Annotated in this window: 57 protein-coding genes, 1 other RNA gene and 1 pseudogene (2 of these 59 cut by a window edge); 31 read left to right on the top strand and 28 right to left on the bottom strand. The window is 59.3% G+C overall.

What is annotated here, in order from left to right; all coding sequences use genetic code 11:
• From carB to grpE, 6 genes are all read right to left on the bottom strand, one after another.
• Positions 1–2,608, bottom strand: the 5' portion of a protein-coding gene (gene carB / locus AC1Z1G_RS04125) for a carbamoyl-phosphate synthase large subunit (RefSeq protein WP_483625099.1). Its footprint begins 614 nt before the window's first position; the window shows 2,608 of its 3,222 coding nt (coding positions 1–2,608); its start codon is at positions 2,606–2,608; the stop codon falls past the left edge of the window.
• A gap of 135 nt (positions 2,609–2,743) precedes the next feature.
• Complete coding sequence (gene carA, locus AC1Z1G_RS04120; RefSeq protein ID WP_483625097.1) at positions 2,744–3,880, bottom strand: glutamine-hydrolyzing carbamoyl-phosphate synthase small subunit; 1,137 nt, start codon at positions 3,878–3,880, stop codon at positions 2,744–2,746.
• Between the two features lie 257 nt (positions 3,881–4,137).
• Positions 4,138–4,944 carry a 4-hydroxy-tetrahydrodipicolinate reductase gene (gene dapB / locus AC1Z1G_RS04115; protein ID WP_483625095.1) on the bottom strand — a complete coding sequence of 269 codons (807 nt, stop codon included), beginning with the start codon at positions 4,942–4,944 and terminating at the stop codon, positions 4,138–4,140.
• 10 nt (positions 4,945–4,954) lie between these two features.
• Positions 4,955–6,079: a molecular chaperone DnaJ gene (gene dnaJ / locus AC1Z1G_RS04110; RefSeq protein ID WP_483625093.1), complete on the bottom strand. Its 1,125-nt coding sequence runs from the start codon at positions 6,077–6,079 to the stop codon at positions 4,955–4,957.
• Positions 6,080–6,376: 297 nt separating this feature from the next.
• Positions 6,377–8,293, bottom strand: coding sequence for a molecular chaperone DnaK (gene dnaK / locus AC1Z1G_RS04105; RefSeq protein ID WP_347903992.1), 1,917 nt, complete (start codon positions 8,291–8,293; stop codon positions 6,377–6,379).
• Positions 8,294–8,395: 102 nt separating this feature from the next.
• Positions 8,396–8,962, bottom strand: coding sequence for a nucleotide exchange factor GrpE (gene grpE / locus AC1Z1G_RS04100; protein ID WP_095169477.1), 567 nt, complete (start codon positions 8,960–8,962; stop codon positions 8,396–8,398).
• Between the two features lie 250 nt (positions 8,963–9,212).
• Here grpE and recN point away from each other — a divergent pair, with 250 nt between their 5' ends.
• A complete protein-coding gene (gene recN, locus AC1Z1G_RS04095; RefSeq protein WP_483625091.1) occupies positions 9,213–10,886 on the top strand; it encodes a DNA repair protein RecN in 1,674 nt (557 codons plus the stop codon).
• Between the two features lie 75 nt (positions 10,887–10,961).
• Here the strand turns inward: recN and fur are convergent, their stop codons facing one another.
• Positions 10,962–11,366, bottom strand: coding sequence for a ferric iron uptake transcriptional regulator (fur, locus tag AC1Z1G_RS04090; protein WP_064382593.1), 405 nt, complete (start codon positions 11,364–11,366; stop codon positions 10,962–10,964).
• Positions 11,367–11,463: 97 nt separating this feature from the next.
• On the opposite strand from fur, the gene AC1Z1G_RS04085 reads away from it, so the two are divergent.
• Complete coding sequence (locus AC1Z1G_RS04085) at positions 11,464–11,991, top strand: outer membrane protein assembly factor BamE (RefSeq protein ID WP_347903988.1); 528 nt, start codon at positions 11,464–11,466, stop codon at positions 11,989–11,991.
• Positions 11,992–12,052: 61 nt separating this feature from the next.
• Here the strand turns inward: AC1Z1G_RS04085 and AC1Z1G_RS04080 are convergent, their stop codons facing one another.
• From AC1Z1G_RS04080 to AC1Z1G_RS04070, 3 genes are read right to left on the bottom strand one after another with little or no spacing between them, the layout of a single operon-like run.
• Positions 12,053–12,370, bottom strand: a complete 318-nt coding sequence (locus tag AC1Z1G_RS04080) for an RnfH family protein (protein WP_483625089.1) — start codon at positions 12,368–12,370, stop codon at positions 12,053–12,055.
• Positions 12,363–12,797 (bottom strand): type II toxin-antitoxin system RatA family toxin, encoded by a 435-nt coding sequence (locus AC1Z1G_RS04075; protein ID WP_483625087.1) that lies wholly within the window; start codon positions 12,795–12,797, stop codon positions 12,363–12,365. Before AC1Z1G_RS04075 ends, AC1Z1G_RS04080 begins: the two co-directional genes overlap by 8 nt.
• A 7-nt stretch (positions 12,798–12,804) precedes the next feature.
• Entirely contained in the window at positions 12,805–14,208 is a 1,404-nt protein-coding gene (locus AC1Z1G_RS04070) for a sodium-dependent transporter (RefSeq protein WP_483625085.1), read from the bottom strand.
• 118 nt (positions 14,209–14,326) lie between these two features.
• Here AC1Z1G_RS04070 and smpB point away from each other — a divergent pair, with 118 nt between their 5' ends.
• On the top strand, positions 14,327–14,809 hold the full coding sequence (smpB, locus tag AC1Z1G_RS04065) for an SsrA-binding protein SmpB (protein WP_028623113.1): 483 nt from the start codon (positions 14,327–14,329) through the stop codon (positions 14,807–14,809).
• Between the two features lie 147 nt (positions 14,810–14,956).
• Here smpB and AC1Z1G_RS04060 read toward each other — a convergent pair whose 3' ends face one another.
• Entirely contained in the window at positions 14,957–15,724 is a 768-nt protein-coding gene (locus tag AC1Z1G_RS04060) for an FCD domain-containing protein (protein ID WP_347903983.1), read from the bottom strand.
• 261 nt (positions 15,725–15,985) lie between these two features.
• On the opposite strand from AC1Z1G_RS04060, the gene AC1Z1G_RS04055 reads away from it, so the two are divergent.
• The 8 genes from AC1Z1G_RS04055 to AC1Z1G_RS04020 all read left to right on the top strand — a co-directional run bounded on the left by AC1Z1G_RS04055 (position 15,986) and on the right by AC1Z1G_RS04020 (position 25,115).
• The gene (locus AC1Z1G_RS04055) at positions 15,986–17,680 is read left to right on the top strand and encodes a lactate permease LctP family transporter (protein ID WP_483625083.1); all 1,695 of its coding nucleotides are present in this window, start codon (positions 15,986–15,988) and stop codon (positions 17,678–17,680) included.
• A 150-nt stretch (positions 17,681–17,830) separates the two neighbouring features.
• A complete protein-coding gene (locus AC1Z1G_RS04050; RefSeq protein ID WP_483625081.1) occupies positions 17,831–18,655 on the top strand; it encodes a (Fe-S)-binding protein in 825 nt (274 codons plus the stop codon).
• Positions 18,652–20,106 carry a LutB/LldF family L-lactate oxidation iron-sulfur protein gene (locus AC1Z1G_RS04045; RefSeq protein ID WP_483625079.1) on the top strand — a complete coding sequence of 485 codons (1,455 nt, stop codon included), beginning with the start codon at positions 18,652–18,654 and terminating at the stop codon, positions 20,104–20,106. Before AC1Z1G_RS04050 ends, AC1Z1G_RS04045 begins: the two co-directional genes overlap by 4 nt.
• Positions 20,106–20,777, top strand: coding sequence for a LutC/YkgG family protein (locus tag AC1Z1G_RS04040; protein WP_483625077.1), 672 nt, complete (start codon positions 20,106–20,108; stop codon positions 20,775–20,777). Before AC1Z1G_RS04045 ends, AC1Z1G_RS04040 begins: the two co-directional genes overlap by 1 nt.
• A complete protein-coding gene (locus tag AC1Z1G_RS04035; protein ID WP_483625075.1) occupies positions 20,774–23,584 on the top strand; it encodes an FAD-binding and (Fe-S)-binding domain-containing protein in 2,811 nt (936 codons plus the stop codon). The genes AC1Z1G_RS04040 and AC1Z1G_RS04035 overlap by 4 nt, the downstream gene beginning before the upstream one ends.
• Before the next feature lie 209 nt (positions 23,585–23,793).
• Entirely contained in the window at positions 23,794–24,072 is a 279-nt protein-coding gene (locus tag AC1Z1G_RS04030) for a hypothetical protein (protein WP_483625073.1), read from the top strand.
• Between the two features lie 96 nt (positions 24,073–24,168).
• Positions 24,169–24,566: a transfer-messenger RNA gene (gene ssrA / locus AC1Z1G_RS04025) on the top strand.
• Positions 24,567–24,848: 282 nt separating this feature from the next.
• Entirely contained in the window at positions 24,849–25,115 is a 267-nt protein-coding gene (locus AC1Z1G_RS04020) for a LysR substrate-binding domain-containing protein (RefSeq protein ID WP_483627747.1), read from the top strand.
• 94 nt (positions 25,116–25,209) lie between these two features.
• Here AC1Z1G_RS04020 and AC1Z1G_RS04015 read toward each other — a convergent pair whose 3' ends face one another.
• The 3 genes from AC1Z1G_RS04015 to AC1Z1G_RS04005 are packed head-to-tail and all read right to left on the bottom strand — an operon-like array spanning position 25,210 to position 26,999.
• On the bottom strand, positions 25,210–25,701 hold the full coding sequence (locus AC1Z1G_RS04015; protein ID WP_483625071.1) for an NUDIX hydrolase: 492 nt from the start codon (positions 25,699–25,701) through the stop codon (positions 25,210–25,212).
• An 11-nt stretch (positions 25,702–25,712) separates the two neighbouring features.
• Complete coding sequence (locus tag AC1Z1G_RS04010) at positions 25,713–26,426, bottom strand: hypothetical protein (protein WP_483625069.1); 714 nt, start codon at positions 26,424–26,426, stop codon at positions 25,713–25,715.
• Positions 26,427–26,999 carry a nucleotidyl transferase family protein gene (locus AC1Z1G_RS04005; RefSeq protein WP_483625067.1) on the bottom strand — a complete coding sequence of 191 codons (573 nt, stop codon included), beginning with the start codon at positions 26,997–26,999 and terminating at the stop codon, positions 26,427–26,429.
• Positions 27,000–27,247: 248 nt separating this feature from the next.
• Between AC1Z1G_RS04005 and AC1Z1G_RS04000 the strand changes: the two genes are divergently transcribed.
• The 3 genes from AC1Z1G_RS04000 to nadE are packed head-to-tail and all read left to right on the top strand — an operon-like array spanning position 27,248 to position 29,964.
• The gene (locus tag AC1Z1G_RS04000) at positions 27,248–27,895 is read left to right on the top strand and encodes a nicotinamidase (protein WP_483625065.1); all 648 of its coding nucleotides are present in this window, start codon (positions 27,248–27,250) and stop codon (positions 27,893–27,895) included.
• 1 nt (position 27,896) lies between these two features.
• The gene (pncB, locus tag AC1Z1G_RS03995) at positions 27,897–29,102 is read left to right on the top strand and encodes a nicotinate phosphoribosyltransferase (protein WP_483625063.1); all 1,206 of its coding nucleotides are present in this window, start codon (positions 27,897–27,899) and stop codon (positions 29,100–29,102) included.
• 10 nt (positions 29,103–29,112) lie between these two features.
• Positions 29,113–29,964 (top strand): ammonia-dependent NAD(+) synthetase, encoded by an 852-nt coding sequence (gene nadE / locus AC1Z1G_RS03990; RefSeq protein WP_483625061.1) that lies wholly within the window; start codon positions 29,113–29,115, stop codon positions 29,962–29,964.
• 122 nt (positions 29,965–30,086) lie between these two features.
• On the opposite strand, the gene AC1Z1G_RS03985 is transcribed toward nadE, so the two are convergent.
• Complete coding sequence (locus tag AC1Z1G_RS03985; RefSeq protein ID WP_483625059.1) at positions 30,087–30,554, bottom strand: hypothetical protein; 468 nt, start codon at positions 30,552–30,554, stop codon at positions 30,087–30,089.
• Positions 30,555–30,899: 345 nt separating this feature from the next.
• Positions 30,900–31,325, bottom strand: coding sequence for a YciI family protein (locus AC1Z1G_RS03980; RefSeq protein WP_483625057.1), 426 nt, complete (start codon positions 31,323–31,325; stop codon positions 30,900–30,902).
• A gap of 219 nt (positions 31,326–31,544) precedes the next feature.
• On the opposite strand from AC1Z1G_RS03980, the gene AC1Z1G_RS03975 reads away from it, so the two are divergent.
• Both AC1Z1G_RS03975 and AC1Z1G_RS03970 read left to right on the top strand, forming a co-directional pair.
• Positions 31,545–32,240, top strand: a complete 696-nt coding sequence (locus AC1Z1G_RS03975) for a hypothetical protein (protein WP_483625055.1) — start codon at positions 31,545–31,547, stop codon at positions 32,238–32,240.
• 152 nt (positions 32,241–32,392) lie between these two features.
• On the top strand, positions 32,393–32,860 hold the full coding sequence (locus tag AC1Z1G_RS03970; protein ID WP_483625053.1) for a cysteine hydrolase family protein: 468 nt from the start codon (positions 32,393–32,395) through the stop codon (positions 32,858–32,860).
• A gap of 87 nt (positions 32,861–32,947) precedes the next feature.
• On the opposite strand, the gene AC1Z1G_RS03965 is transcribed toward AC1Z1G_RS03970, so the two are convergent.
• A complete protein-coding gene (locus tag AC1Z1G_RS03965) occupies positions 32,948–33,331 on the bottom strand; it encodes a hypothetical protein (RefSeq protein ID WP_483625051.1) in 384 nt (127 codons plus the stop codon).
• Positions 33,332–33,715: 384 nt separating this feature from the next.
• Complete coding sequence (locus tag AC1Z1G_RS03960; protein WP_483625050.1) at positions 33,716–34,606, bottom strand: EamA family transporter; 891 nt, start codon at positions 34,604–34,606, stop codon at positions 33,716–33,718.
• Positions 34,607–34,711: 105 nt separating this feature from the next.
• Between AC1Z1G_RS03960 and AC1Z1G_RS03955 the strand changes: the two genes are divergently transcribed.
• From AC1Z1G_RS03955 to AC1Z1G_RS03940, 4 genes are all read left to right on the top strand, one after another.
• Positions 34,712–35,494 (top strand): AraC family transcriptional regulator, encoded by a 783-nt coding sequence (locus tag AC1Z1G_RS03955; protein ID WP_483625048.1) that lies wholly within the window; start codon positions 34,712–34,714, stop codon positions 35,492–35,494.
• 98 nt (positions 35,495–35,592) lie between these two features.
• Complete coding sequence (locus AC1Z1G_RS03950) at positions 35,593–36,189, top strand: imm11 family protein (protein ID WP_483625047.1); 597 nt, start codon at positions 35,593–35,595, stop codon at positions 36,187–36,189.
• Positions 36,190–36,302: 113 nt separating this feature from the next.
• Positions 36,303–37,757, top strand: coding sequence for an ArnT family glycosyltransferase (locus tag AC1Z1G_RS03945; RefSeq protein ID WP_483625045.1), 1,455 nt, complete (start codon positions 36,303–36,305; stop codon positions 37,755–37,757).
• 48 nt (positions 37,758–37,805) lie between these two features.
• Entirely contained in the window at positions 37,806–38,222 is a 417-nt protein-coding gene (locus AC1Z1G_RS03940; protein ID WP_483625043.1) for a hypothetical protein, read from the top strand.
• Between the two features lie 343 nt (positions 38,223–38,565).
• Here AC1Z1G_RS03940 and AC1Z1G_RS03935 read toward each other — a convergent pair whose 3' ends face one another.
• Both AC1Z1G_RS03935 and pmrG read right to left on the bottom strand, forming a co-directional pair.
• Positions 38,566–39,405, bottom strand: a complete 840-nt coding sequence (locus tag AC1Z1G_RS03935) for a phosphatase PAP2 family protein (protein WP_483625041.1) — start codon at positions 39,403–39,405, stop codon at positions 38,566–38,568.
• Positions 39,406–39,434: 29 nt separating this feature from the next.
• Positions 39,435–40,109 carry a lipopolysaccharide core heptose(II)-phosphate phosphatase PmrG gene (pmrG, locus tag AC1Z1G_RS03930; protein WP_483627745.1) on the bottom strand — a complete coding sequence of 225 codons (675 nt, stop codon included), beginning with the start codon at positions 40,107–40,109 and terminating at the stop codon, positions 39,435–39,437.
• Positions 40,110–40,141: 32 nt separating this feature from the next.
• On the opposite strand from pmrG, the gene AC1Z1G_RS03925 reads away from it, so the two are divergent.
• The 3 genes and pseudogenes from AC1Z1G_RS03925 (at position 40,142) to AC1Z1G_RS03915 (ending at position 42,454) form a co-directional block, all read left to right on the top strand.
• Positions 40,142–40,363: a hypothetical protein gene (locus tag AC1Z1G_RS03925; RefSeq protein ID WP_483625039.1), complete on the top strand. Its 222-nt coding sequence runs from the start codon at positions 40,142–40,144 to the stop codon at positions 40,361–40,363.
• 12 nt (positions 40,364–40,375) lie between these two features.
• Positions 40,376–41,548: pseudogene (locus AC1Z1G_RS03920) on the top strand (methyl-accepting chemotaxis protein); the annotation flags it as partial.
• Between the two features lie 42 nt (positions 41,549–41,590).
• Positions 41,591–42,454 carry a methyl-accepting chemotaxis protein gene (locus tag AC1Z1G_RS03915; protein ID WP_437128165.1) on the top strand — a complete coding sequence of 288 codons (864 nt, stop codon included), beginning with the start codon at positions 41,591–41,593 and terminating at the stop codon, positions 42,452–42,454.
• A 46-nt stretch (positions 42,455–42,500) separates the two neighbouring features.
• Here the strand turns inward: AC1Z1G_RS03915 and AC1Z1G_RS03910 are convergent, their stop codons facing one another.
• The 4 genes from AC1Z1G_RS03910 to AC1Z1G_RS03895 all read right to left on the bottom strand — a co-directional run bounded on the left by AC1Z1G_RS03910 (position 42,501) and on the right by AC1Z1G_RS03895 (position 46,732).
• A complete protein-coding gene (locus tag AC1Z1G_RS03910) occupies positions 42,501–42,869 on the bottom strand; it encodes a glyoxalase superfamily protein (protein WP_483625037.1) in 369 nt (122 codons plus the stop codon).
• A gap of 171 nt (positions 42,870–43,040) precedes the next feature.
• Positions 43,041–44,504: an N-acyl-D-amino-acid deacylase family protein gene (locus AC1Z1G_RS03905; protein WP_483625035.1), complete on the bottom strand. Its 1,464-nt coding sequence runs from the start codon at positions 44,502–44,504 to the stop codon at positions 43,041–43,043.
• A 1-nt stretch (position 44,505) separates the two neighbouring features.
• A complete protein-coding gene (locus AC1Z1G_RS03900) occupies positions 44,506–45,366 on the bottom strand; it encodes a MurR/RpiR family transcriptional regulator (RefSeq protein WP_483625034.1) in 861 nt (286 codons plus the stop codon).
• A gap of 16 nt (positions 45,367–45,382) precedes the next feature.
• Positions 45,383–46,732 (bottom strand): GntT/GntP/DsdX family permease, encoded by a 1,350-nt coding sequence (locus AC1Z1G_RS03895; RefSeq protein WP_483625032.1) that lies wholly within the window; start codon positions 46,730–46,732, stop codon positions 45,383–45,385.
• Between the two features lie 295 nt (positions 46,733–47,027).
• Between AC1Z1G_RS03895 and AC1Z1G_RS03890 the strand changes: the two genes are divergently transcribed.
• The 4 genes from AC1Z1G_RS03890 to AC1Z1G_RS03875 all read left to right on the top strand — a co-directional run bounded on the left by AC1Z1G_RS03890 (position 47,028) and on the right by AC1Z1G_RS03875 (position 48,721).
• Positions 47,028–47,606, top strand: coding sequence for a hypothetical protein (locus AC1Z1G_RS03890; protein ID WP_483625031.1), 579 nt, complete (start codon positions 47,028–47,030; stop codon positions 47,604–47,606).
• An 8-nt stretch (positions 47,607–47,614) separates the two neighbouring features.
• Entirely contained in the window at positions 47,615–47,821 is a 207-nt protein-coding gene (locus AC1Z1G_RS03885) for a helix-turn-helix domain-containing protein (RefSeq protein ID WP_123584879.1), read from the top strand.
• A gap of 11 nt (positions 47,822–47,832) precedes the next feature.
• The gene (locus AC1Z1G_RS03880; protein ID WP_483625029.1) at positions 47,833–48,204 is read left to right on the top strand and encodes a hypothetical protein; all 372 of its coding nucleotides are present in this window, start codon (positions 47,833–47,835) and stop codon (positions 48,202–48,204) included.
• A gap of 112 nt (positions 48,205–48,316) precedes the next feature.
• Positions 48,317–48,721 (top strand): lysozyme inhibitor LprI family protein, encoded by a 405-nt coding sequence (locus tag AC1Z1G_RS03875; protein WP_483625027.1) that lies wholly within the window; start codon positions 48,317–48,319, stop codon positions 48,719–48,721.
• Between the two features lie 50 nt (positions 48,722–48,771).
• Here AC1Z1G_RS03875 and ggt read toward each other — a convergent pair whose 3' ends face one another.
• From ggt to mdaB, 4 genes are all read right to left on the bottom strand, one after another.
• Positions 48,772–50,439: a gamma-glutamyltransferase gene (gene ggt / locus AC1Z1G_RS03870; protein ID WP_483625025.1), complete on the bottom strand. Its 1,668-nt coding sequence runs from the start codon at positions 50,437–50,439 to the stop codon at positions 48,772–48,774.
• A 119-nt stretch (positions 50,440–50,558) separates the two neighbouring features.
• Positions 50,559–51,452 (bottom strand): NAD-dependent epimerase/dehydratase family protein, encoded by an 894-nt coding sequence (locus AC1Z1G_RS03865; RefSeq protein ID WP_483625023.1) that lies wholly within the window; start codon positions 51,450–51,452, stop codon positions 50,559–50,561.
• A gap of 103 nt (positions 51,453–51,555) precedes the next feature.
• The gene (locus AC1Z1G_RS03860; RefSeq protein ID WP_483625021.1) at positions 51,556–52,467 is read right to left on the bottom strand and encodes a LysR substrate-binding domain-containing protein; all 912 of its coding nucleotides are present in this window, start codon (positions 52,465–52,467) and stop codon (positions 51,556–51,558) included.
• Between the two features lie 58 nt (positions 52,468–52,525).
• The gene (gene mdaB / locus AC1Z1G_RS03855; RefSeq protein ID WP_483625019.1) at positions 52,526–53,116 is read right to left on the bottom strand and encodes an NADPH:quinone oxidoreductase MdaB; all 591 of its coding nucleotides are present in this window, start codon (positions 53,114–53,116) and stop codon (positions 52,526–52,528) included.
• A gap of 202 nt (positions 53,117–53,318) precedes the next feature.
• Between mdaB and AC1Z1G_RS03850 the strand changes: the two genes are divergently transcribed.
• The 4 genes from AC1Z1G_RS03850 to AC1Z1G_RS03835 form a co-directional block, all read left to right on the top strand.
• Entirely contained in the window at positions 53,319–53,633 is a 315-nt protein-coding gene (locus tag AC1Z1G_RS03850) for a putative quinol monooxygenase (protein ID WP_483625017.1), read from the top strand.
• Positions 53,634–53,788: 155 nt separating this feature from the next.
• Positions 53,789–54,322, top strand: a complete 534-nt coding sequence (locus tag AC1Z1G_RS03845) for an RNA polymerase sigma factor (protein WP_483625015.1) — start codon at positions 53,789–53,791, stop codon at positions 54,320–54,322.
• A gap of 29 nt (positions 54,323–54,351) precedes the next feature.
• Positions 54,352–55,311: a FecR family protein gene (locus AC1Z1G_RS03840; protein ID WP_483625013.1), complete on the top strand. Its 960-nt coding sequence runs from the start codon at positions 54,352–54,354 to the stop codon at positions 55,309–55,311.
• A 148-nt stretch (positions 55,312–55,459) separates the two neighbouring features.
• A protein-coding gene (locus tag AC1Z1G_RS03835; protein ID WP_483625011.1) for a TonB-dependent siderophore receptor crosses the window boundary here: on the top strand, positions 55,460–55,465 show its 5' end (the start). The gene runs 2,469 nt beyond the window's last position; only the first 6 of its 2,475 coding nucleotides appear in the window; it begins with the start codon at positions 55,460–55,462; its stop codon lies off the right edge, out of view.

The raw sequence follows: 55,465 nt of genomic DNA, 5'->3' as shown, positions 1-55,465 counted from the left end.
CGGCCATGACGCGAGCCGCGATCATTGCCAGGGAAACACCGATGCACTTGGACACGAACGGCACGGTACGGGAAGCACGCGGGTTGACTTCGATGACGTAGATGTCTTCGCCTTGCAGCGCCAACTGAACGTTCATCAGGCCGACAACGCCCAGTTCCAGGGCCATTTTCTTGACCTGTTCGCGCATCTCGTCCTGGATATGCCCAGGCAGCGAATACGGCGGCAAGGAGCATGCGGAGTCACCGGAGTGAACGCCAGCCTGCTCAATGTGTTGCATGATCGCGCCGATCACCACGTCAGTGCCGTCGCAAACTGCGTCGACGTCCATTTCGATGGCACAGTTGAGGAAGTGGTCCAGCAGCACCGGGCTGTCGTTGGACACTTGAACCGCTTCACGCAGGTAGCGCTTGAGTTCTTCTTCTTCGTAGACGATTTCCATTGCACGGCCGCCCAGTACGTAGGACGGACGCACCACCAGCGGGTAACCGATCTTGCCGGCAGCGCGAATGGCTTCGTCTTCGCTGCGCACGGTAGCGTTTGGCGGCTGACGCAAGTTCAGGCGCTCAACCATTTGCTGGAAGCGTTCACGGTCTTCGGCACGGTCGATGGCGTCAGGGCTGGTGCCGATGATCGGCACGCCTGCCGCTTCAAGAGCACGGGCCAGTTTCAGCGGAGTCTGGCCGCCGTACTGGACGATCACGCCTTTTGGCTTCTCGACGCGGACGATTTCCAGCACGTCTTCCAGGGTCACTGGTTCGAAGTACAGGCGATCGGAGGTGTCGTAGTCGGTGGACACGGTTTCCGGGTTGCAGTTGACCATGATGGTCTCGTACCCGTCTTCGCGCAGCGCCAGTGCCGCGTGAACGCAGCAGTAGTCGAACTCGATGCCCTGGCCGATACGGTTTGGACCGCCACCCAGGATCATGATCTTGTCGCGACCCGACGGCGCAGCTTCGCACTCTTCTTCATACGTCGAGTACAGGTACGCGGTGTCAGTGGCGAACTCGGCCGCGCAGGTGTCAACACGCTTGTAGACCGGGAAAATTTCCAGCTTGTGGCGATGAGTACGCAAGCTCTTCTCGGTCACACCCAGCAGCTTGGCCAGACGCTGATCGGAGAAACCTTTGCGCTTGAGGCGGAACATCATGTCGCGATCGATGCTGGCCATGCCCAGCGTCTTGACCTTCTCTTCTTCCTTGATCAGATCTTCGATCTGCACCAGGAACCAGGGATCAATCATGTTCATGCCGAAAATATCTTCGACTGTCATGCCGGCGCGGAAAGCGTCAGCCACGTACCAGATACGCTCGGCGCCCGGCACGGTCAGTTCGCGCTTGAGCACGCTCATGCTTTCCGGGTTGCTCAGGTCGAGCTTCGGGTCCAGGCCGCAAACGCCGACTTCCAGACCGCGCAAGGCTTTCTGCAGGGACTCCTGGAACGTCCGGCCGATGGCCATGACTTCACCCACCGACTTCATCTGAGTGGTCAGGCGAGCGTCAGCCTTGGCGAACTTCTCGAAGGCAAAGCGTGGCAGTTTGGTCACAACGTAGTCGATGGACGGTTCGAAGGACGCCGGGGTCTTGCCGCCGGTGATGTCGTTCGACAGCTCATCCAGGGTGTAACCCACCGCCAGTTTGGCCGCGACTTTGGCAATCGGGAAACCGGTGGCTTTGGAAGCCAGTGCCGAGGAACGGGACACGCGCGGGTTCATCTCGATGACGACCATACGGCCAGTGTCCGGGCAGATGCCAAACTGAACGTTGGAACCGCCAGTTTCAACGCCGATCTCACGCAGTACCGCCAACGAGGCGTTACGCATGATCTGGTATTCCTTGTCGGTCAGGGTCTGTGCCGGAGCAACAGTGATCGAGTCACCGGTGTGCACGCCCATCGGGTCGAAGTTTTCGATCGAGCAAACGATGATGCAGTTGTCCTTCTTATCGCGGACAACCTCCATTTCGTACTCTTTCCAACCGATCAGCGATTCGTCGATCAGCAGCTCTTTGGTCGGCGACAGGTCCAGGCCACGGGCGCAGATTTCTTCGAACTCTTCACGGTTGTAAGCGATACCGCCACCGGTGCCGCCCATGGTGAAGGACGGACGAATGATGCACGGGAAGCCCAGCTTCTCGAGGACCGCGTTGGCCTCTTCCATGCTGTGGGCGATACCGGAACGCGGGCAGTCCAGGCCGATGGATTTCATCGCCTTGTCGAAACGCGAACGGTCTTCAGCCTTGTCGATGGTGTCGGCATTGGCGCCGATCATCTCTACGCCGAACTTCTCCAGAACGCCTTCGCGCTCCAGGTCCAGTGCGCAGTTCAGAGCGGTCTGGCCGCCCATGGTCGGCAGCAGCGCGTCCGGACGCTCTTTCTCGATGATCTTGGCAACGGTCTGCCACTTGATCGGCTCGATGTAAGTGGCGTCGGCCATGGCCGGGTCGGTCATGATGGTCGCTGGGTTGGAGTTCACCAGGATGACGCGGTAACCCTCTTCGCGCAGGGCTTTACAGGCCTGGGCGCCAGAGTAGTCGAACTCACAAGCCTGGCCGATCACGATCGGGCCAGCGCCAAGAATCAGGATGCTTTTTATGTCTGTACGTTTTGGCATGGGTACTCACTCAAATCCGCAGGTCCGACGGCAATCCCTAGGGAGAGGCCGCCTTGAACAATCGTTGAAGTACCTGAAGGGGCCGCCGACTTCCGGGGCCGCCCTCAGGCGACTTCTCTACATCAAGACGAGCAGTTAGCGTCGCTTGGCCATCTCGTTGATGAAGCGGTCGAACAGTGGCGCTACATCGTTCGGACCCGGGCTGGCTTCAGGGTGACCCTGGAAGCTGAACGCGCTCTTGTCGGTACGTTCGATGCCTTGCAGGGTGCCGTCGAACAGCGACTTGTGGATCGCGCGTACGTTGGCTGGCAGGGTCGCTTCGTCTACGGCAAAACCGTGGTTCTGGCTGGTGATCATGACAACACCGGTGTCCAGATCCTGGACCGGGTGGTTGGCACCGTGGTGACCGTGACCCATTTTCAGGGTCTTGGCGCCGGAGGCCAGGGCCAGCAGTTGGTGACCGAGACAGATGCCGAACACCGGAATCTCGGTTTCAAGGATGTCCTTGATCGCCTGGATCGCGTAGTCGCAAGGCTCCGGATCACCAGGGCCGTTGGACAGGAACACGCCGTCCGGCTTGAGTGCCAGGACTTCGCTGGCCGGGGTTTGCGCCGGCACTACGGTCACACGGCAGCCACGCTCGACCAGCATGCGCAGGATGTTCAGCTTGACGCCGTAGTCGAAGGCCACCACGTGATGCGGCAGTTCGCTGGCATCGAGGGTCGCGTGGCTGTCGGTTTTCAGGTCCCAGACCGTCGAGCGCCACTCGTACTTCTCTTTGGTGCTGACGACTTTCGCCAGATCCATGCCCTTCAGACCAGGGAAGCCACGCGCAGCTGCAATCGCCGCTTCGTCAGAGATGTTGTCGCCCGCCATGATGCAGCCGTTCTGCGCGCCTTTCTCACGCAGGATGCGCGTCAGGCGGCGAGTGTCGATACCGGCAATCGCCACAACGTTGTTGGCTTTCAGGTAATCGGACAAGGACATCGTGTTACGCCAGTTACTCGCAACCAGAGGCAGGTCACGAATCACCAGCCCCGCCGACCAGACGCGGTCGGACTCGGCGTCTTGCGGCGTGGTGCCGGTATTGCCGATGTGCGGGTAAGTCAGGGTAACGATCTGTTGGGCGTAGGAAGGATCGGTAAGGATTTCCTGATAGCCGGTCATGGCGGTGTTGAACACCACCTCACCAACGGTCTGACCGTCGGCTCCAATGGCTTCGCCGCGAAAAATGCTGCCATCAGCAAGGGCGAGTATGGCTGGCTTAGTCAAGAAGACCTCCCGTAAATAAAGCCTGAAGGGGCGATCGCAGGTTGCAAAAAAGCGGAGTGACGTATGGACACGTCACCCCGCTTCTTCATCGAATTATCTGCGCGCTTTTAGTGGACACACTAAAGCTGTAGCTTACAGAAAAAGGCTTTTTTGGTCCACCGCTAAAGAGCCTTAAAGGCAGGGGAATGCGACAGGACGTCGCTTAGCGGTTAAAAACAGGGTTCGAACCTGAGTTCAAACCCTGTTTTCGGCACATCTCAATGTAGGTCGAGCACGTCCTGCATGTCATACAAGCCAGGCTCACGCCCCTCGAGCCACAGCGCGGCACGCACTGCGCCCTTGGCGAAGGTCATCCGGCTGGACGCCTTGTGCGTGATCTCCAGTCGTTCCCCCTCGCAGGCGAACAGCACCGTATGATCGCCAACCACATCACCACCGCGAACAGTGGCGAAGCCGATGGTTTCGCGCTCACGCACACCGGTATGGCCTTCACGCCCATAGACCGCGACCTTTTGCAGGTCACGATCCAGCGCATTGGCAATCACTTCACCCATGCGCAGCGCCGTACCTGAAGGCGCGTCGATCTTGTTCCGATGATGAGCCTCGATGATTTCGACATCGGCATCATCGCCCAGCACGCGAGCCGCCATATCAAGCAGCTTCAGCGACAGGTTGACGCCGACACTGAAGTTGGCCGCGAACACAATCGCAATGTCCTTGCCCGCTTCGGCCAGCAACTGCTTTTGCGCAGCGTCCAGCCCTGTGGTGCCGATCACCATAGCCTTGCCCGCCTTGCGGCAGAACGCCAGGTTTTTCAGCATGACCTCAGGGAGCGTGAAGTCGATCAGCACATCGAACTCATCCGCCACTGCATCCAGGTTACCGGACAGCGGCACACCGATACGCCCCAGCGAGACCAGCTCACCCGCATCCACGCCAATCAGCGAGCTGCCAGGGCGCACGATGGCCGCCGTCAGACCCGTAAGCGGCGAGCGCTGCTGCACCGCCTCGATCAGAATCTTGCCCATGCGCCCGGCAGCGCCCATCACCGCGATACGTCGCATACCTGGCTCCTTACAGATCGCCAAAGAAACGCTTCACGCCTTCGAACCACCCCGTGGTTTTCGGCGAATGGCTGTTGTCGTCCGCCAGGGAGCTGCGGAACTCTTCCAGCAACTCACGCTGACGGCGACCCAGATTAACCGGCGTTTCGACGGCCACGCGGCACATCAAGTCGCCCGCACCACCGCCACGCACCGGCGCAACGCCTTTGCCACGAACCCGGAACTGCTTGCCGGTTTGCGTGCCCTCAGGAATCTTCAACTTGACCCGACCATCAAGGGTCGGAATCTCCAGCTCACCACCCAATGCGGCATCGACGAAGCTGATCGGCACTTCGCAGAACAGGTGCTTGCCGTCACGCTGGAAGATCGCGTGCTCGCGCACGTTGATCACCACGTACAGGTCGCCCATCGGGCCACCCTGAGTACCCGCCTCGCCTTCGCCAGACAAGCGGATGCGGTCGCCCGTATCAACACCGGCCGGCACTTTCACCGACAGGGTCTTGTACTCTTCAACACGACCTTCGCCGTTGCAGGAGTTGCACGGATCGGAAATGATCTTGCCCTGGCCATGGCAACGCGGGCAGGTTTGCTGCACCGAGAAGAAGCCCTGCTGCATGCGCACCTGACCGATGCCGCCGCATGTCGGGCATGTGACTGGCGCGGAGCCCTTCTTGGCACCCGAACCGTCGCACGGCTTGCAGTTGACCAGTGTCGGAACGCGGATATTCACGGTCGTGCCGCGCACCGCTTCTTCCAGATTCAGCTCCAGGGTGTAGCGCAAATCGCTGCCGCGCTGCGCGCCGCCACGGGAACCGCCGCGACCACCACCGAAGAAATCACTGAACACGTCACCAAAGATGTCGGAGAAGTTCTGACCGCCAAAACCGGCACCGCCGCCACCCATGCTTGGGTCGACACCTGCGTGACCGTACTGGTCGTACGCTGCGCGCTTGCTGGAGTCGGACAGTACTTCGTAGGCCTCGTTGGCCTCTTTGAATTTTTCTTCCGACGCTTTGTCGTCGGGGTTACGGTCCGGGTGGTGCTTCATCGCCAGGCGCCGGTAGGCCTTTTTCAGGTCCGCTTCGCTCGTGCCACGCTCAACACCCAATACTTCGTAATAGTCACGCTTTGCCATAAGTCTTTGCACTCTTAAGGACGTCCGGCAAACCCCTCCTGAGCCTCGCCAAACTCGTTGAGCCCCAATACAGGCCCGGACCCAACTCACGTCAATTCAACGATCCTGGTCTTTGATTCGATTTGGTACTTTCGGCTCGAAAAGCAGGAGCATCCTCGGCCATACCAGCAGCGTGCGAGCCTTGTCGCATGCTGTAAAAATTCGTCTACTCCAGACACGCCAACGCGGGAGCAAGCTCCCGCGCGGCGACATCCTACCAGTCACCGCCCAAAGGCAGTCAACCGGCCGACCAACAACTTACTTGTGGTCTTTAACTTCTTCGAACTCGGCATCCACAACGTCGTCAGCCTTTTCAGCCGATTCAGCGTGCGGTGCCGCGCCTTCCGCTGGCTGAGCCTGTTCGGCGTACATTTTCTGCGCCACTGGAGCGGAGACTTTCGACAGTTCCTCAACCTTGGCTTCGATGGCAGCCTTGTCGTCGCCTTTAACAGCGGCTTCCAGGGCAACCACGGCCGCTTCGATTGCAGTCTTCTCTTCAGCCGTCACTTTGTCGCCAGCGTCAGCGATCATTTTGCGCGTCGAGTGAACCAGGGCGTCGCCTTGGTTACGGGCGCTGGCCAGCTCTTCGAACTTGCGGTCTTCGTCGGCATTGGTTTCAGCATCGCGAATCATCTGCTGAATTTCTTCCTCGGACAGGCCGGAGTTGGCCTTGATCACGATCGACTGAGTCTTGCCAGTGGCCTTGTCTTTGGCGCCTACGTGCAGAATGCCGTTGGCGTCGATGTCGAAGGTCACTTCAATTTGTGGCACGCCACGTGGCGCTGGTGGAATCTCGGCCAGGTCGAACTTGCCCAGGGACTTGTTCTGAGCCGCTTGCTTACGCTCACCTTGCAGCACGTGAATGGTCACTGCGCCCTGGTTGTCGTCGGCAGTCGAGAACACTTGCGATTTCTTGGTAGGAATCGTGGTGTTTTTCTCGATCAGCGCGGTCATCACGCCGCCCATGGTTTCGATACCCAGGGTCAGCGGGCTGACATCGAGCAGCAGAACGTCTTTCACGTCACCGGCCAATACCGCGCCCTGGATAGCAGCACCCATGGCAACTGCTTCGTCCGGGTTCACGTCTTTACGTGCTTCTTTACCGAAGAACTCGGTCACCAGTTTCTGAACCAGTGGCATACGGGTCTGGCCGCCGACCAGGATCACGTCGTTGATCGCGCCAACTTCGATACCCGAGTCTTTCAGAGCGATGCGGCAAGGCTCGATGGTGCGTTGAACCAGGTCTTCAACCAGCGCTTCCAGCTTGGCGCGGGAGATTTTCACGTTCAAGTGCTTAGGACCGGTCGCGTCTGCAGTGATGTACGGCAGGTTAACGTCGGTCTGCAGGCTCGAAGACAGCTCGATCTTGGCTTTTTCAGCGGCTTCTTTCAGGCGCTGCATCGCCAGCGGGTCACCTTTGAGGTTCATGCCGCTTTCTTTCTTGAATTCGTCAACGAGGTAGTCGATCAGACGAATGTCAAAGTCTTCACCGCCCAGGAACGTGTCACCGTTGGTGGCCAACACTTCGAACTGGTGCTCACCGTCAACTTCGGCGATTTCGATAACCGATACGTCGAAAGTACCACCGCCCAGGTCATAAACGATCACGGTGTGATCGCCCTTGGCCTTGTCCATACCATAAGCCAGCGCGGCTGCGGTTGGTTCGTTGATGATACGTTTTACGTCCAGGCCAGCAATACGGCCGGCGTCTTTGGTCGCCTGACGCTGGCTGTCGTTGAAGTAAGCAGGAACGGTGATCACCGCTTCAGTCACTGCTTCGCCGAGGTAGTCTTCGGCGGTTTTCTTCATTTTTTTCAGGATTTCAGCCGAGATCTGTGGCGGCGACATTTTCTGGCCGTTCACTTCAACCCAGGCGTCGGCGTTGTCAGCCTTGACGATCTTGTAAGGGACCATCTGAATGTCTTTCTGAACCACTTCTTCTTCGAAGCGACGACCGATCAAACGCTTCACCGCGTACAGGGTGTTGTGCGGATTGGTCACTGCCTGACGCTTGGCCGACTGGCCAACCAGGATTTCGCCATCGTTGGCGTAGGCAACGATCGACGGCGTGGTGCGCGCGCCTTCGGCGTTTTCGATAACTTTTACGTTGCCGTTTTCAAGAATGGAGACGCAGGAGTTGGTAGTCCCCAGGTCGATACCGATAATTTTGCCCATGTTCACTCTCCCGAAACTTTGGATTTGGTTGCCGCAGCAGTGGTGGCTAACTGCGGTAGCACTTAAACGCTTGACTTATAAATGGGGGCCTTGCGGCGGATTTCAAGCCTGCTCGTCAATCGAAGGCGAAACCGGCGCTGGCGCCTTGCTGACCACGACCATTGCCGGGCGCAGCAGACGACCGTTGAGCACGTAGCCCTTCTGGAACACCTTCAGCACGCTGTTGGGTTCCATGTCGGCACTTTCCTGCATCGCCATAGCCTGGTGATGCTCGGCGTTGAACGGCTCGCCTTCCGGATCGATCGCTTCCAGCTGATAACGCTTCAGAGTGTCCTGGAACATTTTCAGGGTCAGCTCGATGCCTTCACGCATCGGGCGAATGCTTTCGTCGTCCGGGTTGGACAACTCCAGGCCACGCTCCAGGCTATCGATGATCGGCAGCAGGTCGCCGGCAAATTTTTCCAGCGCGAATTTGTGAGCTTTCTCTACATCCTGCTCGGCGCGACGGCGGACGTTCTGCAGATCGGCGGCAACACGCAAAGCCTGATCCTGAGCGCCAGCCAGTTGCTCTTCGAGCACTTGTACACGAGCCACCAGGTCTTCACCCGATGCTTGGGGAGCCTGATTGGCGTCTAGATTTTGCGTATCCAGCGTCTGTTCGTCAGCCATAGATTTCTCCTTTCAAAATCGTGCGCGAACTCGACTCGCGCTTCTGCCCCGGTATATGGGGCCGCAATTTTCAGGTTCAAGGGCTGAAGTCGCGGTACGCGTGATTAACCTTACAAAAGTGCGTGAGATAGCATTCTGCTTCGCAATAAAAAAAACCGACACTCAAGCAAATCGAGCTAAACGCAGGCATTGTCAGCCAGAAACAAAACACTGTATAAATAACCAGACCTAAAGCCTGGGAGCGGCCTCTATGCTGGTGCACCTGTCCGTACATAACTACGCCATCGTTGAACATCTCGATCTGGAACTTGATCGCGGGATGAGCGTGATCACAGGGGAAACCGGCGCCGGCAAGTCGATCATGCTCGACGCCTTGGGCCTGACCCTCGGCGACCGCGCCGACAGCGGCGTCGTGCGCCCGGGCGCAGACAAGGCCGATATCCTGGCCACCTTCGACCTTGCCGACATCCCCGAAGCCAGCGCATGGCTGGCCGAACGCGACCTGGAAAGCGAAGGGCCGTGCATCCTGCGCCGGGTCATCACCGCTGAAGGTCGTTCACGCGGCTACATCAACGGCAGCCCCTGCCCGCTTGGCGATCTGAAAGCCCTCGGCGAACTGCTGATCGATATCCACAGCCAGCACGAGCACCAATCCCTGCTCAAAACCGACACCCACCGCCGACTGCTCGACGAATTCGCGGGCGCCACGGACCTCGCCCGCCAGGTGCAACTGGCCGCCCAACGCTGGCGCCAGACCCGCCAGGAACTGGAACGCCTTTCCAACTCCGGCGACGAGCAACGCGCACGCCACCAGTTGCTCAGCTATCAACTCGAAGAACTGGAAAACCTGGGCCTCGGTGAAAACGAGCTGGAACACCTGGAGCAGGAACACAAAAACCTTACCAACGCTGAAACCTTGCTGGGCATTTGCCGCCAAGTGGTCGAACAATGCAGCGAAAGTGACTCGGGCAATGTCCTGAATGCCCTGACCGCGAGCCTCAATCGCCTGTCGAGCGTCAATAATTCGGTGGTCGCACTGGGCGAAGCGACCAACCTGCTGACCAGCGCACAGATCCAGGTTGAAGAAGCAGTCGGCGAACTCAACCGCTTCCTCGATAACTTCGACGCCGACCCGGCACGCCTCCAGCAACTGGAAGAACGCCTCGACGCGATCTACACCCTGGCACGCAAACACCGGATTCAACCCACTGACGTCGCGGAACTCCAACAGCGCCTGCTGGACGAGATAGAAACACTCAATGCCAACGATGAATCCATCGAGCGACTAAGCGAAGAACTGGGCGCATACGCCCGACACTATCAGGAAAAAGCCCGAGAACTCAGCGATCTGCGCCATCAGGCGTCCACCTGCCTGGCCAGCGCCGTCGAACAGGAGATCCAGCGCCTGGGCATGCCCGGCGGTCGCTTCACCATCGAATTGCGCCCCAACAGCAGCACCGAATTGCTACCCAACGGCCTGGAACAGGTGGAATTGCTGGTCAGTGCCAACCCCGGACAACCGCTCAAAGCGCTGGCCAAGGTCGCGTCCGGTGGCGAACTGTCACGGATCAGCCTCGCAATCCAGGTCATTACCGCGCAAACCTCACGAGTACCGACGCTGGTATTTGACGAAGTGGACGTGGGCATCGGCGGCCCGACGGCTGAAATTGTCGGCCAACTGCTGCGCCGCCTGGGCGAACGCGGCCAAGTGCTGACGGTCACCCACTTGCCGCAAGTGGCCTCCCAGGGTCATCAACATCTATTTGTGCACAAGGTTCGCGGTCACGACGCTACGCATACAGCCGTGTCGAAGCTGAGCAAAAACGAGCGGATAGAAGAAGTAGCGCGAATGCTGGGCGGGATCGACCTGACCAAGGAATCCTTGGCCCACGCAAAGAAAATGGTCGTGACGGCAAAAATCTGATCAACGACAGAAAGCACGAAGGCGACCCTTGGGTCGCCTTCGTTCGTTTCGCGGACCTGAATCCGCGCGACATGCTTACTTTTTCTTGCGTACGTACAGCACAAGATTGTGATCCACCATCTCGTAGCCGTGCTTCTCGACGATCGCCTTCTGAAGTTTTTCGATTTCTTCGTCGAAGAATTCGATCACTTCGCCAGACTCCACGTTGACCATATGGTCGTGGTGACCGCCATCAGCCAGTTCGAAGACCGCGTGGCCGCCGTCGAAGTTGTGGCGGACCACAAGGCCAGCCGCTTCGAATTGAGTCAGAACACGGTAAACCGTGGCCAGACCGACATCCTCGCCCGCTTCCATCAACGCCTTGTAAACATCCTCGGCGCTCATGTGACGTTGCTCGGTGGAATCGAGCATTTGCAGAATTTTGACCCGTGGCAGGGTCACTTTGAGGCCGGCTTTGCGTAGTTCGCTATTTTCAACCATGGTCAGCTTTCTCGCGATGCTGCTTCGCAGCTTCTCTTAATGCGGGTATGATCGGCGTTTACGTTGTCCCAGCCAAGATAGTGGAAGTCGCCCACCGATGCAAAACACCAAGCTCTTGCTAACCAGTTTCACCTTCGTGGGACTGCTCGCACTCGCCGGTTGTTCATTCCCCGGGGTTTACAAAATCGACATCCAGCAGGGCAATGTCGTCACGCAGGACATGATAGACCAGTTACGCCCGGGAATGACCCGTCGGCAAGTACGGTTTATTATGGGCAACCCTCTGCTGACCGACACGTTCCATGCCGATCGCTGGGATTATTTGTATAGCCTGCAGCCAGGCGGCGGTGAGCGCCAACAGGAACGCGTCAGCGTTATCTTCAACGCCAACGACCAACTCGTCAGCCTGTCGGGCGACTTCATGCCTGGCGTGAGCCGCGACGAAGCCATTCTCGGCAAGGACAGCGCCACGACCGTGACCGCTCCTGCTGAAAACGTCGAGAAGCCGAAACCAGAGAAACCGGTCAAGCCGGGCTCCCTGCTGGATCAGATCCAGAAAGATGTGGACGGCGTAAAAGCCGTTCCGGTGCCAACACCAGAACCGTTGGACACCTCGCCGCAATAAATGGCGACACAACAAAAAGCCCGGCATGTCCGGGCTTTTTGTTGTCTACGCATCCGGAAATCTACTGATCCCGCGCCTTGGCCTCGGCTGCAGCCTTGGCCGCCCGCAGACGACGCACTTCCTTGGGGTCAGCCAGCAGAGGCCGGTAAATCTCGATCCGATCACCCGCCAACACTTCACGCTGCTGCGGATCGGCGATGACCTTGCCGAAGATTCCAACCGGACAGGTCGTCAGATCGAGCTCCGGGAACCGCTCGCCAATCCCCGACCTCAACAAAACCGCTCGTATTGTTGAGCCGACTGGCACCGACACGATGAGTAGTTCCTGACGGTCGACGGCGGCATACACCACCTCGACCTCAATCAACGACTCAACCATACAATTGCTTGGCACGCTGACAGAAAGCATCGACCAGCGTGTTGGCTGCCTGGTTAAACAATGGCCCCAGGGTTGCCCGAACAATCGGCCCCGCGTAATCGAAAGACAGATCGAGACTGATCTTGCAGGCCTTCGCCCCCAGCGACTTGAACGTCCAGACACCGTGCAATTGATTGAACGGCCCTTCCTCAAGGTTCATCTCGATCGAATGCCCTGGCACCAGCGTATTACGCGTGACGAAATGCTGGCTTAAACCGGCCTTGGCGACACCGACACTGGCACGCATGTGCACATCGGAGCTTTCCAGTACTTCGGCCGACGAGCACCACGGCAGAAACTCCGGGTAGTGCGCCACGTCATTGACCAGGTCATAGAGCGCCTGCGCCGGGTACGGCAACAGGGCCGAACGTTGAATATGAGTCGTCATGTCAGCGTCACTTCCACAGCTGGGCGGCAAACACTACAAGAATGCCGATGGGCGCCACATAGCGCATCAAGAACAAGGTCAGGGCGAACAATACAGGGCTGCGAATCGACAGCTCATCGCGCACGGTTTCACGCCCCATGACCCAACCGGCAAACACCACAAAGCACAAGCCGCCCAGCGGCAGCATGATCCGCGAAGTAAAGAAGTCGATCACGCCGAAGAAATCCAGACCGTGCTCGGCACCCCATTGGTAGAGGTGAAAAACCCCGCCATCGTTCACGAAAAACTTGGCCTGCTTCCAGATATTGAAGGAGAACACCGTACCCAGGCCAACGAACCAGCAACTGAACGCCAGCCAGAACGTGACCCAGCCGCGACGGATCTTGGTCCGCTCAACCAGATAAGCCACCATCGGCTCAAGCAACGAAATCGCCGAACTCCAGGCAGCAATCGCCACCAGCACGAAGAAAACCACACCCATCAATTGACCGAACGCCACGTTCCCAAAGGCAAATGGCAGGCTGACGAACATCAGCCCCGGCCCTTCGCTCGGGTTCAGGCCTGCAGCGAACACAATCGGAAACAACGCCAGGCCGGCCAGCAACGACACGAACGTATCGAGCAGTGCAACACCGACAATCGTCCCGGAGATCGACGAGTTCTTCGGCATGTAAGCGCCGTAGATCATGATCGAACCGACGCCCACGCTCAGGGAAAAGAACGCATGCCCCATGGCCGGCAGCAAGCCATCGAGCACCTTCGACGAGTCGAAGTCGAACATGAAATGCACGCCATCCATGAAATGCCCGGTGGTCAGGCTGTAACCCAGCAGAATCACCAGCATCACAAACAGCATGGGCATCATGATTCTCAGGCTGCGCTCAAGCCCGGCAACCACGCCTTTGGCAATAACGACCGCCGAGAGCAGCATGAAGATGGTGTGCCACAACGTCAGCCGCCACGGGTCGGAGATAACCCCATTAAAGTACGCGCCGACCTGATCCGCCGTGACGCCCTGGAAGTCTCCACGGCCCATGTCGATGATGTAGTCGAGCGACCAGCCGCCCACCACACTATAGAAAGACAGGATCAGCAGCGCCGTGATCATCCCGGCAAACGCGCCCCAGGACCACTTCGCCGAATGCCCGGCCTCCAGCGCCAGCACCTTCAAGGCATTTGCAGGACTTTGCCGCGCACGACGTCCGATCAGGGTTTCGGCCAACATCACCGGCACGCCGATCAGCGCGATACAGGCCAGAAACACCAGCACGAACGCGCCGCCGCCATAGACGCCGACCATGTAGGGGAATTTCCAGATACTACCCAGGCCCACGGCCGAACCGGTCGCAGCGAGTATGAAGACCCAGCGGCTAGCCCAACTGCCGTGGACAGAAACCTTGTCTGTCGACATCGTTATCACGCCCAAGCGTTCAAAAAAGAGGGCGCATTGTCCGGGATTCACTCAATGCGCTCAAGCACGCAGGTTCACCGTAGCCGACTCGCGTGCAACTGCCTATAATGCCGCCCCTATGGCTAAACAGAAGAAACACCCTACAGGGACCATCGCGCAGAATAAAAAGGCGCGACACGATTACTTCATCGAACATCGATTCGAGGCTGGTCTGGTCCTGGCCGGCTGGGAAGTAAAAAGTCTGCGGGCAAGCAAGCTGCAACTGGTTGACAGTTACGTGCTGCTCAAGGATGGCGAAGCTTGGCTACTCGGCAGCCACATTACGCCCCTGATGACCGCCAGCACCCACGTCATCGCCGACCCGACCCGCACCCGAAAATTGCTGCTCAACCGGCGCGAGCTGGAAAAGCTGGCCGCAGCCGTGCAGCAAAAAGGTTATGCCTGCGTGTGCCTGTCCTGGTACTGGAGCAAGCACATGGTCAAGTGCGAGATCGCTCTGGGCAAGGGCAAGAAGGAATACGACAAGCGTGACACCGAGCGCGAACGCGACGCCGGCCGCGAGTTGCAGCGCGCTGTGCGGAACAAGGGCAAGGAAGATTAATCTTCCGACCTGAACGCGACTTTTGTGGCGAGGGAGCTTGCTCCCGCTCGGCTGCGAAGCAGTCGTAAACGATCTGCTTAACGGTACTGACCCAGGGGGCCGCTTCGCGCCCCAGCGGGAGCAAGCTCCCTCGCCACAGTAAACTGACTACATCCCCTTGCGCCGCTCCGCCCGAGCCATGCGCTGCACTTCCTGACGCACCTCCTCGAGCACTTCCTGCACATACAAAATATGTCGGCTGGAAACTTCCCGCGCCTGCTCCGCATGCCCCTCGATAATCGCCTGATACAAATCCCGGTGCTGACTGATCAGCATGTCGCGGGTTTCGGTGCGCTGTTTGTACATGCCGCCGATGTTGGTCACCACGTTGCGCTTGAGCAGATCAAACAGCCCGCGAATGGTGTGCAGCAACACCGCGTTGTGACTGGCTTCGGCAATGGCCAGGTGGAATTTCGCATCCGCCGCGCCCTCTTCCGCCCGGCTTACTTCGTCATGACGGGTATAGCAGTCCTGCAATTCTTCAAACGCCGAGGTCAAGCGCTCGCGATCAACATCGGTCGCCCGTAGCGCAGCGTAGTAGGCACAGGACGCTTCCAGGGTGTGACGAAACTCCAACAGATCGCGCTGGGCTTCGGGGTTGCTCTCCAGCAACTGCAACAACGGGTCGCTGAATGTTGACCCCAAAGATTCGACCACATAATTGCCGCCGCCCTGGCGACTGACCAGCAACCCTTTGGCCGCCAGCTTCTGAATTGCCTCGCGCAACGAAGGACGTGACACGCCGAACTGCTCGGCCAATGCCCGCTCGGCCGGCAGGCGCTCACCGGACTTCAGCGTGCCCTCGAGAATCATCCCCTCGAGCTGCTCGACAATATCGTCAGACAAACGGCGCTGACGAATCTGATCAAACCCCATAACTCATTTCTCCACGATCCCGACAGCTCGCCGGGCTCTCTATTCTGGCCTATTGCCGCCGTGCCAGCACCTACCAGACAGCGATTGATCAAACAGATCAGATGCCCTCTGCACCGCTCATTCGACAAAAGTTTCAGGGCGACAAATTGACACACCACGCTGAAGGCTTTTAACCTAGCCGACAGCGATTGTAAATTGGTATTACCAATTATCCAAGAACGCTGACAGTGCCTGACCAACAACAATTAGGGGCCACCCCACATGCAAACCTGGCAACAGCTTTACAGCCCACTCGGCAGCCTTGGCTTATCCGCGCTCGCGGCCGTTATCCCCATCGTATTCTTCTTCCTGGCCTTGGCCGTGTTCCGCCTCAAAGGGCACGTCGCCGGGAGCATTACCCTGGCGCTGTCGATTCTGGTAGCAATCTTTGCCTTCCAGATGCCAGTCGACATGGCGTTTGCCGCCGCCGGTTATGGCTTCGCCTACGGGCTGTGGCCGATCGCCTGGATCATCGTCGCCGCCGTATTCCTCTACAAACTGACGGTCAAGAGTGGCCAGTTCGAAGTGATCCGCAGCTCGGTGCTGTCGATCACCGACGACCAGCGCCTGCAAGTGCTGCTGATCGGCTTCTGCTTCGGCGCCTTCCTGGAAGGTGCTGCCGGTTTCGGCGCCCCCGTGGCGATCACCGCCGCGTTGCTGGTTGGCCTTGGTTTCAACCCGCTGTACGCCGCAGGCCTGTGCCTGATCGCCAACACCGCCCCGGTGGCGTTCGGCGCCCTGGGGATTCCGATCATCGTGGCCGGCCAGGTGACGGGCATCGACGCGTTCAAGATCGGCGCCATGACCGGTCGCCAACTGCCACTGCTGTCGTTGTTCGTGCCGTTCTGGCTGGTGTTCATGATGGACGGTCTGCGCGGTGTGCGCGAAACCTGGCCCGCCGCACTGGTCGCTGGCCTGAGCTTTGCCGTCACCCAATACTTCACGTCGAACTTCATTGGCCCGGAGCTGCCGGACATCACCTCCGCCCTGGCCAGCCTGGTGTCCCTGACACTGTTCCTGAAAGTCTGGCAGCCAAAACGGACTGCAGGCGCGCAGATTGCCGGCGTCACCTCGGACACCGTCGTCACCGCCAGCGTCGGTGGCTTTGGCCAGAAACGCACCACCGTCGCTTCGCCGTACAGCTTTGGCGAAATCCTCAAGGCCTGGTCCCCGTTCCTGATTCTCACCGTGTTGGTGACCATCTGGACCTTGAAACCCTTCAAGGCAATGTTCGCTGCCGGCGGCTCGATGTATAGCTGGGTGTTCAACTTCGCCATCCCGCACCTTGATCAAATGGTGATCAAGGTGGCGCCGATCGTGACCAACCCGACAGCCATTCCAGCGGTGTTCAAGCTCGACCCGATTTCTGCGACCGGCACGGCGATTTTCTTCTCTGCGCTGATCTCGATGCTGATCCTTAAGATCAACTTCAAAACTGGTCTGACCACTTTAAAAGAAACTTTCTATGAACTGCGCTGGCCTATTCTGTCGATCGGCATGGTGCTGGCCTTCGCCTTCGTTACCAACTATTCGGGCATGTCATCGACCATGGCGCTGGTACTGGCAGCCACCGGGGCAGCCTTCCCGTTCTTCTCGCCATTCCTCGGTTGGCTCGGCGTGTTTCTGACCGGTTCGGACACCTCGTCCAACGCACTGTTCAGTTCGCTGCAAGCAACCACCGCGCACCAGATCGGCGTCAGTGACGTATTGCTCGTCGCCGCCAACACCAGCGGCGGCGTGACCGGCAAGATGATTTCACCACAATCGATTGCCGTGGCCTGCGCTGCGACCGGCCTGGTGGGCAAGGAATCCGACCTGTTCCGCTTCACCCTCAAGCACAGCCTATTCTTTGCCACGATTGTCGGCCTGATTACGCTGGCCCAGGCCTACTGGTTCACCGGCATGCTGGTGCACTAATTCCACAAGCAACACAGAAAGAACCGACGCAGGGTTTTGCCCCCCGCGTCAGCGACTCACAACCCGGTCTGCAAGGCTGCTGAAAGCTTTCCGCTTTATAGTCAGCAGCCTCAGCGGACGGATAACCGGGACCACCCGGAGACACGCCTGATGAGCGAGCTTTTTTACAACGCCGTGCCGAACGCGACCCGTGTCGCCCCGCCACTGCCTGAACCGCGTCAGTACCCCAGCGAAAAACCGCAGCGGGTCTACCTGTTCGGCACATGTGTGGTTGACCTGTTCTACCCCGAAGCCGGGATGGACGCGATTCACCTGCTCGAACGCGAAGGCATTCGCGTGGAGTACCCACAAGGGCAAAGCTGCTGCGGACAACCGGCCTACACCTCGGGTTACACCGAACAGGCCCGGACTGTAGCGCGCTCGCAACTGGCGCTGTTTGCCGGAGATTATCCGGTGGTGGTGCCGTCGGGTTCCTGCGCGGGCATGTTGCGTGAACATTACGCCGATTTGTTCAAGGACGAGCCGGCCACCCTTAAACAAGTCCAGGCCCTCGCGGCGCGGACCTATGAACTGGCCGAATTTCTGCTGTTCGTCTGCAAGGTGCAGCTCAAGGACAGCGGCACTCCGGTGAAAGTGGCGCTGCACACATCGTGTTCGGCACGGCGCGAAATGAACACCCACCTGCACGGTCGCGAATTGTTGTCGCAGCTAAGCAACGTGGAACGGGTCGAGCACAGCCACGAAAGCGAATGCTGTGGCTTCGGTGGGACATTCAGCGTCCGAATGCCAGACATTTCCGGTGCAATGGTCGCTGACAAGACCAAAGCACTGAAGGAGTCCGGCGCACACACGGTGCTGAGCGCTGACTGCGGCTGCTTGATGAACATCAACGGCTCGCTGGAAAAACAGAAAGAAGCGTTGCGCGGCCAACATCTGGCCAGCTTCCTCTGGCAGCGTACCGGAGGTGCTTTATGAGCAACCCGACGCTGATTCCGACGGTTACCGTCGAAGAAGATTTTCGCGCCCGGGCTCACGAGGCTTTGGCTGACACGCAATTGCGAAACAACTTTCGCAGTGCGATGGATTCACTGATGGCAAAACGGGCAGCGTCTTTCAGCGATGCCCATGAGCGAGAACACCTACGCGCCCTGGGCAATGCAGTCCGTGCCCGCGCGTTATCCAGGTTGCCTGAGTTGCTCGAGCAACTGGAACAGAACCTGACCCGCAACGGTGTGACAGTGCACTGGGCGGAAACGGTGGACGAGGCCAATGGCATCGTCTTATCGATCATCCGTGCTCACGAGGCGCGGCAAGTGATCAAGGGCAAATCGATGGTCAGCGAAGAGATGGAGATGAACCATGTCCTCGCGGCTCAAGGTGTTGAATGCCTGGAGTCGGACATGGGCGAATTCATTGTCCAGCTCGATCACGAGAAGCCTTCACACATTATTATGCCGGCGATCCACAAGAATGCCGGTCAGGTCGCGTCCTTGTTCCACGACAAACTTGGCGTGGAGTACACCAAGGACGTTGACCAACTCATTCAGATCGGCCGCAAAGTCTTGCGGCAGAAATTCTTCGAGGCGGACATCGGCGTCTCCGGCGTCAACTTCGCCGTGGCCGAAACCGGCACCCTGCTGCTCGTGGAAAACGAAGGCAACGGCCGCATGTCGACCACCGTGCCGCCCGTGCACATCGCCGTCACCGGGATCGAGAAAGTCGTCGAAAACCTGCGCGATGTCGTACCGCTGCTGTCGTTGCTGACCCGCTCGGCCCTCGGCCAGCCGATCACCACTTACGTCAACATGATTTCCGGCCCGCGCAAAGAGCATGAGCTGGACGGCCCGCAAGAAGTGCACCTGGTGCTGCTGGACAACGGTCGCAGCCAGGCATTTGCCGACAGTGAACTGCGCCAGACCCTGAACTGCATTCGCTGCGGCGCCTGCATGAACCATTGCCCGGTTTACACCCGCATCGGCGGCCACGCCTATGGCGAGGTTTACCCTGGCCCCATCGGCAAAATCATTACCCCGCACATGGTCGGCCTGGCAAAAGTCCCGGACCACCCGAGCGCATCATCACTGTGCGGTGCCTGCGGTGAAGTCTGCCCGGTAAAAATTCCGATCCCGGCACTGCTGCGGCGCCTACGCGAAGAAAACGTCAAAGCCCCGGACAGCCCCCATCAAGTCATGCGTGGCCAGGGCAGCAAATATTCGCGCAAAGAACGTTTCATCTGGAACGCCTGGGCGAAACTCAACAGTTCCCCGACGCTGTATCGACTGTTCGGTTTTTTCGCCACCCGCCTGCGCGCCCTCACGCCGAGCAACGTTGGCCCATGGACGCAAAACCATAGCGCGCCGAAACCCGCCGCTCGTTCACTGCACAACATGGCCCGCGAGCACTTGGCCAAACAGGGAGATCGTTGATGAGCGCCAAGCAGAACATTCTCGCCAAACTTCGGAACAGCCTGACCGGTACCACGCCAGTGCCTGACAACTTCGATGAAGCGTTGGTGACCGAGCCCTACACCTACACGCCGGAACAACGCATCCCACAGCTGCGCAAGTTGATGGAAGCGGTGCACACCGAAATCCACCTGACCCGCGAACAAGACTGGCCTGCGCTGCTCGCGCAGTTGCTGCGTGACCGTCAGTTGCCAAGCCTGCTGATCGCACCCACTACGCCTCATGGTCAACGGATCACTCAGCATTGGGCGAACAATCCCGAGCTGCCGACACTCAAGGCCTACGACCGCCCGGTAGAAGAATGGAAAGCCGAGCTGTTCAACGACACCCAGGCCAGCCTGACCACCACCCTCGGCGCCATTGCCGCCACCGGTAGCCTGATTATCTGGCCAACCCGCGAAGAGCCACGACTGATGAGCCTGGTGCCGCCAGTGCATTTCGCCCTGCTCAAGGCCAGTGAAATCCGCGACAACTTCTATCAGGTGCAACGCGAATTCAACTGGGCCCAAGGCATGCCAACCAACGCGCTGCTGGTGTCCGGACCGTCGAAAACCGCCGACATCGAACAAGTCCTGGCGTACGGCGCCCACGGCCCGAAAGACCTGGTGGTATTGATCCTGGAGGACCAATGAGCCTACCGGCGACTTTCCTGCGTGATGCGCAGCAACTGATTCCTCAGGAGCGGCGTTTCGACGACCCGCTCTCCACCCTGGCCTTCGGCACCGATGCGAGTTTCTACCGGCTGATCCCGAAACTGGTGATCCGCGTCGAGTCCGAAGACGAAGTGGTCGCGCTGCTTGAACTGGCGCAGCGCGATCAAGTTCCGGTGACCTTCCGCGCCGCTGGCACCAGCCTTTCTGGCCAGGCTATCAGCGATTCGGTGCTGATCGTGCTCGGCGATAACTGGAACGCTCGCGAGATTCGCGGTCAAGGCACACAAATTCGCCTGCAACCGGGTGTGATCGGCGCGCAGGCGAACGCCTGGCTGGCACCGTTCGGGCGCAAGATCGGCCCGGACCCGGCGTCGATCAACGCCTGCAAAATCGGCGGCATCGTCGCCAACAACGCCAGCGGCATGTGCTGCGGCACGGCGCAAAACACTTACCACACCCTGGCCGGGATTCGTTTGGTACTGGCCGACGGCAGTCGTCTCGACACCGAAGACGCCGCCAGTGTCGCTGCATTTCGCAGCAGCCACGCCGAGCTGCTGGAGCGTCTAGCGACATTGGGTCGCCAGACTCGCGCCAATGCCGAGCTTGCCGCGAGAATCCGCCACAAATACCGCCTGAAAAATACCACCGGGCTGTCGCTCAATGCCCTGGTGGACTTCGACGAACCGGTGGATATCTTGAGCCACCTGCTGGTGGGCTCCGAGGGCACGCTAGGGTTCATCAGCGCGGTGACCTACGACACGGTGATCGACCATCCGAACAAAGCCTCGGCACTGATCGTTTTCCCCGACGTGGAAACCTGCTGCAACGCCGTGACCGTGCTGAAAAGCCAACCGGTTTCGGCCGTGGAACTGCTCGACCGCCGCAGCCTGCGCTCGGTGCAGGACAAACCCGGCATGCCGGCTTTCGTCCAGCAACTGTCGGCCAATGCCTGCGCCTTGCTGATCGAGTCCCGCGCGGCATCGTCCTCATTGCTGCACGAACAACTCGCGCAGATCATGTCGTCGCTGGCGTCATTCCCGGTGGAAAAACAGGTCGATTTCACTGAAGACCCGGCCGAGAACGCCAAGCTCTGGGCGATCCGCAAAGACACCTTCCCCGCCGTCGGCGCGGTGCGAAAAACCGGCACCACAGTGATCATCGAAGACGTGACCTTCCCGGTGGAACAACTGGCCGTCGGCGTGAACCGCTTGATCGAACTGTTCGACAAACATCACTACGACGAAGCGATCCTTTTCGGACACGCACTGGAAGGCAATCTGCACTTCGTCTTCACCCAAGGCTTCAACAGCGCGGAAGAAGTCGCACGCTACCAGGCGTTCATGGACGACGTAGCGCAACTGGTCGCCGTGGAGTTTGGTGGCTCGCTGAAAGCCGAACACGGCACCGGTCGCAACATGGCGCCCTTCGTCGAGCTGGAATGGGGCAGCGATGCCTACCAGTTGATGTGGCAGCTCAAACGCCTGCTCGACCCCAGCGGCATCCTCAACCCGGACGTGGTGCTCAGCGAAGATCCACAGATTCACCTTAAACACCTCAAACCGCTGCCCGCCGCCGACGAGATTGTGGACAAGTGCATCGAGTGCGGTTTCTGCGAACCGGTTTGCCCGTCAAAAGGCCTGACATTGAGCCCGCGCCAGCGCATCGTGATCTGGCGTGATATTCAGGCGAAAAAACGCGCGGGCATCGACTCCACGGAACTGGAAGCGGCTTATCAATACCAAGGCCTCGACACCTGCGCCGCCACCGGGTTATGCGCTCAACGCTGCCCGGTCGGCATCAATACCGGCGACCTGGTGAAAAAGCTGCGCAGCCGCACCGCCACTCGTACGAAAACCGCCAACTGGCTTGAAGGACATTTCGCCACCGCGCTGCAAGGTGCGCGTTTCACTCTGCATGTGGCCAACGGTGCGCGAATGCTGCTAGGCGCACCACGACTGGCGAAGATTTCTGCTGCGCTAACCCAGCGCTCCAAAGGGAAGATCCCGCAGTGGACCAACGCCATGCCACAACCGGAACGTGCGATTCGTTTCAGCCCGACAGTGGCTGACGAGCGCCCGCGCGTGGTGTATCTGGCGGCGTGCGTGTCGCGGGTCATGGGCCCGGCGGCCGGCGACCAAGAGCAGATGTCGCTGTACGACAAAACCCGTGGCCTGCTGGAAAAGGCCGGTTACCAGGTCGTTTCGCCGGACAATCAGGACAGCCTCTGCTGCGGTCAACCATTCGCCTCCAAAGGCTATGCGGAACAGGCCGAGCACAAGCGCCAGGAACTGATCGGCGCGCTGCTGCATGCCAGTCGCGGCGGGCTTGATCCGATCTATTGCGACACCAGCCCCTGCACATTGCGCCTGGTGCAAGACCTCGGCGAGGTGCGGCTGGACTTGTACGACCCGGTGCGTTTCATCCGTACGCACTTGATGGATCGCCTGGACTTCACCCCACAGGAAGCACCGATTGCGGTGCACGTCACGTGCAGCACTCAGCACCTGGGCGAGAGCCAGGCGCTGATTGATCTGGCGCGGCGCTGCAGTAAAAACGTGGTGATTCCGGAAGGCATTCATTGCTGCGGGTTTGCGGGCGACAAGGGGTTCACCACGCCGGAGCTGAACGCTCACTCGCTGCGCACACTGAAAGACGCCGTGCAGTTTTGCAGTGAAGGCATTTCCACCAGCCGCACCTGTGAAATCGGCCTGAGCCAGCATGGCGGGATTGATTATCACGGGTTGGTTTACCTGGTGGACCGGGTGACCCGAGCACGCTCGACGTAAGAACCGGACCACACTGAAAAGGGGCGATTCGCCCCTTTTCAGTATCTGCGCCCCACTCTTGGATTGATTCGTACGCTGACGAAAAAAACCGAATTCCTGTGCACGTCTATAGTCATTTGCTCAGGCCTCGCTGAAAGAGGCTTATCACCGACCTCGGTGGCGGCCTCACGATCTGGCTGCTCCGAGCCATCATGCACAAGGAGATACCCATGAAGCGTACTGCCCTGGCTGGACTGTTCATTACCGCTGCAATGCTGGCCTCGCCGGCGTTTGCCGCGGACAAGGATCTTTGTGACCTGAACCTGCAAAAGCTCGAAGACTCGATCACCACTCTGCCCGCGACCTCCGAGAACACTACAAACAACATCAAAGCGATGCAGGCTCGTGCACAAGCCGCCCAAAAAGCAGGCAACGACAAGAAGTGCGTCGATGAAACAACCCAGGCGCTGCAAAGAATCCAGAAAATTTCCAGCGGAAACCAGGGCTGACCCGTAGCCGGCCAACCTTCGGGTTGGCCTTATGCCCTGCGTTGGCGTACACTACACAGGCTTGCTGCTCAAATTGATTCACAGAGCAGTGGGCTCGGGGCCGTTTAGGATTCGACGCCGGTTGCGAAACTTTAGGTGCATGCCGAGTTGGTAACAGAACTCGTAAATCCACTGTTGCAACTACTTATAGTTGCCAATGACGAAACCTACGGCCAGGAATTCTCTCTCGCTGCGTAAGCAGCTTTAGATCCTGAGCTTCTGGTACCTTCGGGTCCAGCAATCATCAGGGGATGTCTGTAAACCCAAAGTGATTGTCATATAGAACAGAATCGCCGTGCAGTACGTTGTGGACGAAGCGGCTAAAACTTACACAACTCGCCCAAAGCACCCTGCCCGTCGGGTCGCTGAGGGTTAACTTAATAGACACGGCTACGCATGTAGTACCGACAGCGGAGTACTGGCGGACGGGGGTTCAAATCCCCCCGGCTCCACCAAATAGCAATCTAGACCTGTCTCAGACAGTCTACGAAACACCCCAAGAAGCCCGCCCTGTGCGGGCTTTCTTGTTTCTGAACATCCCCCCACTGATTCGCCGCCCCTAGCTGATATCACCCAGCCTCCCCCCGCACCCAAGGCCAAGAAACTCCAGAGACATGACGGTGATAACCTTCAAGGGGAAACGCCCCGCAAAGGACGCAAAGCATGGGGTGACCCTTCCACGCTCAACGCCTGGGCCACTGCCGGCCTTGCACTGACTCTCTGGAAAACAGCGCTGGATACAGCAGTTTGCTGATGGGCGGCCCTTTGTATTTCAAAGCAGCGACGTTGCAACGCAACTGGCCGCCGCACAAACGGGCATCGGCGTGGCAATACTGCCCTGTTTTCTCGCTGATCGAGACAAGACGCTGGTCAGGATTGAGCTGCAGGACGAACCGAAGTCCCGGGATATCTGGATGTCTATTCACGCTGACGTACGGCGCTCCCCCGCTGTTCGCGTCACCATGGATCATCTGATTGATCTGCTGAGCCACGAACTGGGATAGGGGCTGGAGCCAGGCCAACCCGGCGTCATAACAAGACCAGGAAAGCCCCCCTCTTGAACCTCGATATCCAACCGGATAGCCGCCTGCGCCCGACTTACAACATTGCCCAGGCAGACAGGGTATGCGCATCCGTGATCTTGCCGGCGCGGATCAAGGCCTTTATCTCCTGCCCGGTGTAAGCCAGGGTGCCTTTCGTCTCACCGTCCGTTTCCGTTGTCACTTGCACCGCGTCGGTCGCCAAATACACTTCGACCGCACTTTGAATCAGCGAGGTGTTGGTATGCAGTTTCCCGAGGAGAGTCCAGGATTGCGACGTGTACCCGGTCTCTTCGAGCAACTCACGTTTAGCGGTTTGCGCCAGCGTCTCATTCTTGTTACGCCCACCTCGAGGCGCCTCCAGCGAGTCTTGATCGATCGCGCCACGGTAATGCTGCACCAGCAAATATCGACCTTCAGTGTCCCTTGCCAGGATCACGGCAGCATTAACCTCGTAGGCCTCGGTGACGACGTAGTACTTACCCCGCTTGATCACCTTGAAAAACGGCGTTTCCAACAGGGTCTGAATCGTGTTGACGGGTGCATTCATGGTCTTGAGCCTTAGTCATCTGACAGTGCGCGATCAAACTCGACAATCACTTGCGGCTTGAGTTTGAGGTAAAGGTTTTGTGGGCGGCCCATCGCCGGCTGGACAGTTTCTTCTGTCAGCGCAATGAGCTTGGCGTCGATCATCTTTTTCACGCGTTGAATAATGCTGGTCTTACCCTTACCCGGCTTGATGCCTCGCACCACCGAGAAGAGGGTGATGACGTCAGTCATGGTGAACTTCATGGGCAGCATGGCGAACCCGATGCTGGTGTACCGGAATTTACCCGCCAGGCGCGCTCTTATTTTTGCGGCGAGCTCGTTGTGATCGAACGCCAGCAGGAATCCCTTCTCACTTGCCGACACGAGGTCGACCCACTGCTTGTCGCCTTCGATTTCTACCGTGTCATCAACCATTGCCATATAGACCGTGGTCGTGGCCCAGCCCCTCGGATCACGCACCGCATTACCCACTGTCACTACCTGCTCGCAATGACTGATCGGGAAACCCACTTTAGGAGAATGGATGAGGCGCTCGATGGCGGCCTCCAGGCTTTGATCCTCGGTGTCACCGTTGATGACCAAGCCTGGAATTGCCCATTGCCCGAAATAGGGCTCATCCGAATTGAGACGCTTGTGAACCAGTATCTGTGCCCGACCAAGTTCGCGGCTGAATCGAAGTATTCCGACATCGACCGACTGGATGGCGCCTCTTCGTTCTTCGCTCACCTATGCACTCCTCTGTTGTTGATCGGCCAGTGAAACCTGCCCAGTATCGGCGTAAACGAGGTAGTCCGTCACGCGCAGGCCCGGCGCCAGCCAACTGTGCGGAATGTCTCTGCCAGCTCTCAAGGCGTCTCGGATCATTGTGCTGTGAACGCTGATGGTCTCGGGCAGGGTGATGACCGAAAACTCATCCATGATTTCCTGATACCCATGAAACGTGCGGAAAACCTTTTGGTTGTCCGCGCCCATCACCAAAGCAACGTCCTTTGTATCGAGGCGGGCGCGCCTGGCGATGAATCGAAGCAGGTCGATGCTGAAAATCGGGGACTTGCATTTAAACAACTCACGCTCACAGGTATCGACGACCAGGCGCGGCTCCTTGAAGCCCATGGCGATCTTCTCCAACCACTGAACCCGCAAGTCGAAATCGACCATTTGCTTGCCAAACGGGTGAGCGTACGAAGGCACCACCAGAACTTGAGATGCCCGGCCCAGCAGTGAAGCCATTACTTGAACATGCCCCGCGTGTGGCGGGTTGAATGCACCTCCATATACCGCCAATTGCACCGTCATCATCCAACCCTCATTTTTCGACATAATGCGCGTAACGCACATAATGATCAAGTCACCGCGAGTTAAATCAAGCTCTGACAGAGCGGCCGCTCACAACCACAAGCAACAATTACAAGACATAAGATCACAAAAACACTGAACCTCCCTATTGAGAGCAGTGCGAAAATCCTGAAATACTCACGACAGCCAGTTGACTTACTTAGTACGCGTGAAGCACTATGTGCCGCAAGACGACAGCGGAGGTACCTGCAATGAGCTTTCAAAAATCCAAGATTGCCAGCTTCGATGTAGATGCACAGTGCGGCTTTACCCCTCTGTGTCCAGACGAGCTCCCTGTCACTGGCGGGGATGAAATCGTTCCTGATCTGAATTTCATGGCATCGCTCGCCGGCTTTCGAGTGGCCAGCAAGGATGCCCATAGCCCGAATGCAAAATGGGTCGTCGGCTCTCATGCCGAAATGGGTGTTCCGACAGGGCTTGTGCATGCCGACCTGACCTGGGTGTCTCACTGCGTTCCGGGCACCCCGGGGTTTGAGCTTCTGCCCGGCCTACCGAAAGTCAGTGAATACGGATTCATCGTGTACAAAGGCCTCGAGGTGGACTTGCACCCGTACGGCGCCCTGTTTCACGACGACATCATGACCACCGGCGCCATCGAAGTCCTTCGCTCGAAGGGCATCGAGAAAGTCCTCGTAGGTGGCCTGGCCCTCGACTACTGCGTGAAATCGACCGTGCTGCAACTGCTCGGTGCAGGGTTCGAGGTGGCGGTTTATCTACCGGCCTGCCGAGCGATCAGCCAGGAGACCGCTGACACCGCACTGCAAGAAATGAAGCATGCCGGCGCAGCGCTGATAGACAACGAAGAAGCATTGACCTTGTTTGCCGTTGAGGGGAACTAAGATGGAAAGCGCATACAGCCAGGGCTCTCTCCCCGTCATATCGCTGCTGGATAACGACCTGTATTCCTTTACGCAACAGCAGCCCATCCTCCATCAGCACCCGGATGTCGACGTTGAATATGAGTTGATTGTCCGTTCCAAAGAAGATCTGACGCCCTACATCGGCGCAGTGCGAAAAGCGCTTGAAGCGCTCAGCGAAAAGTCGTTCACGGAAGACGAGTTGCGCTTCCTGGCTCGCCAGGACAAGCGTGAATACATCAAGCCCGACTTCATTCGCTTTCTCGGCCTGTTCAAGTTCAACCTGCACTATGTGACGGTCAGCAATTGCGATGGCCAACTCGCCATCCGGGTTCGCGGCCCATGGTTGCACTGCATCCTGTTCGAGATCCCGATTCTTTCCATGGTGAGCGAGATCCGCAATCGCCACACATACCCTGACGTCTCGCTGACCGATGTCACCCGTCGGCTTTACGAAAAATTCGATTGGCTGGCGACCCACGCCACCCAGGACGAGTTAGCGCTGATGCGCGTTGCAGACTTCGGTACTCGCCGGCGCCTGTCCTATAAGGCACAGTTCGAGATGATCGGTGTGATGAAGCGCGATTTTCCGGGCGTCTTTGTCGGCACCAGCAACGTCCACATGGCACGTGAATTCGACATTGATGCCATCGGCACCATGTCCCACCAATGGCTGATGGCGCACCAGCAACTGGGCAGGTTGCATGAAAGCCAGGCCGCTGCGCTTGAGGGTTGGGTCAAGGAATACCGTGGCCGGTTGGGCATCGCGCTGACCGACTGCATAAGCTCCGACTGGTTTCTCTCGGAGTTCGATCACTACTTCGTCAAGCTGTTTGACGGCGTACGCCACGACTCCGGCGACCCTCTGGTCTGGGCCGAAAAATTTATCGCCCACTACAAAAAGATGGGCGTCGACCCAATGACCAAGAGCCTGGTTTTCTCCGATGCACTGGATGTGAAAATCAGCTTGAAGATCATCCGGGCGCTCCAGGGTCGAATTCGCTTCAGCTTCGGCATCGGCACCAACCTTTCCTGCGACGTCGCTGGCGTAACCCCGCTCAGCATCGTGATGAAACTGGTGAAGGTCAACGACCGTCCTGTCGTGAAGTTTTCGGACGAACCAACGAAGCTCGTCTGCCGGGACAAGAGTTTCGAAGAATACGCTCGCACCACGTTCAGCATCGCGTAAGGGGAACACCATGAACGCTCAAGCACATCCCGATTCGTCCGCCGTAGCCCTGAGTGCCCGTATTGCTGAAGCACTGAAGGTCAATCGGTGGAGCGATGCAACGATCAGCGCAACGCGTGAAATCGACTCGCGCGTCAGCTTCCTCAAAGATCGCGTACGGGCCAGTGGCACCAAAGGCCTGGTGCTGGGGATCAGCGGCGGCGTGGACTCGACCACCGCGGGCAGACTGTGCCAGATCGCAGTGGAGGCGCTGCGTGCCGAGGGCTATGACGCCACGTTCTACGCCGTACGCTTGCCCTTCTACGTCCAGCGTGACGAAGAAGATGCTCAACTGGCGCTGCGCTTTATCAAGCCCGATGCGACCCTGACGGTCGACATCGGCCAGTCGGTTGACGCCATGATGGGGGCCGTGGGCGGCCAGTCAGCCGGCGACGAACGCAAGATGGACTTCGTGAAGGGCAACGTAAAGGCCCGTGCACGCATGATGGCTCAATACACCATTGCCAACCTGAACAACTGCCTGGTGGTGGGTACCGACCATGCGGCTGAAGCGGTCATGGGCTTCTTCACCAAGTTCGGTGATGGCGCGTGCGATGTGACCCCACTGGCCGGCCTGGTGAAGGGTCAGGTTCGCCAGATCGCGCTGGCGCTGGGCGCGCCTGCCGACCTGGTGCACAAGACGCCAACGGCAGACCTGGAAGAGCTTGATCCCGGCAAGCCGGATGAGCTGGCGCATGGATGCACCTACGATGAGATCGACAACTTCCTGCTCGGCAGGCCTGTCCCTGAGGAGGTGGCCAGGCTGATCATCAGTATCTACACGAGAACAGCGCACAAACGAGAGTTGCCGTACGCCCCGTGATGCGACCTGGAATGACAGAACATGAGGCAGCTAGACATCGGACTCAGGAGCCCGGCTACTGGCAATAGCGCCCTTAAGAACGCCATCACCGGCAAGCCTGGCGCCTACGAAAAACGCCAGGCTTAGTTATCTTGTTTCAGCTCAACATTAAACAACTGCTTTTCCCATACCGTCCGGTACAACACAAACAAAGAGACCCCATACACAACAGAGTAAATCATCCCGATAAACATCGACACCACGACCAAGGCAACCATAGACAGCAAGAGCAGCGGTATATACATGTTCATCAAAGGCGAGCGCGTTCTCTCTTTTATCTTCGCCACCGCCAACCCAATACCGGCGAAATAGACAGCCATTGTCAACGCCCATATCCTGAAGGCAATCGGAAGTCCTTCGTCAATACGGCCTGAGTCAGTTGATAGTTGGTACCCGCCAAACACCCAGAAAATAATCACGGATATCGCAATAGAGCCACCCACGCCATACACAACATATGTTTTAAAAAAATTGAACTCACCCTTGCACAGCGGGCTATTCAAGAATGGCTTAGTGACCAACGCCAGAATAAAAGCTATAAAAAACGCCATGCATACTCCAGATTATATTTTCCACTGACTGCATCAATAAAATGCCTGAATCAAAAGCCAGACAGAGGCTTTATTGTATGCCGGCAGACCATGAGCAGCCGTACGGATAAAGCAGCTCCATCTATCAAGCCTTCCCACTGCATCATCTTATCCATCAAGCCCCGACTTCACTCGGCAAGAGCTTATAGCACTTGCCAAGGAGCTCTACATAGGGTTCAAAGCCCCCAACCTGCGCGCCACGAAGCAAAACAAAACCCGCTAAACGCGGGTTTTGGAGTTTCCAGCCTGCGTGTAACTCTTCTGACCCGGAGCACAACATTTCGTGTTTCCCATCCCCTGCCCCCATTAACGCTTCTTCGCCTGCGCACGCAGTCGCTCTTCCTGCTCACGCAACTGCGGCGTGAACTCTGCGCCGAAATCCTCAGCCTCGAACACCTGGCGAATCTCGATCTCGGCGTCCGTGCCCGGCATCGGGTTGGGGCATCGTTTTACCCACTCGATAGCTTCCTGCCTGGACTTCACCTGCCACAGCCAATAACCGGCGATCAGCTCCTTGGTTTCCGCGAACGGGCCGTCGATGACCGTGCGCTGGTCACCCGAGAAGCGCACGCGGGCACCTTTGCTGCTCGGGTGCAGGCCTTCGCCCTCGATGAGGATGCCGGCCTTGACCAGTTCCTCGTTGTAGTTGCCCATCGCGGTCAACAGTTCTTCGCTGGGCATTACACCGGCCTCGGAATCTTTGCTGGCTTTCACAATAATCATGAATCGCATCGTCGTTTCTCCTCTGGAGTTGAGTGGCTCAGTTCCTTGTCGAACGGACGAGGCCAAAATCGACAGCTCGAATGAAAAAGATGCCTGGCTTCAAACCTGATTCCAGTCAGCCAAGGCACATCGGACTCGTAGGCGCGGGCCGTTCAGCCCTCCCCCTTCAAGTTCCCTCAATCCCCGCCGCTAACTTCTGAAACCACCCGTGTTCATGGAGATAACGATATGGAAATCAAAGCTTCAGTTCTATCGCTCGACCCGGTGCAAACTCCACTCAAAGACCGACTGCTCAACGTTGGCGGGACACTGACGGCCAAACCCATCGATGAAGCCAGCGCGCAAGCCATCAAGAATGCCACCACCCCGGCAACGGTCTATCACCCAAGTACCCCGCCTGTGACAACGGACACCCTGCTGGTTGCCGACATGATGTACATCGGCAGTACTTCCCAGGCGGCCAACTACCCACAGATGGCAGAGCAATACGACAGTGCCTACCTTTCGCTGAAAAACGCTTTCAGTCAGTTCAAGGCTGGCCTGGATTTGCTTGACCCCGTGCTGGCGCAAAAAGATTTCGGGCTCACGGTGGACGCCGAGGGCAAGCTGATACTGCTCAACTCCAGCGGCTCGCTCACCGCTACGGACATCGAACGCCTCAACGAGATGCTCAAGGGCTCTGATTCGCTCAAGGGTGCAGCCAGCCGCTACATGAACGCCTCCATCGACCTGGTGAACGCCGATGCTGCATGGGGCGGTAATTTCATGGGCCGGTATGATCTGAACAAGAACAACTTCGCGAGCACCATTGATATTGCTGCCCTGTTCAAAACCACATCCGGGGTTTCCAGCATGGAGGGCTGGTTCAGCTCCCAGTTGTGGGCCAAAGGCGTAGTGGCGATCGGCCCCGCAGAAACGGTGTAACGCCGGAGCATAAGAGGCTCGGCGCTTTGGAACCGGTTCGGCAAGTGCTCAGCCTCACTCAAGGTTGACACTTGCCCTTCGCAGGCACGAGGCTTGCCCGCGAAGAGGCGTCTCAACCCGCGCCTTTCCCCGTGTCCACACCGGAGCCCCGCATGCGCCAAGCCCTTCTGATCATCGACGTTCAACCCAGCTTCTCCCCACCGCAATGGCTGGTCGACGGCATCCAGGCGCTGATCGGCAGCCTGCCCAGCGTCGCCACCGTCGAGCGTCATGACGAGTCCAAAACCCCATTCCAGAAACAACTTGGCTGGCACCCGGCACCGGACGACGACAGCCTGATCCTGGCCGACCGCATTTTCATCAAGCACGGCTACGCGCCTTCGCCTGAAACCCTCGACTACCTGAAAAGCCTGGACGTGGAGCGGGTGCTGGTGTGCGGCCTTCAAACCGAGACCTGTTGCCTGGCAGCAGGGTTCGCATTGTTTGATGCGGGGTTGCAACCAACGCTGATCAGCGATTTGACGGTGGGCTCGTCACTGGACCGCTCGGGCGGGTTAGGCGTGAAACTCTGGGAGCATCATTTCAAGCATGTGCTGAACGTGAATCAGATCACTCGATAAGGGCGCAGAACCGGCGGGACGAACAGCAAAAAGCCCCAACCAGCCGGCCAGTCAGGGCTTACACAACGGTACTAAACCGACCTTGAATCAGGGTTTGCCATACACCGCAAAGCTCAGGTTGGCAGAGCTTACGCCGGCTGGGAAAATCCCCTGAAGATTGTTCATTGAAACCGAACGGATATTGAAGGTTTCGCCCGCATCAAGGGTGTTGACTTCAACATAGTGAAGGTTCTTGTCGCTGCCCCCCTTGTAATCCAGGCGGACCATAAAACGTGCAGAACCGGCGTGTGCCACCAGTTTGTAAGACTTGTATTGCTGAACCTGCATGCCCACAAAGTTGTTGCCGGCTCGCTCCCCCTCCTTGCCCTTGACCGAGCAACTGCCGTTGCCGATGAAGGTGTACCCCTGGAGTTCAGCCTGTACCGATTTGGCAAAGCCTTCGCGTGGATCTTTTGTTTTTTCGTCAAGCATGATGCCTCTCCTTGTTTAAGGTAACAGCGTCCTCTTGCCCTCTGAAATCTAGCCCTGTAGCGAGGCTCGTCAACTACCAGATCTGGTAGGTTGCCCCCGAGCCTTTAGCGTGCATACTCAGGCGCAGATGCGTGTCGTGCTGTTGAGTCGAATACAGCGGTGGCCGGGGCCCGCGGATGAACTTTTCTTCACCGCAACGCCGACCCCGGCCGTGTACAGTCCACCCCGCTCATTCAAAGCACTACGGTTTGCCCGCTCTCCCGCGGGCTTTTTTTCGCCTGTGGGAACTCCCTCCTTCGCACTAATGATCGTTCGACCGGTACAGCAAAGTGTCCCGAGTACCTTGCTCCCGCCTTTTATCGACAGGCAACAAGCCGCGCTCATTTACAGGGCGCGAACTTGTGCCGTGCGCGCAGGTGGAATGGTTTTTTTGAACAACCCGGTGGCCAGGGCCGACAGAATCAGCGCAATCGACAACCCTTCGATAATGCCCACCCGGTGCCCGAGGATCGCCATCGAACCCAGTACGCCAAACACCGGAATCAGCAACGACAGCGGCGCCACCCGTGACACCGGGTGCTCACGCAGCAACAGGTTCCAGCCCCAGTAACAGAAGTGCGTCGCGCCATAGACCTGAAACATCAACGAAAACACCGCCACCCGATCCAGTTGCGTCACCAGCGAGGTGAACGGCGCAGAGCCGTGCGCCCACCACGTGAGTAAAAACAACGGAATCGGCGGGAACAGGCTCGCCCACACCACAAAGGCAAAGATCTCCCGCACCCCGGATCGCTTGATGATCACATTGCCCACGCTCCAGCTGAACGCACTGATCAGCAACAACACACAGCCCAGGGTTGTCGCCTCGCCGGGGCTGTTCCAGACAATCAGCATCACCCCCGACGCCGCGAGCAATACACCCAGCACTTGCCCCCGGCTCAAACGCTCGCGAAACAGCACGACGCCCCAACCCAGGGTGAAAAAAGCACTGAACTGGATCAACAGCGCAGCGGTGCCGGGGGGGACGCCCAACTCGATTCCAAGGTTGATCAAGGCCCACATCGCCACGCCAAAAATCAGCCCATAGGCAACCAGCCACCGAACGGCAACCTGCGGGCGCCGGACGAAGAACACCCACGGCAACGCCGCCAGCGTGAAGCGCAGCGCAGTCAGCAGCAGTGGGTCGAGGGTGGCCAGACCCAACTTGGTGATGGGGAAGTTCAATCCCCAGACCGCCGTGACCAACACGGCCAGCAACAGGTGTTTCTTTTGCATGAGAGGTGTTTCCAGAAGGCTGCGCCCAAGGCGAAGGCATTACTATTGCTCGACGCCCACCCTGCCCGCTTGCAATGACAGGCCACATACCCTTCAATTCGGGCCATGCGCCAAACCGACATAGACCCTTACGAACACACCCCTCGCGATGCCGTGGTCACGGCCAACGATTATCCCGATGGCCTGCGCTTTGCCCTGCACACCCATCAACGCGGGCAGTTTGCCTATGCGGCGAGCGGCGTTATCAGTGTGTTCACTCAGGAAAGCAACTGGGTAGTGCCCCCGCAACGGGCGATCTGGGTACCGGCAGGCGTGCCCCACGAAATGCAGATGAGCGGGCCGGTGACCATGCTCAATACCTACATTCGCGATGCTGCGGTGCGGCAACTCGGCCTGCCTGCCCGGTGCCAGGTGTTCGGGGTCTCGGACCTGCTTCGCGTGTTGCTGATCAGCGCCATGGACGTCCCGGCGCTGTACGCCCTGGACCATCGGGACGGCCATGTCATGGCGTTGTTGCTGGATGAAATCGCTGCCATGCAACCGCTCTCGCTCAATGCGCCGCTGGCCGCTGAACCCCGCCTGGCACAGGTTTGCCGGGAGGTGCTGGAAAACCCGTCCCTGGAAACCGGGCTCGACGAGATGGCCGCTCGCGTCAACATGAGCCGTCGCTCGTTCACCCGCCTGTTTCGCCAGCAAACCGGTATCAGCTTCGTGCAGTGGCGCCAGCAGGCCTGCCTGTTGGCGGCCGTGGTTCGGCTGGGCAACGGCGAGTCGGTCACGCGGGTCGCGGTGGACCTGGGTTACAGCAGCCCAAGCGCCTTTACGTGTGTGTTTCGTCGAGTGTTGGGTGAGCCGCCCAGCCGATATTTTCCAAACGGGCTACGCTGAGGCGTTGCCAGTCGCTGATCCACCGGCGAAAGGTAAGGACACCACTGAACGTGATCGCCTGTCAGGGCATGATCATCTTTCCAACAGGGAGGCTCATGATGTTTCGCTGGATATCACCGATCAATTACCGTGAACGACTGATCGGCTCCTATGACGCAAAGCCCGGTGCCTATGAAACCCGCGGCTCGAACTTCGAATATGTGTCGTTGCTGGCTGGCGAGCCTTATCCCGCCGACATGGACTCACCGAGCGTATTCTTCGCCTGCCGCCCGCCAGAACTGCTCAAGTTCGACTGTTTATGGTTGCTGGGTGGCGTGCCGCTTGTCAGCGCACGGCTGGCCGAGGTGCTTCAACAACACGCTGCGCAAGACGTCGAGTTGCTGCGCCCCCAACGCATTCATGCTCACGCCGAAAACGTCAGCGCCACGTTTTTCATCGTCAACCCGGTGTGTACGGTCAACGCGGTGGACTTTCGAACGTCGGTGGCTGAACGCGACGACGACGGTTCAATCCTCTATTTCAACAAAACCACGTTCCTGGACGATGGACTGGGGCCCCGTCACCTCGCCCGAGAGGCCGACTCCGGCGATTTGCTGATGTCTCAGGCGTTGGCCGAGGTCCTTCTGCAGGGCGGATTCAAGGGCCATGACGGTCTGGGGCTGTATGCCGCCAACCAACGGCTGAGTGACAACTGATGGCGGCCCGATTGCACCGTGAGCGCTCCATTCACGATTTGTTAAGAATCGACCCCGTATACTTTTTTTCCTTCGGCTCACTTACGGCCCCACTCCTCTGGTAGTCACAGCCTATGTCGCGTCCTGCCCCGTTACTGTTTCTGCTTGCCTGCCTGCTGTTTTTCTTCGCCCTGGGTAATCACCAGTTGCAAGGTTCCACCGAAGCCCGCGTGGCCGGTATCGCCATGCAAATGCACCTGGACAACGACTGGGTGACGCCTCGCCTGTTCGGTCAGCCGTTCCTGGAAAAACCACCGCTGAGCCTCTGGCTGGATGCCGGTGCGATCCGCGCGTTCGGCGGCACACCACTGGCAGTGCGGCTGGCCTCGGCGTTTGCCGGGCTGTTCAGCGTGATGCTGCTGTACGCCATGCTGCGCCGGTTCGGCCGGCCGACAGGCGTTGCCTGGGTGGCCTCGATCATGCTCGCGACCATGGCCAGTTACTGGAGCAACAGCCGTGGCGTTGGTGAAGATGCCTTGCTCAGCCTCGGGGTAACGATGGCATTGCTGGCGTTTTTCCTGGGTATTCGGCAGCGCGAAGAACAACGGTCGAGCCTGGGCAGCGGCCTGCTGTTCGCACTCGGTATCGCCATTGCGACCTTGAGCAAAGGCATGCTCGGGCTGGCAATGCCCGGCGTGGTGATCTTTGTCTGGCTGCTCACCGACAGCCTGATGAACAAGCGGTTCTCTTTGCGCGACTGGTTGCGCCCAGGGTTTTTGACCTTGCTCGGGCTGGTGCCGCTGGTGATCTGGCTGGTTCTGCTGTATCAGCGTGGTGGCATGCAGGCGCTCGGCGAAGTGCTGCTGACCAACAGCGTCGGTCGCTTCAGTGGCTCATTCACCGCTGCCGGGCACTATGAACCGTTCTATTACTACCTGGCCAAACTGCCACAAGCCTTTTTGCCGTGGAACATCCTGCTCTACCTGGGCCTGTGGCACTTCCGCAAAAGCCTGGCGAGTAACCCTTACCGGTTGTTTTTCACGATCTGGATTCTCGCGCAGTTCACCCTGCTGACCCTGGCCTCCAGCAAGCGCACGGTTTACCTGATGTCCCTGACACCTGCCGCCGCGGTGCTCGCCGCCGAGTATGCGGCGGTGCTGTATGAGCGATTGGCCGGGCACGTCAACGCCTCGACCTGGCTCGGCAAGCTGGCACGTCACCGGCGCGGGATCGCCACGGGCGTGATCGCCTTCGTGATCTGCCTCTACCTGGCAGCTGCGCAATGGGCTGCGCCCCACGCTGATCGCAAACTGTCCTTCATGCCGCTGACCCAGCACATTCAGGCGCTGCAAGCCGAAGGGCATCAAGTGGCGATGTATCAACCCAACGAGCGGGTGGCCGGTGCCAGCGTGTTCTACACCCAGAGCCAGCTGATTGGCCTGCAAACCGAGGCGCAACTGAGTGAGTTCCTGACTGCGGCCCCCACTCATGTCGCGGTCATGGCCGGAGACATCGTGCCCAAGCCACCGCTCAAAGTGCTGAAAGTCATTCAGGTCGGACGCCAGCCGTACTATTTCGTGGCGCAGTAACCAGGAACGGTTAACCTGCGCCTCATCAACCGATGAGGCGCAGGACGCATGATGATTGTTCGAACACGGATGCTCTGGCTGTTGCTGTGCACGGGCCCCGTACTGGCGGCGGAGGTCAGCGTGCAAGAGGCGCGCATTTCGCTGAAAAACTATGGGCTGGTCAACTGCTTGACCGCCCCGTTCAAGGAAGAATCGGAACTCAGGACCGACCTCGGCCGGGCCAGCGGCGCGTACCACTTCATGGGCAAGGGCGCGCATGACATCGTGCAAAACCAGGACACCCTGGAAACCCTCCACGATCCCTACCAGGCCACCGAGCGCTTCATGCAGGAGGCCTACGACCAGACCCCGGCGGCCAGCAAGCATACGAACAAGAAGGTGGTGTCCCATGCCTGCCTGAAGGTCTACAACTCCCCGGCCTTCGAGCGGTTCATCGAGTCTCAGGACCCTTACCTGACAAAGTAGCCACCGCAGACAACAAAAACGGCACCCGAGGTGCTAATGCCGATCAGTTAACGTCACTGTTACGAGGAATGCTTCAGGTTGTTTGCCAGGCTTGAGAACCACCCCCTCACCCTAACCCTCTCCCCAAAGGGGCGAGGGAACTGACGGCGGTGTTCACTTGAGTTACATCGACCTGAAAGTCCGAGTCGAACTCAGGTTTTGAACGGCATGGAGATCTGCTCCCTTTCCCCTCGCCCCTTTGGGGAGAGGGTTGGGGTGAGGGGTAGATTTCGGATCAGAACAGAGCATTCAGACGCTGAGTTTTCTTAACTGACCAGCATTAACCCAAGGTGCCGTGTGTTTTTCAGCCTGCGCTGGCTCTTGCGCCGCCGACGGCCTCTTCAACACCGACCGTTGTTTGCCGCAGAGGCTGGTCAAGTCGCGCCCGGCCATAAAATGCGAGCGCCGTCAGCAGGCATGTCAGCCAGATGAAGATCCCGGCCCAGAAGGTGTGGGACATGTAATGCCAACCCTGAAACACCCGCGTGGTGCCGTAAATCATCCCCAACGTCAGCGAGCCATAGAGCACGGCTTTGGCATGACGCCAGCGATAACGACGGGCAACAAAGTACAGCGCCAGCATGGTGAAACCACCCGAGGCGTGGCCACCCGGCCAGCAGCGGCCTTCACCGGCGGTGTTGAACAGGTCGAAGTTTTCGTACCAGTCCTTGTGTTCTATTTTCCCGGCGTACTGGGTGGTTTCAACCGGGCAGTACACGCTGGTGTGGCTCTTGAGGTAGTGGATTACCCCGGTGCACAGGGAGAACGCGACCACCACGAACAGGAAGTCCCGGCGATGACGGGCGGTGAACCTGAGCACCGGCGCCAGTTTGATTTTTTCCAGAAACGCAGCGAATTTCGGGTATTTGTGCGCATTCACGCAGCCCCAGAAAAACGACAGCACGGCACCGATGATCGCTGCTTCCCCGGTCCAGTTCGGGATGATCCGGGGCCACTTGTGGGTGATCTTTTCGAACAGCTGCATTTTACCGATGGGGAACGTCTGGCTCACCGGGTCATAAAACAGATTGCTGAAGGCGATATCTATCCTGGTCAGGTCGAACGCCAGGAAAACCACCGCTGCGCAGAGCAGCGGGATACCGAAATTGAGCCAATAAAATCGATGGCGAACAAACGTCTGCATGGTGCGTCCTGCTTGAACGGTTTCAGGGATTACCGGGCGAACACCGAACGCCAGTCAGTGGCTTCCAGAGAACCCAAAAGGTGTGCGTGAGCGTTGCCCTTGTCGGCGGCCAGAAACAGCGCGGCACCGTAGCCAAGCGTGGCCGTTGGTACCTTAAGCTGCTTTTCCAGCTCGGCCATGCACTCACTGTGGGTGACCAGCACCAGATTGCGGCCCGGCACCTTGTGCGCCAATGCGTCGCGCAACATCGTGCCCTTGCAGTGGAACAACCAGTCCTGCCCGGTAGTGGCCGAGTTGAACATGTAACTTGAGGTTTGCACTGCACGGGTCAACGGGCTGTTATAGAGATCGGCGTTGGCCAACCCCAGCCGTTCGAACTGCGCGCCGAGACCGACCGCCACACTGCGGGCCCGGTCCGTGATGCCATCGGCGGCGCTCAGGCAGGCAGCCTTGGAGTGATCGCAGCGCTCGACGTGGCGCACCAGCACGATCATTTCGCCTTTAGCCCAACCCGCTTTCATCTGCGCCAGCACCGAAGCGTTGCCCGACGCCAGGTCCGGCACCGCCGCCGGACGCAAAAGCAATGAGCCCAGCGCCGCCGCACCCAGCACCAGCAGCAGTGCAATCACACCTTTGCGGTACTTCGCAACGCCGCGCAGGCTGAGTGGGCGCCTGACGCCAACCCGATCAAGTAGTGATTCCAGGACCAAGTGCCCCCCGTGACAACGCCAGATGAATGAACCCAACCTACAGCGTCGTCATGACAACCACGCTGGCGAACCTGTTTGCCGGTGGCGCAACGCGCAGCCACCCCAGCAAGGGCCACACCCTAGTGGTGAGCACGTTGGAGCCCGGTGAAATGAATGTGAAAAAAAGCGTGAATCGCGTCCAGAAAAAACCGCGCATCGGTTCACTGATGCGCGGTTTTGTAACAAGCCATGAGCCCCAGGCGCTCTAGGTCGGGCGTTTCATGACGCCCACCCTGATCGCCCGCAAATACGGGGCAAAAACCGTTTCAGCTCTCGCCAACGCTGCCGATACAGCCCTACTACACCCTTGCTGGCTCCCAAAAATAACAATCTTCCAGCCAACCGAGTTCAAGCAGTACAACGTTCCTGGAGGATTTTTTATGAATAGCTGGTTTGCCAACATCAGCGTCAACCTGAAGCTGGGCCTGGGTTTCGGCCTGGTACTGGCCCTTACGTGCGTCCTGGCCCTGACCGGCTGGACCAGCCTGGGCGGGCTGATCGACCGCAGCAACTGGATGAGCGACATCACCCAGCTCAACGCGGGCCTGACCAAACTACGCGTCACCCGTTTGCAGTACATGCTGGCCAACGGTGATGAAACCGTCGCGCAAACCGTGCAAACCAGCCTCGATGGTTTCGTTGCGCAGCAGCAAGCCCTGCTCAAGAGCTTCACCAGCCCGGCAAACCTCAAGCTGCTCAGAGAGCAAAGCGCAAGCAGCGCGGCTTATCAGCAGTCGCTGAACAAAATGCGCAGCGCCTACCGCACCGGCAACATCGCGCGCCAGGCCATGGGTGACAACGCCGAAGCCGCCAACACGCTGATGAACGACATCAACACCCGCGTGCGCCAGATGCCGCTGAGCGATCAACGCTTCGAGCAGTTCCAGGTCGTCACCAACGCCAAGGAACAATTCCAGCTGGCCCGCTACGAAGTACGTGGCTACACCCTCGACACCAACCCGGTGTCCGAACAAAAAGCCATCGCCCAACTGGACGCGGCAATCAGCACCCTGAAAGAACTCAACAGCCATTTCGGCGACACCCAACATGACGCTTTGGCTGAACTGGGCAGCGCGCTGACCAACTACCGCAGCGCAGTGCTGGCCTACAAGGCTGCCAACAGCGAAGCCCTGCAAGCCCGTCAGGAAATGACTGTCCAGGGTAACGACATCGTTGCCAGCAGCGACCAGATGTATCAGATCCAGATCGATCGCCGCGATACTGAAAGCGCCCAGGCGCGTACGCTGCAACTGATCAGCACGTTGCTGGCCCTGCTGGTCGGCGTTATCGCCGCGGTAGTCATCACCCGGCAGATCACCCGCCCGCTGCGCGAAACCCTGGCCGTGGTCGAACGCATTGCCGGCGGCGACCTGACCCAGGACGTACGCGTCACTCGCCGCGACGAACTCGGCGTGTTGCAACAAGGCATCGCCCGCATGGGCGTGACCCTGCGCGAGCTGATCAGCGGCATCCGCGACGGCGTCACCCAGATCGCCAGCGCCGCCGAAGAACTGTCGGCCGTGACCGAAGAAACCAGCGCGGGGGTTAACAGCCAGAAGATCGAGACCGATCAAGTGGCCACCGCCATGCACGAGATGACTGCCACCGTGCAGGAAGTTGCGCGCAACGCCGAAGAAGCCTCCCAGGCTGCTGCTGCGGCGGATGGCGAGGCCCGCGAAGGGGACAAAGTGGTCAACGAAGCGATCACCCAGATCGAGCGTCTGGCCAGCGAAGTTGCCCGCTCCACCGAAGCCATGACCGTGCTGCAACAGGAAAGCGACAAGATCGGCAGCGTCATGGACGTGATCAAGGCAGTGGCCGAACAGACCAACCTGCTGGCCCTTAACGCTGCCATCGAAGCGGCACGTGCCGGTGAAGCCGGTCGCGGGTTTGCCGTGGTTGCCGACGAGGTTCGCGGCCTGGCTCAGCGCACGCAGAAGTCCACCGAAGAAATCGAAGGCCTGGTGGCCGGCCTGCAGAACGGTACCCAACAGGTTGCCACCGTGATGAACAACAGCCGCGCCCTGACCGACAGCAGCGTCATGCTGACCCGCAAGGCCGGCGTCTCACTGGAAAACATCACCCGCACGGTGTCCAACATCCAGTCGATGAACCAGCAGATCGCCGCCGCTGCCGAGCAGCAAAGCGCCGTGGCCGAAGAGATCAGCCGCAGCATCATCAACGTGCGCGACGTGTCCGAACAGACCGCCGCCGCCAGCGACGAAACCGCCGCGTCCAGTGTTGAACTGGCACGCCTGGGCAATCAGTTGCAAATGATGGTCAGTCACTTCCGGGTGTAACCCGAACTTCATCGTTCCCCCGCATCAGCAGGGGAACGATGGAACCTCACGCGCTGATCGCGCTGGTAAACACCAACCGATTGCCGAACGGATCGTTGATGGTCATGTCCTGGTTGCCCCAGGGCATGGCCTGGATCTGCGGGTGGGCGTAGCGGTAAGCCTTGGTTTGCAATTGCTGCTGGAAGGCTTCCAGCTCAGCGGTTTCGATGCGCAGCGCCGAACCCGGCGTGGCGTCACCGTAGTGCTCGGACAAATGCAGCACACAGTCACCGCGTGACACTTGCAAATACAGCGGGAAGTTTTCGCCGAACCGGTGCTGCCAGTCGAGGGTGAACCCGAGGAAATCGACGTAGAACTCCAGCGCCTTGGCTTCATCGAAAATCCGCAGGATCGGGGTGACTTTACCGAAACTCATTGCGCTGCTCCCAGGCTCAAAGACGCCCTTCATCATAGGCTCTGTGGCGTGAGTGAGAACGTCTTTGCGCTCATATCACCGACGCCACGGGTTGTCAGCGCTTCGGCTCGGCAGTGGGTTTCTTTAGTTTCACAATGCCACCACTGTGACGAACTCCGCAGATCAACACCTTCAGACTGACGCAAAGCCCGAACTCAAGTCGCCTTCACGCGCCAGAAACCGCCCGGCCCTCGCTCCGTTTGCCTGCCCCTCGACATAGCTGCGCACACCGTTGACCCACACCCCGTCGATGCCTTCGGCCGCCCGTTGCGGGTCGCTGAAGTCCGCCACGTCGCGCACGCGTGCAGCGTCGAACAGCACCAGATCCGCCCAGTGCCCCTCGCGAATTTCGCCACGTTGCGTGAGGCCGAATCGCGCTGCCGACAGACCGGTCATCTTGTGCACGGCGGTGTGCAACGGGAACAACCCGAGGTCGCGACTGAAGTGCCCCAGCACCCGTGGAAACGCCCCCCACAAACGCGGGTGGGGGAAGGGGTCTTCCGGCAACCCGTCGGAGCCGATCATCGACAGCGGGTGCGTCAGAATCCGCCGCACGTCCGCCTCGTCCATGCCGTAATACACCGCGCCAGCCGGTTGCAGGCGACGGGCCGCCTCCAGCAGTGGCACGCCCCACTCGGCGGCGATATCCAGCAAGTCGCGGCCACCCACCTCCGGGTGCGGGGTCGACCAGGTGATAGTGATGCGAAACGCATCGGTGACCTGCTTGAGGTCCAGGGTCGAAGAGCTGGCGGCGTAGGGATAACAGTCGCAACCGACCGGGTGGGTTTTCGCCGCTTGCTCCAGGGACGCAAGGAGCTGCGGGCTCCGGCCCCAGTTGCCCGCACCGGCGCATTTGAGGTGAGAAATAATCACCGGTGATTGCGCATGTCGGCCGATCTGAAACGCTTCGTCCATGGCCTCCAGCACCGGTTCGAATTCACTGCGCAGATGGGTGGTGTAGACCGCCCCGAACGCCGTCAGCTCTTCGGCCAGTTGCTGCACTTCATCGGTGGAAGCCGAGAACGCGCTGGCGTAGGCCAGGCCTGTGGACAAGCCCAACGCGCCGGCCTCCAGACTCGCGCGCAACTGCTCGCGCATCGCGGCAATTTCACTGGGGGTGGCGCTGCGAAACAGGTCATCCAGATGATTACTGCGCAATGCCGTGTGGCCCACCAGCGCGGCGACGTTCAAGGTCGGCTTCGCCGCTTCAACGGCGGCGCGGTAGTCGCAAAAGCGCGGATAGACGAACGCCGCGCAAGGCCCAAGCAGGTTCATCGGGTCGGGCGGCTCGCCGCGCAAACTCACGGGCGACGCGCTGATCCCGCAGTTGCCGACAATCACCGTGGTCACGCCCTGGCTGAGCTTGGGCAGCATCTGCGGCTGGCGGATCACCACCGTGTCGTCATGGGTGTGCACATCGATGAACCCCGGCGCGAGCACCTTGCCTGCCGCGTCGATTTCCTCGTCGGCGCTTGCATCACGCACGTCACCGATGCGCTCGATACGCCCGTTCAAGAGCGCCACGTCAGCGGGGTAACCGGGGCGGTTGCTGCCGTCGATGACCAAGGCGTTGCGGATCAGCGTGTGGTACTGCATGTCAGTCTCCCAGCGGCAGGTGATCGTCGCCGCCACGGTAGTCGTCGAGGGCGAGTTTGATCCGCCGCAAACGCTCTTGATTGTCTTCAGGCCTGGCCAGTGCCAGCTCGGTAGCGAGCACGTCGATGGCCAGCAACATGCCGTAGCGCGCCGCTGTGGGTTTGTAGATGAACGAGGTTTCAACACTGTGCAGCGGCAGCAACACATCGGCCAGGTCTGCCAGCGGCGAATCGGCCAGGGTGATCGCCAGAATGCTCGCGCCGTAGCTGCGGGCCAGCTCGACGGCCTCCAGCAACTCGGGGGTGATGCCGGTCAGCGAACAGGCGATCAGCGCATGCTCGGGGCCGAGCGAAGCGGCGGTGACACGCATCATCACCGGGTCATGGCAGGCGGCAATCGGATAGCCGAGGCGCACCAATCGCACTTGCAGTTCATCGCTGCACAGCGTCGAACCGCCGCCCATGCCGAACGCGTGGATCATCCGCGCGCTGCTCAGCAACTTCACGGCCTCGGTGAATCGCGCCTCGTCGAACGCCGACAGGTGTTGGCGCAAGGTCGACTCGATGTCACTGACAATCTGCCCATAAAACGCTGACTGTTCGGGTGGGTTTGCCGGGTCGAGGAAACGGCTGCCGACGCCGCTGGCCTGAGCCAGTTGCAGGCGCAAGTCACGCAGGTCGCGACAGCCCACGCTGCGGGCAAACCGCGAGAGCGTCGCGCTGCTGACCTCGGCCCGCAGCGCCAGCTCCTCAAGGCTGGCGCTGGCGGCAAAACCGACATCGTCGAGCATCAACCGGGCGATGCGCCCTTCGCCAGCGCTGAAAGAATCCTGGCGGGCGCGGATCTGATAGAGGATGTCCATGGGCGATTCCTGGTGACTAAAGCAATTGGGACAGGCCGAGGGTCAGGCCGAAAGCGACCAGCGAGATCAAGGTTTCGAGCACCGTCCAGGTCTTGAACGTCTGGGCGACGGTCATGTTGAAGTATTCCTTGATCAACCAGAAACCGCCGTCATTCACATGAGAAAAAATAACCGAACCGGCACCGGTCGCCAGCACCAACAGCTCCGGGTGGGGATATCCCAGACCAATGGCCACCGGCGCGACTACCCCGGAGGCGGTGGTCATGGCCACTGTCGCAGAGCCCGTGGCCACCCGCATCAACGCTGCGAACAACCAGCCCATGACCAGCGGCGATAACTGGAACTCGTGAGCCAGGCCAACGATCTGGTCGGTGACCCCGGCGTCCACCAGAATCCGGTTCAACCCACCACCCGCACCGACCAGCAAGGTGATGCTGGCCGTCGGGGCCAGGCATTCGTTGGTGAATTTGAGGATCGATTCGCGGTTGAAACCCTGCGCCAGGCCCAGGGTCCAGAAGCTCAGCAAGGTTGCCAGCAACAGGGCGATCACCGAGTTGCCGATGAACAGCAAGAACTGGTTGAAACCGCTGCCCGGTGTCGAAATCAGGTTGGCCCAACCGCCGATCAGCATCAACACCACCGGCAGCAGAATCGTCGCCAGGGTGATACCAAAACCCGGCAAGCGGTCACGGGGTTCGCGCTCGATGAATTGCCGCTCCAGCGGGTTTTCCGCAGGCAGTTGAATGCGCGGCACGATGAATTTGGCATAGAGCGGGCCGGCGATGATCGCCGTGGGAATGCCGATCAGAATCGCATAGAGCAACGTCTGCCCCACCGACGCCTGATAGGCCTGCACCGCCAGCATCGCGGCCGGGTGCGGCGGCACCAGCGCATGGACCACCGAGAGCCCGGCGACCATCGGCAAACCGACCATCAGAATCGACACACCGACGCGCCGCGCCACGGTAAACGCGATCGGCACCAGCAACACGAAACCGACTTCGAAGAACAGCGGCAGCCCCACCAGAAATGCAATGCAAACCATCGCCCAGTGCGCGTTTTTCTCACCAAAACGGTCGATCAAGGTGCGCGCCATCTGCTCGGCGCCACCGGACTCGGCCATCATCTTGCCGAGCATCGTGCCCAGCGCCACCACCAGCGCGATGTGCCCCAAGGTCTTGCCGACACCCGCCTCGTACGCCCCGACCACGCCCGACGGCGGCATCCCCGCGAGTAACGCCAGGCCAATGGAAACAAGGGTGATGACGATGAACGGATTGAGCCGGTAACGGGCGATCAGCACGATAAGCGCAATGATGGCGATGGCGGCGTAGATCAGCAGCCAATAACCGAAGGATGGTGTCATGCGGTACTCCTCGAAAAAGGGTCACGTCGATGTGTTGTGAAACTCATAAATCATTTCGAGGAGTTTTTTTCAAACACGATGAAAGTAATTTTCGTTAAGAGGTATGGAATGTCGTTTTTAGACAGGTGTTGTCGCGATTAATGAAAATCCACGAACCGTTTTTTCATCAATTTCCACGGGCACTCCGACAGAACATAAACGCCAGGCCACAGGACAAATTTATAATTTGTTAATGTTTTACGATAATAAATCATGTAAATTCCGCGACCCGTTTGACTCAAGGAAAGGAATGCTCATGAATGCACACACCACGTTCAGGCTGCGCAAGCGCATGCGCTGGATCAGCCTGATGACCGTCGCCCTGGCCTGGGCCTTGGCCTGCAGTGAAATCGTCACCTACATTTCCAGCTGGACTGTGTGGGGCGACGTGACTCGTGAGGCCTACTTCAGTGGCTTCAGTGACCTGTTGCCGGGGCTGCTCAAGGAAGGGTTCGAACAGTCGACGCTCGCCGCCGGGTTGATCATGGTCCTGGACGCCGTGCTGCCGCTGATGGCTGCCGTGGGCATGACCGCCGCCGGGTTCTTTTTCCTGCGCCTGTCGCGTAATGAAATCTGCTCGGAGCGCAATATTCGCTGTATCTCGCTGATCGGCATTTTGATTATCATGGAGCCACTTCTACAGCCCATCCTGAACAGCTTGCAGGTGCTGGCGCTCTCCATCGATCTCCCGCCGGGTGACCGTGTCTTTAGCTTCTCTGTCGGTTTCAGCTCAATGGCTTCCTACCAGATTGTGATGGGTATTTTCCTGACCTCATTCAGCCTGGTTCTGCGCGAAGCCAAGCTGTTGAGCGAAGAACAGAGTCATTACATCTGAGTTGTGCAATGAGCATTATCATTCGGCTTGACGTTGCGATGGCAAAACACAAAATGCGCTCCAAGGAGCTGGCCGAGATCATCGGCATCTCCGAGCAGAATTTGTCGCTACTAAAAAATGGCAAGGTCAAGGGCATCCGGATGGAAACGCTTGAGAAGATCTGTCGCGCGCTCGATTGCGAGCCGGGAGATCTATTGGAGCTGTCAAAAGATTAAATGGGTTGTAGATGTCCTTCAGAACCGTTGTGTTGTCGTTTTCGTTGTTGGTTTTATTCACGCTCCAGGGCTGCGGCCCGCGCATCACCTACTCCTACTCGCCGCCTGAAACCGAGGCGGGCATGAACTGCGTCAGGGAGTGCAACACACAGAAAGGCCAGTGCAAGATGATGGCTCAAATGCAGGCCAGCAATGAACGGGCCCTGTATGACGCCAAGCGCATGGCCTATGACTATTGCAGCCAGAACAAAGATAAAAAGAAACGATCGGCCTGCGTTTACCCTTTCCAGAACTACACCTACGGCGACAGTTGTGGGGATGAGTACCAGGCCTGTTATCAGGGCTGCGGCGGGATCATCACCCCCATCATCCATCAGGACTGAGCCCCGAGCGGGGTCACGCCCCGCTCCCCCCTACATTTCCCTGACCGTCCACAGACAGGAGCGCTACCATGGCGCCCTGGTATTTGTGCGAATCGACAGGGAGTGATCAACGATGAACCCCACCCGCTTCATGGCCCCGTTGACGGGCGTGCTTTTGCTAATCGGGCTAAGCGGCTCGGCCCACGCGGCCGGTGACGGCTACAGCCCGGCGTATGCCCGATGCATGTCGGCCTCCGGCGGCGTCACCGCCGACATGCTCGATTGCCTGGGCACCGAGTTGCACGTTCAGGATGCTCGATTGAACAAAGGCTACAAGGCTGCGATGGCGCTGATGGAAGGTGCCAAGAAGGGCGAGTTGCAAGGCGTTCAACGGCTGTGGCTCAAGTACCGCGATACCAAGTGCGGGTTTCTGATGGACCTCACGGGTGGCACCGTCGACGGCCTCAACCAGTCGTCCTGCGTCCTGGAGATGACCAAGACCCGGGCCGATGAACTCGAAAGCCTGGCCCAGCAATAACGCGATGATCGCCCCCACGCAAACGGCCTGCGTGAGGGCGATCCGTTGTGTTACTTCACCACCTGCCCCACCCCGCGCCCACGTGGGTCGGACGCCGTTTCCAGGGCCTTGTCGGTGACCCGGATCGCCTGGATATCGCCCATCTCCCAGCCCTGATCTTCCAGGGTGTAGCCCATCGCTTTCAGCTCATCGGCAACCTTGCCGGTGAGTGGCGCGTAGGCGTCGTAGTAGATCGTGTCCTTGGGCAACAACTGGTGATGGACGCGTTGCGCGGCCACGGCTTTTTCCAGCGGCAGGTTGAAGTCATACAGGTTGTTCAGCACCTGGAAGATCGAAGTGAAAATCCGCGAGCCGCCCGGTGTGCCGAGCACCAGCGTGACCTTGCCGTCGCGGGTGACCAGGCTTGGGCTCATCGACGACAACATGCGCTTGCCCGGCGCGATGGCATTGGCGTCGCCGCCGACTACGCCAAAGGCGTTGGCCACACCGGGTTTTGAGCTGAAGTCATCCATTTCATCGTTGAGCAAAAAACCTGCGCCCTTGACCACCACGCCGCTGCCGTAATCCCAGTTCAGCGTGTAGGTGTTACTCACCGCGTTGCCGTCGGCGTCGACGATGGAAAAGTGCGTGGTCTGATGCGGTTCAAGGCCCGGACGGACTTTCTCGGTCGGCGAAATGGCGGTCGGGTTGACCTCCGCTGCACGCTTTTTCAGGTACTCGGGATCAGTGAGCTGCTTGACCGGCACGTCGGAGAACGCCGGGTCACCGAGGTAATCGGCACGGTCGGCAAACACCCGTTTCTCGATTTCGGCGAGCAGGTGAATGTACTTCGCCGAGTTCAGTTCGACGCCTTTGAAATCGGCGGCGCGGTCTTCCTTGATGGCGATCAGTTGCGCCAATGCGATGCCGCCTGAGCTCGGCGGTGGTGCGGTGTAGAGCGTGTTGCCACGCCAGTTGACCGCCAGCGGCTGACGCCAGTTGACCTTGTAGTCGTGCAAGTCCTCCTTGCTGATCAGGCCTTTGTCGGCCTTCATCTGGGCGATCAGCAGGTCGGCGGTTTTACCGTCATAGAACTCGCTCGCGCCCTTGTCGGCGATCCGTTCCAGGGTCGCGGCCAGCTCGGGTTGGCGGAAGGTTTCACCAGGCTTCATGCTGCCGAAATAGTCGCCGAAGTTGGTCGTGCCGTTGAACAGCTTCAGCGCATCCTCGCGGTACTGATACTGCTTGTCCGCCACTTTGAAACCGCTTTTGGCGTAACCGATGGCCGGGGTCAGCAATTCGCTCCAGGGCAGTTTGCCGAACTTTTTGTGGGCCTCCCACAACCCCATCACCGTGCCCGGCACACCGGCAGCGCGGACGCCGACCAGGCTGAGGTTTTCGATGACTTCGCCTTTTTCGTTCAGGTACATGTCGCGGGTCGCGGCTTTGGGCGCGGTTTCGCGGTAGTCGAGGAAGTACGGTTTTCCGTCGATGAACAGGGTCATGAACCCGCCGCCACCAATGTTCCCGGCCTCCGGGTACGTCACCGCCAACGTGAAGGCCGTGGCCACCGCGGCGTCGACGGCGTTACCGCCCTTCTTGAGAATCTGTGCCGCCACATCGGCGCCGTACTGGTTCGGCGAGACGACCGCGCCGCCCTCCAGAACCGCCGCGATCGATGCAGAACTGGCAGCCATCGCCGCCGTCAGGGCCAAGGTCTTGAACAACACAATGCGCATGAGATCCGTCCTTTTCTTGTTATTGAGGCAGGACGAACCATAGGCCTTGGCGAGGGGTTTGATCAAACCCGAAAAAGCAAACGGCTGCCCTTGGGCAGCCGTTTTGTGACGCGGTCCGCTTACACCATCTCGCGGCGAATCCACTCCACCACCGAGGTACGCTTCGGTGCCCAGCCCAATAATTCACGGGCCTTTTTGCCACGCACGCGACTGTTGGAGCCGAGGCCGTAATTGGCCATTTCGTAACCCCATTCGGCTTCGGCATCCGCCAGTGGCCAGTCTTGCGGCTGCCCCAGGTTCAGGGCTTGCGCTATCGCGGTGCTCATGTCGATGAACGAGGCCTCAGCGCTTTCGACAAAGTAGAAAGTGCCCGGCACATTCCGGGTCAGCGCCAGCAGATACAGCGATACCACGTCTTCGATATGCACGTTGGACCAGATGTTCTGCCCCGGACCGACATGGCGCACCACGCCACTTTTACGCGCCTGTTTGAGCAAGCGCGGCACCTGCACGCTGTCGCGGTGGACGCCCAGGCTGTGGCCGTAAATCAGCGTGTTGCAGATCACCGCCGAGTTCACGCCGTCACGGGCGGCGGCGAGGATCAGGTTGTCGATGGCCACCCGTGCAGCCTTGTCGACGGTTGGCTCCGGCAGGTTGTCCTCAACGTAGATAACGTCGCTGGATTTACCGCCGGACGCATCGCCCACAATGCTTGAACCGCTGGTGTGCAGGAACACTTTGTTTGAACCGCGCAACGCGTCGAGCAAGGCCTCGACCGCGCCGCGATGATCACTGCTGGCGGCGTTGATCACGGCATCGACGGCGCGCGCCTGTTCGGCCAGCAAGGCACGGTCATCGAGGGTGCCGATGACCGGGGTGATGCCCAGCGCCTTGAGCTCTTTGGCTTGTTCGGCGCTGCGTACCAGGCCGGTGACCTGATGGCCGGCAGCGACCAGCCCGGTGGCGATGGAGCCGCCGATAAAACCGGCAGCGCCGGTGACGAATACGTTCATGGAGAATCTCCCTGCGTGGGTCAATGATGGAGCGAGTATCGAGGACTGATCCCAGCTGAAAAAGTCCGGATTACCCAATTCAATCTTGCGCAGGGATCACGAATCAGCCTTCGAATACCGGTGTCGCGTAACCGGCCAACTTGCCCTGGATGAAGTCCAGGAAGCACTGAATCCGCAAGGCCAGTTGAGAGTTGCGGTAGTACACGGCGTTGATCGGCTGGCGATAGCCGCTGTTGGCCTGGGCCAGCAGCAACGTGAGCCTCCCGGTATTGATGTCGTCGATGGTCATGAAGTGCGACAGGCAGACGATGCCTTGCCCGGCCAGCGCCAGATGGCGCAAGGTTTCACCACTGGAAGCGCTGAGGCTCGGCTGAATCTGCCAGCGGTCGCCGTGCTCATGGCGCAGCGGCCAATGGTTGAGGGTTTCGGTCTGGGTGAACCCCAGCAGCGTGTGCCCGGCCAGTTCGGCGACGGTGCCCGGCGTACCGTGTTTTTCCAGGTACGCGGGGCTGGCGAGGATGTGCAGCGGGCTGCACCCCAGGGACCGCGCGTGCAAGGTTGAATCCGCCAGCGCCCCGATGCGGATCGCGATGTCGGTGCTCTGTTCCAGCAGATCGATGATCAGGTCGTTGCTGTTGAGCTCCAGCTGGATGTCCGGGTACAGGCGACGGAACTCGTCGATGTACGGCACGATGGCGTGCAGCATGAACGGCGCTGCCGCGTTGATCCGCAACCGCCCGGAAGGGTTTTTGTGGCGCGAAGACAACCGCTCTTCGAGCTCATCCATCTGGTCGAGAATCAGCTTGGCCTGCTCGAAGAAGTACTTGCCCTCTTCGGTCAGGTCCATTCGCCGCGTGGTGCGGTTGATCAGCGTGGTGTCGAGTTTGGCCTCCAGCCGCGACAGCGTGCGGCTGACCGCCGAAGGCGTTTGCCCGACCTGCTCGGCCGCCGCGGAAATCGACCCGCATTCAATTACGCAGACAAAAATCTGCAACTCATCGGATCTGGCTTTCACGTATGCCCCTTCAATCAAAACAGGCTTGATAGTAGCCGGATGCGGGGCATCACGCAGGTCACGCCGGCAGATTGAACACCTGTTTGAGGTGCTGCTCGTAGCGCGCGACGTCGGCTTCGATGTTCGGGCGCTTCATCACGTCCACACACAGGAAAGTCGGCAGGCCGGTCATCCCGAGGAACTCGTTGGCCTTGTGGAACGGGAAATACACCGCATCTACGCCCTTGGCTTCGAAGAAGTCGCTCGGGTCGTCAAAGGCTTGCTGCGGAGCATTCCAGGTCAGCGACAGCATGTATTGCTTGCCCTGCACCAGGCCGCCGCTGCCGTACTTTTGCGACGCATCGGAACGGGTCCGGCCGTCGCTGGCGTAAAGGCTGCCATGGCCTTCGGTGAACACTTCGTCGATGTACTTTTTCACGGTCCAGGGCGCGCCCATCCACCAGCCTGGCATCTGATAAATGATCACGTCGGCCCAGAGAAATTTGGCGACTTCTTCGGCGATGTCGTAGCCCTCGTCGATGTGGGTGACTTTGACATCGAGACCACCGCGATCCAGCACACTCAGTGCCGCGTCGTGCAGGGTGGTGTTGTAGCGACCATCGGAATGGGCGAATTGCTTGCCTCCGTTGAGCAACAGGACTTTTTTCATGGAGAGCCTCATCAGGGTCCGATCCACCGCGCTGTGGATAAGTCGCGGGACCGGGAAGGTTTGAATGTGATGACGGCAGACTATCGATGAGCCCCCCACTGAATAAGTCCGGGCACGGCAAAATACATTTGACCAAAAAGCACGAATCAATCACTGATTGTTGCCGTAGGATTTTTCGACCCCCACACCTGAGGAGTTCTACGTGAGCGAACTACACGGTTTTATCCTGCACGCCAAAACCCGCCCGGAACAAAGCGACGCCTTCGAGGCGCTGTTTCGCGCTTATGTGGAACCCAGCCGCGCCGAGCCGGGCTGCATCGAATACCACATGCTGCGCGACCAGCAGGACCCGACGCTGTTTATTTTTTACGAGATCTGGCAGTCCCAGGCGCATCTGGACGTGCATTCGAACCTGCCGCACATGAAGCAGTTCTTCGACAACCGCATGGGGTATCTGGAACGCGATTTCGATATCCGTCGCATCGACATGCTCAGCCCGTCTTCGTCTAGCCGCTGATCAACAGGGCCGCCCCAGGCCAATCACACCTTTGCTCATGCCAGCGAGAGAACGATCCATAGCCTGAAACCTGTAAAAAATAGATATCAATTGCGAATCACTCGCATCTTCTGCTAGCGTGCGCGCTCCTGAACGTCCCCGATCAAGGTAGTGCTGTGCTCTCCTGGAATACGCAGATCGCTCGCCTGTTCACCGAACAGAAGAAAGCGCTGGAAGCCTTTGTCACCCGTCGCACCGGCAGCGCGCAAGTGGCGGCCGACCTGACCCAGGAATCGTTCCTGCGCCTGGCTCGGCTGGACTCCGGGGAAAAGATCGACAACTTGCCCGCCTTTCTCTTCACCATCGCCAGCAACCTGGTACGCGACCATCAGCGTCAGGTCATTCGCCGTGAACGCATGGAGGCCGGCGAACCCAGCGATGAATTGCCGTGCAGCACCCCTTCAGCGATGGATCAATTGGCGGCTTATCAGGACGAAACGCTGATGCACGACGCCATTGGCGCGTTACCCGAAGCGACCCGGCAGATATTCCTGCTTTATCATGTCGACGAATGCTCCTACCGGGAGATCGCCGAACGTCTGACGATCAGCCCGCGTAGTGTCGAATACCAATTGCGCCGTGCGCTGATCGATTGCCGGGCTTACATCAAGGCTCGGCTGGCCAGCGACGCCAAAGGCTCGCGCCCATGAACCGCGACCTTGCTGCTGTGGAACCCCTGATGACTGAATCCGCTGCATCGGTGCCCGCCGACGACCTGTTTGCCGAAGCTTCGGGCTGGTATTTCCGCCTCCAGGCCGACGACGTCACGGCCGCCGAACTGGATGCCTTCGCCACCTGGCTGGCGCTGGGCCAGGCGCAGGACGACGCCTGGCAGGAGGTCCAGGCGTTGCTCGGTGGTTTACGCGAACCGGCGCGCCAGCACCGCGAGGCCGAGCATGCACGCTGGAAAAAACCACTGCGCTCGCAATGGACACAGTGGGCTTGCGCGGCAGCGGTGCTTTTGATGGTGGGGCTGGTGACGTTGCAAACGCCGTGGCTCGATCGCTTGCGGGCCGACTACGCGACCGGCACCGGCGAGACCCGACGAGTCGAACTGGCCGACGGCTCGCAGTTGCAACTCAATACCGACAGCGCCGTGCAGATTCGCCTCAGCGCGGGCGAGCGTCAGGTTCGCCTGTTGCGTGGAGAGGCCTGGTTCGAGGTGACGAAGGATGCCGCACGGCCGTTTTTTGTGCAGTCCGGCGACGGCTGGGTGAAGGTGGTCGGCACGCAATTCAGCGTCGCCCGGCGCAGCGAGCAGACGCGGGTACAGGTTGCTCAGGGCAAGGTCGAGGTCAGTGCTGGCACGGGTGAACCGGTCTATCTGGAGCCGGGCCGTGCGGTCGAATATCAGGACCGCCAACTGACCACCGTGCACGGTTTTGACCCCGCCGCCGGGTTTGCCTGGCGCCAGCGCCAACTGGTGTTTCGCCAGCAACCGCTGGCCGAGGTGGTCGAAGAATTGAACCGCTACTGGCCCGGCCGGATTGTCGTGCTGGGTGACGGCTTGCGTGAGCGGCGAGTGTCGGGGGTGTTCGAGATCGACAAACCCGATGCCGTGCTTAAGGCGCTGGTCTACACCCTCAACCTGCGGGCCGATCACTACACCCCTTACTTGCGGGTGTTGCGTGAGGGCTGAAGACCCTCCCCCCTTTTCTGCAAATAATTCTCAAATACTTTCAGGGTTTTCCCCGGCAACGTCGTCCTTGATCACTGAGGCGCAAACAATAAGCACTCTCAAGTAGTGCCGCGCCTGACCATCGACTTCGATCACTGGGGAAACACTCATGGGA

This window comes from Pseudomonas sp. JL27(2026) (genome assembly GCF_056933555.1).
Note: the sequence above shows the minus strand (reverse complement) of the source record. Positions and strands in the feature narration are given on the sequence as shown.

Bases quoted from the DNA above. Each gene is read 5' to 3' on its own strand.
- recN (WP_483625091.1), top strand. From the start codon at position 9,213: ATGCTGGTGCACCTGTCCGTACATAACTACGCCATCGTTGAACATCTC.
- AC1Z1G_RS04040 (WP_483625077.1), top strand. From the start codon at position 20,106: ATGAGCGCCAAGCAGAACATTCTCGCCAAACTTCGGAACAGCCTGACC.
- AC1Z1G_RS04060 (WP_347903983.1), bottom strand. From the start codon at position 15,724: ATGGGGTTTGATCAGATTCGTCAGCGCCGTTTGTCTGACGATATTGTC.
- AC1Z1G_RS03975 (WP_483625055.1), top strand. From the start codon at position 31,545: ATGGAAATCAAAGCTTCAGTTCTATCGCTCGACCCGGTGCAAACTCCA.
- ggt (WP_483625025.1), bottom strand. From the start codon at position 50,439: ATGCGCATTGTGTTGTTCAAGACCTTGGCCCTGACGGCGGCGATGGCT.
- AC1Z1G_RS04045 (WP_483625079.1), top strand. From the start codon at position 18,652: ATGAGCAACCCGACGCTGATTCCGACGGTTACCGTCGAAGAAGATTTT.
- fur (WP_064382593.1), bottom strand. From the start codon at position 11,366: ATGGTTGAAAATAGCGAACTACGCAAAGCCGGCCTCAAAGTGACCCTG.
- AC1Z1G_RS03985 (WP_483625059.1), bottom strand. From the start codon at position 30,554: ATGGCGTTTTTTATAGCTTTTATTCTGGCGTTGGTCACTAAGCCATTC.
- dapB (WP_483625095.1), bottom strand. From the start codon at position 4,944: ATGCGACGTATCGCGGTGATGGGCGCTGCCGGGCGCATGGGCAAGATT.
- AC1Z1G_RS03915 (WP_437128165.1), top strand. From the start codon at position 41,591: ATGGGCGTGACCCTGCGCGAGCTGATCAGCGGCATCCGCGACGGCGTC.
- AC1Z1G_RS04055 (WP_483625083.1), top strand. From the start codon at position 15,986: ATGCAAACCTGGCAACAGCTTTACAGCCCACTCGGCAGCCTTGGCTTA.
- AC1Z1G_RS03980 (WP_483625057.1), bottom strand. From the start codon at position 31,325: ATGCGATTCATGATTATTGTGAAAGCCAGCAAAGATTCCGAGGCCGGT.
- AC1Z1G_RS03925 (WP_483625039.1), top strand. From the start codon at position 40,142: ATGAACCCAACCTACAGCGTCGTCATGACAACCACGCTGGCGAACCTG.
- AC1Z1G_RS04015 (WP_483625071.1), bottom strand. From the start codon at position 25,701: ATGAATGCACCCGTCAACACGATTCAGACCCTGTTGGAAACGCCGTTT.
- AC1Z1G_RS03945 (WP_483625045.1), top strand. From the start codon at position 36,303: ATGTCGCGTCCTGCCCCGTTACTGTTTCTGCTTGCCTGCCTGCTGTTT.
- AC1Z1G_RS03950 (WP_483625047.1), top strand. From the start codon at position 35,593: ATGTTTCGCTGGATATCACCGATCAATTACCGTGAACGACTGATCGGC.
- mdaB (WP_483625019.1), bottom strand. From the start codon at position 53,116: ATGAAAAAAGTCCTGTTGCTCAACGGAGGCAAGCAATTCGCCCATTCC.
- AC1Z1G_RS04005 (WP_483625067.1), bottom strand. From the start codon at position 26,999: ATGATGACGGTGCAATTGGCGGTATATGGAGGTGCATTCAACCCGCCA.
- AC1Z1G_RS04050 (WP_483625081.1), top strand. From the start codon at position 17,831: ATGAGCGAGCTTTTTTACAACGCCGTGCCGAACGCGACCCGTGTCGCC.
- AC1Z1G_RS03880 (WP_483625029.1), top strand. From the start codon at position 47,833: ATGTCCTTCAGAACCGTTGTGTTGTCGTTTTCGTTGTTGGTTTTATTC.
- AC1Z1G_RS04030 (WP_483625073.1), top strand. From the start codon at position 23,794: ATGAAGCGTACTGCCCTGGCTGGACTGTTCATTACCGCTGCAATGCTG.
- AC1Z1G_RS03895 (WP_483625032.1), bottom strand. From the start codon at position 46,732: ATGACACCATCCTTCGGTTATTGGCTGCTGATCTACGCCGCCATCGCC.
- AC1Z1G_RS03955 (WP_483625048.1), top strand. From the start codon at position 34,712: ATGCGCCAAACCGACATAGACCCTTACGAACACACCCCTCGCGATGCC.
- AC1Z1G_RS04075 (WP_483625087.1), bottom strand. From the start codon at position 12,797: ATGACGACTCATATTCAACGTTCGGCCCTGTTGCCGTACCCGGCGCAG.
- AC1Z1G_RS03840 (WP_483625013.1), top strand. From the start codon at position 54,352: ATGACTGAATCCGCTGCATCGGTGCCCGCCGACGACCTGTTTGCCGAA.
- AC1Z1G_RS03970 (WP_483625053.1), top strand. From the start codon at position 32,393: ATGCGCCAAGCCCTTCTGATCATCGACGTTCAACCCAGCTTCTCCCCA.
- AC1Z1G_RS03890 (WP_483625031.1), top strand. From the start codon at position 47,028: ATGAATGCACACACCACGTTCAGGCTGCGCAAGCGCATGCGCTGGATC.
- AC1Z1G_RS03865 (WP_483625023.1), bottom strand. From the start codon at position 51,452: ATGAACGTATTCGTCACCGGCGCTGCCGGTTTTATCGGCGGCTCCATC.
- AC1Z1G_RS03885 (WP_123584879.1), top strand. From the start codon at position 47,615: ATGAGCATTATCATTCGGCTTGACGTTGCGATGGCAAAACACAAAATG.
- AC1Z1G_RS03960 (WP_483625050.1), bottom strand. From the start codon at position 34,606: ATGCAAAAGAAACACCTGTTGCTGGCCGTGTTGGTCACGGCGGTCTGG.
- nadE (WP_483625061.1), top strand. From the start codon at position 29,113: ATGAACGCTCAAGCACATCCCGATTCGTCCGCCGTAGCCCTGAGTGCC.
- dnaJ (WP_483625093.1), bottom strand. From the start codon at position 6,079: ATGGCAAAGCGTGACTATTACGAAGTATTGGGTGTTGAGCGTGGCACG.
- AC1Z1G_RS03940 (WP_483625043.1), top strand. From the start codon at position 37,806: ATGATGATTGTTCGAACACGGATGCTCTGGCTGTTGCTGTGCACGGGC.
- dnaK (WP_347903992.1), bottom strand. From the start codon at position 8,293: ATGGGCAAAATTATCGGTATCGACCTGGGGACTACCAACTCCTGCGTC.
- AC1Z1G_RS04035 (WP_483625075.1), top strand. From the start codon at position 20,774: ATGAGCCTACCGGCGACTTTCCTGCGTGATGCGCAGCAACTGATTCCT.
- AC1Z1G_RS04085 (WP_347903988.1), top strand. From the start codon at position 11,464: ATGCAAAACACCAAGCTCTTGCTAACCAGTTTCACCTTCGTGGGACTG.
- grpE (WP_095169477.1), bottom strand. From the start codon at position 8,962: ATGGCTGACGAACAGACGCTGGATACGCAAAATCTAGACGCCAATCAG.
- AC1Z1G_RS04080 (WP_483625089.1), bottom strand. From the start codon at position 12,370: ATGGTTGAGTCGTTGATTGAGGTCGAGGTGGTGTATGCCGCCGTCGAC.
- pncB (WP_483625063.1), top strand. From the start codon at position 27,897: ATGGAAAGCGCATACAGCCAGGGCTCTCTCCCCGTCATATCGCTGCTG.
- AC1Z1G_RS04070 (WP_483625085.1), bottom strand. From the start codon at position 14,208: ATGTCGACAGACAAGGTTTCTGTCCACGGCAGTTGGGCTAGCCGCTGG.
- AC1Z1G_RS03900 (WP_483625034.1), bottom strand. From the start codon at position 45,366: ATGGACATCCTCTATCAGATCCGCGCCCGCCAGGATTCTTTCAGCGCT.
- AC1Z1G_RS03875 (WP_483625027.1), top strand. From the start codon at position 48,317: ATGAACCCCACCCGCTTCATGGCCCCGTTGACGGGCGTGCTTTTGCTA.
- AC1Z1G_RS04000 (WP_483625065.1), top strand. From the start codon at position 27,248: ATGAGCTTTCAAAAATCCAAGATTGCCAGCTTCGATGTAGATGCACAG.
- AC1Z1G_RS03910 (WP_483625037.1), bottom strand. From the start codon at position 42,869: ATGAGTTTCGGTAAAGTCACCCCGATCCTGCGGATTTTCGATGAAGCC.
- AC1Z1G_RS03935 (WP_483625041.1), bottom strand. From the start codon at position 39,405: ATGCAGACGTTTGTTCGCCATCGATTTTATTGGCTCAATTTCGGTATC.
- AC1Z1G_RS03905 (WP_483625035.1), bottom strand. From the start codon at position 44,504: ATGCAGTACCACACGCTGATCCGCAACGCCTTGGTCATCGACGGCAGC.
- smpB (WP_028623113.1), top strand. From the start codon at position 14,327: ATGGCTAAACAGAAGAAACACCCTACAGGGACCATCGCGCAGAATAAA.
- AC1Z1G_RS03965 (WP_483625051.1), bottom strand. From the start codon at position 33,331: ATGCTTGACGAAAAAACAAAAGATCCACGCGAAGGCTTTGCCAAATCG.